Annotated in this window: 37 protein-coding genes and 5 tRNA genes (1 of these 42 cut by a window edge); 14 read left to right on the top strand and 28 right to left on the bottom strand. The window is 44.7% G+C overall.

Annotated elements, in window-relative coordinates; all coding sequences use genetic code 11:
- From tatC to rmuC, 7 genes are all read right to left on the bottom strand, one after another.
- Positions 1-506 carry the 5' portion of a twin-arginine translocase subunit TatC gene (gene tatC, locus AB4180_RS06625; RefSeq protein ID WP_009848051.1) on the bottom strand. Its footprint begins 250 nt before the window's first position, so 506 of the gene's 756 nt are visible here — the first part of the coding sequence; it begins with the start codon at positions 504-506; its stop codon lies beyond the left edge, outside the window.
- Between the two features lie 148 nt (positions 507-654).
- A complete protein-coding gene (gene tatB / locus AB4180_RS06630; RefSeq protein WP_004735566.1) occupies positions 655-1,062 on the bottom strand; it encodes a Sec-independent protein translocase protein TatB in 408 nt (135 codons plus the stop codon).
- A 3-nt stretch (positions 1,063-1,065) separates the two neighbouring features.
- On the bottom strand, positions 1,066-1,320 hold the full coding sequence (gene tatA, locus AB4180_RS06635; RefSeq protein WP_009848052.1) for a Sec-independent protein translocase subunit TatA: 255 nt from the start codon (positions 1,318-1,320) through the stop codon (positions 1,066-1,068).
- A gap of 54 nt (positions 1,321-1,374) precedes the next feature.
- Positions 1,375-3,009 (bottom strand): ubiquinone biosynthesis regulatory protein kinase UbiB, encoded by a 1,635-nt coding sequence (gene ubiB, locus AB4180_RS06640; RefSeq protein ID WP_102249030.1) that lies wholly within the window; start codon positions 3,007-3,009, stop codon positions 1,375-1,377.
- Positions 3,006-3,611 carry an SCP2 domain-containing protein gene (locus tag AB4180_RS06645; protein ID WP_017099242.1) on the bottom strand — a complete coding sequence of 202 codons (606 nt, stop codon included), beginning with the start codon at positions 3,609-3,611 and terminating at the stop codon, positions 3,006-3,008. Before AB4180_RS06645 ends, ubiB begins: the two co-directional genes overlap by 4 nt.
- Positions 3,612-3,709: 98 nt before the next feature.
- Positions 3,710-4,489, bottom strand: coding sequence for a bifunctional demethylmenaquinone methyltransferase/2-methoxy-6-polyprenyl-1,4-benzoquinol methylase UbiE (ubiE, locus tag AB4180_RS06650; protein ID WP_029222994.1), 780 nt, complete (start codon positions 4,487-4,489; stop codon positions 3,710-3,712).
- A 65-nt stretch (positions 4,490-4,554) separates the two neighbouring features.
- Positions 4,555-6,087, bottom strand: coding sequence for a DNA recombination protein RmuC (gene rmuC, locus AB4180_RS06655; RefSeq protein ID WP_017099241.1), 1,533 nt, complete (start codon positions 6,085-6,087; stop codon positions 4,555-4,557).
- A gap of 138 nt (positions 6,088-6,225) precedes the next feature.
- Here rmuC and AB4180_RS06660 point away from each other — a divergent pair, with 138 nt between their 5' ends.
- Positions 6,226-7,119: a DMT family transporter gene (locus tag AB4180_RS06660; protein WP_017099240.1), complete on the top strand. Its 894-nt coding sequence runs from the start codon at positions 6,226-6,228 to the stop codon at positions 7,117-7,119.
- 148 nt (positions 7,120-7,267) lie between these two features.
- On the opposite strand, the gene AB4180_RS06665 is transcribed toward AB4180_RS06660, so the two are convergent.
- The 4 genes from AB4180_RS06665 to ftnA form a co-directional block, all read right to left on the bottom strand.
- Complete coding sequence (locus AB4180_RS06665; RefSeq protein WP_017099239.1) at positions 7,268-7,675, bottom strand: hypothetical protein; 408 nt, start codon at positions 7,673-7,675, stop codon at positions 7,268-7,270.
- Between the two features lie 124 nt (positions 7,676-7,799).
- A complete protein-coding gene (locus tag AB4180_RS06670; RefSeq protein ID WP_017099238.1) occupies positions 7,800-8,993 on the bottom strand; it encodes an NAD(P)/FAD-dependent oxidoreductase in 1,194 nt (397 codons plus the stop codon).
- A gap of 250 nt (positions 8,994-9,243) precedes the next feature.
- On the bottom strand, positions 9,244-9,567 hold the full coding sequence (gene uspB / locus AB4180_RS06675) for a universal stress protein UspB (RefSeq protein ID WP_009848060.1): 324 nt from the start codon (positions 9,565-9,567) through the stop codon (positions 9,244-9,246).
- 68 nt (positions 9,568-9,635) lie between these two features.
- Positions 9,636-10,163 (bottom strand): non-heme ferritin, encoded by a 528-nt coding sequence (ftnA, locus tag AB4180_RS06680; RefSeq protein WP_004735556.1) that lies wholly within the window; start codon positions 10,161-10,163, stop codon positions 9,636-9,638.
- 189 nt (positions 10,164-10,352) lie between these two features.
- On the opposite strand from ftnA, the gene uspA reads away from it, so the two are divergent.
- Together uspA and AB4180_RS06690 are read left to right on the top strand one after the other, a co-directional pair.
- Entirely contained in the window at positions 10,353-10,787 is a 435-nt protein-coding gene (uspA, locus tag AB4180_RS06685; protein WP_009848061.1) for a universal stress protein UspA, read from the top strand.
- Positions 10,788-10,839: 52 nt separating this feature from the next.
- Positions 10,840-11,718 (top strand): carboxylate/amino acid/amine transporter, encoded by an 879-nt coding sequence (locus AB4180_RS06690; protein WP_009848062.1) that lies wholly within the window; start codon positions 10,840-10,842, stop codon positions 11,716-11,718.
- A 159-nt stretch (positions 11,719-11,877) separates the two neighbouring features.
- Here the strand turns inward: AB4180_RS06690 and AB4180_RS06695 are convergent, their stop codons facing one another.
- From AB4180_RS06695 to AB4180_RS06705, 3 genes are all read right to left on the bottom strand, one after another.
- The gene (locus tag AB4180_RS06695; RefSeq protein WP_017099237.1) at positions 11,878-12,468 is read right to left on the bottom strand and encodes a hypothetical protein; all 591 of its coding nucleotides are present in this window, start codon (positions 12,466-12,468) and stop codon (positions 11,878-11,880) included.
- Between the two features lie 121 nt (positions 12,469-12,589).
- Positions 12,590-13,369 carry a class I SAM-dependent methyltransferase gene (locus AB4180_RS06700; RefSeq protein WP_017099236.1) on the bottom strand — a complete coding sequence of 260 codons (780 nt, stop codon included), beginning with the start codon at positions 13,367-13,369 and terminating at the stop codon, positions 12,590-12,592.
- A 120-nt stretch (positions 13,370-13,489) separates the two neighbouring features.
- Positions 13,490-16,597, bottom strand: a complete 3,108-nt coding sequence (locus AB4180_RS06705; RefSeq protein WP_347231267.1) for an EAL domain-containing protein — start codon at positions 16,595-16,597, stop codon at positions 13,490-13,492.
- A 126-nt stretch (positions 16,598-16,723) separates the two neighbouring features.
- Here AB4180_RS06705 and asnC point away from each other — a divergent pair, with 126 nt between their 5' ends.
- The gene (gene asnC, locus AB4180_RS06710) at positions 16,724-17,188 is read left to right on the top strand and encodes a transcriptional regulator AsnC (protein WP_009848066.1); all 465 of its coding nucleotides are present in this window, start codon (positions 16,724-16,726) and stop codon (positions 17,186-17,188) included.
- Between the two features lie 68 nt (positions 17,189-17,256).
- Here the strand turns inward: asnC and prlC are convergent, their stop codons facing one another.
- Complete coding sequence (gene prlC, locus AB4180_RS06715; RefSeq protein ID WP_102249032.1) at positions 17,257-19,299, bottom strand: oligopeptidase A; 2,043 nt, start codon at positions 19,297-19,299, stop codon at positions 17,257-17,259.
- Positions 19,300-19,578: 279 nt separating this feature from the next.
- Between prlC and AB4180_RS06720 the strand changes: the two genes are divergently transcribed.
- From AB4180_RS06720 to AB4180_RS06735, 4 genes are all read left to right on the top strand, one after another.
- Positions 19,579-20,418, top strand: coding sequence for a 23S rRNA (adenine(2030)-N(6))-methyltransferase RlmJ (locus tag AB4180_RS06720; protein ID WP_102249033.1), 840 nt, complete (start codon positions 19,579-19,581; stop codon positions 20,416-20,418).
- Positions 20,419-20,606: 188 nt separating this feature from the next.
- Complete coding sequence (gene gorA / locus AB4180_RS06725) at positions 20,607-21,962, top strand: glutathione-disulfide reductase (RefSeq protein ID WP_102249034.1); 1,356 nt, start codon at positions 20,607-20,609, stop codon at positions 21,960-21,962.
- Between the two features lie 202 nt (positions 21,963-22,164).
- A complete protein-coding gene (locus AB4180_RS06730) occupies positions 22,165-23,862 on the top strand; it encodes a hypothetical protein (protein ID WP_102249035.1) in 1,698 nt (565 codons plus the stop codon).
- Positions 23,863-24,003: 141 nt separating this feature from the next.
- Positions 24,004-24,255, top strand: coding sequence for a DUF6482 family protein (locus tag AB4180_RS06735; protein WP_017103429.1), 252 nt, complete (start codon positions 24,004-24,006; stop codon positions 24,253-24,255).
- Between the two features lie 91 nt (positions 24,256-24,346).
- Here AB4180_RS06735 and AB4180_RS06740 read toward each other — a convergent pair whose 3' ends face one another.
- The 11 genes from AB4180_RS06740 to AB4180_RS06790 all read right to left on the bottom strand — a co-directional run bounded on the left by AB4180_RS06740 (position 24,347) and on the right by AB4180_RS06790 (position 34,124).
- The gene (locus tag AB4180_RS06740; protein WP_102249036.1) at positions 24,347-25,588 is read right to left on the bottom strand and encodes an NADH:ubiquinone reductase (Na(+)-transporting) subunit B; all 1,242 of its coding nucleotides are present in this window, start codon (positions 25,586-25,588) and stop codon (positions 24,347-24,349) included.
- 198 nt (positions 25,589-25,786) lie between these two features.
- Positions 25,787-26,773 carry an SPOR domain-containing protein gene (locus AB4180_RS06745; protein ID WP_102249037.1) on the bottom strand — a complete coding sequence of 329 codons (987 nt, stop codon included), beginning with the start codon at positions 26,771-26,773 and terminating at the stop codon, positions 25,787-25,789.
- 188 nt (positions 26,774-26,961) lie between these two features.
- Positions 26,962-27,900: an ABC transporter permease gene (locus AB4180_RS06750; protein ID WP_004735541.1), complete on the bottom strand. Its 939-nt coding sequence runs from the start codon at positions 27,898-27,900 to the stop codon at positions 26,962-26,964.
- A 2-nt stretch (positions 27,901-27,902) separates the two neighbouring features.
- A complete protein-coding gene (locus AB4180_RS06755; RefSeq protein ID WP_009848074.1) occupies positions 27,903-28,880 on the bottom strand; it encodes an ABC transporter permease in 978 nt (325 codons plus the stop codon).
- Between the two features lie 180 nt (positions 28,881-29,060).
- The gene (locus AB4180_RS06760) at positions 29,061-30,614 is read right to left on the bottom strand and encodes an ABC transporter substrate-binding protein (protein ID WP_102249038.1); all 1,554 of its coding nucleotides are present in this window, start codon (positions 30,612-30,614) and stop codon (positions 29,061-29,063) included.
- 94 nt (positions 30,615-30,708) lie between these two features.
- Complete coding sequence (locus AB4180_RS06765; RefSeq protein WP_009848076.1) at positions 30,709-32,436, bottom strand: ABC transporter ATP-binding protein; 1,728 nt, start codon at positions 32,434-32,436, stop codon at positions 30,709-30,711.
- Between the two features lie 1,081 nt (positions 32,437-33,517).
- Positions 33,518-33,594, bottom strand: a tRNA-Pro gene (locus AB4180_RS06770).
- 55 nt (positions 33,595-33,649) lie between these two features.
- Positions 33,650-33,725, bottom strand: a tRNA-His gene (locus AB4180_RS06775).
- 45 nt (positions 33,726-33,770) lie between these two features.
- Positions 33,771-33,847, bottom strand: a tRNA-Pro gene (locus AB4180_RS06780).
- A gap of 77 nt (positions 33,848-33,924) precedes the next feature.
- A tRNA-His gene (locus AB4180_RS06785) sits at positions 33,925-34,000 on the bottom strand.
- 47 nt (positions 34,001-34,047) lie between these two features.
- Positions 34,048-34,124 (bottom strand) — tRNA-Arg (locus tag AB4180_RS06790).
- Between the two features lie 297 nt (positions 34,125-34,421).
- On the opposite strand from AB4180_RS06790, the gene AB4180_RS06795 reads away from it, so the two are divergent.
- Positions 34,422-34,835: a cytochrome c5 family protein gene (locus AB4180_RS06795; protein ID WP_009848079.1), complete on the top strand. Its 414-nt coding sequence runs from the start codon at positions 34,422-34,424 to the stop codon at positions 34,833-34,835.
- 81 nt (positions 34,836-34,916) lie between these two features.
- Here AB4180_RS06795 and rep read toward each other — a convergent pair whose 3' ends face one another.
- Entirely contained in the window at positions 34,917-36,935 is a 2,019-nt protein-coding gene (gene rep / locus AB4180_RS06800) for a DNA helicase Rep (RefSeq protein WP_102249039.1), read from the bottom strand.
- Between the two features lie 180 nt (positions 36,936-37,115).
- Between rep and AB4180_RS06805 the strand changes: the two genes are divergently transcribed.
- The 4 genes from AB4180_RS06805 (at position 37,116) to ubiK (ending at position 42,327) form a co-directional block, all read left to right on the top strand.
- Positions 37,116-37,697 carry a TetR/AcrR family transcriptional regulator gene (locus AB4180_RS06805; RefSeq protein WP_198137852.1) on the top strand — a complete coding sequence of 194 codons (582 nt, stop codon included), beginning with the start codon at positions 37,116-37,118 and terminating at the stop codon, positions 37,695-37,697.
- A gap of 18 nt (positions 37,698-37,715) precedes the next feature.
- Positions 37,716-38,822 carry an efflux RND transporter periplasmic adaptor subunit gene (locus AB4180_RS06810; protein WP_004735789.1) on the top strand — a complete coding sequence of 369 codons (1,107 nt, stop codon included), beginning with the start codon at positions 37,716-37,718 and terminating at the stop codon, positions 38,820-38,822.
- 11 nt (positions 38,823-38,833) lie between these two features.
- A complete protein-coding gene (locus AB4180_RS06815) occupies positions 38,834-41,956 on the top strand; it encodes a multidrug efflux RND transporter permease subunit (RefSeq protein WP_102249040.1) in 3,123 nt (1,040 codons plus the stop codon).
- 119 nt (positions 41,957-42,075) lie between these two features.
- Positions 42,076-42,327 carry a ubiquinone biosynthesis accessory factor UbiK gene (gene ubiK / locus AB4180_RS06820; protein WP_009848085.1) on the top strand — a complete coding sequence of 84 codons (252 nt, stop codon included), beginning with the start codon at positions 42,076-42,078 and terminating at the stop codon, positions 42,325-42,327.
- A gap of 216 nt (positions 42,328-42,543) precedes the next feature.
- Here ubiK and ilvC read toward each other — a convergent pair whose 3' ends face one another.
- The gene (ilvC, locus tag AB4180_RS06825; protein WP_017096410.1) at positions 42,544-44,028 is read right to left on the bottom strand and encodes a ketol-acid reductoisomerase; all 1,485 of its coding nucleotides are present in this window, start codon (positions 44,026-44,028) and stop codon (positions 42,544-42,546) included.
- 146 nt (positions 44,029-44,174) lie between these two features.
- Here ilvC and ilvY point away from each other — a divergent pair, with 146 nt between their 5' ends.
- The gene (ilvY, locus tag AB4180_RS06830) at positions 44,175-45,065 is read left to right on the top strand and encodes an HTH-type transcriptional activator IlvY (RefSeq protein ID WP_102249041.1); all 891 of its coding nucleotides are present in this window, start codon (positions 44,175-44,177) and stop codon (positions 45,063-45,065) included.
- Positions 45,066-45,172: the final 107 nt, after the last annotated feature.

Here is a 45,172-nt window from a genome sequence, read left to right on the forward strand (position 1 = left end):
GCAATACCAAAAGCAAAGAACAGCGCGAGTACAAAATCGAGATAACTTGATATGTCTGTTGCGAACTCTACCTGCCCTAAGGAAATAGCCGTGAAGAAACTAAATACCAATGGGAATACTACGAAGTAAGCAAACGCCACACCACAGTAAAACAGCAAAGAACTTGAAGCCAATAACGGCATGATCAAGCGTTTTTCATGCTTGTACAAACCCGGAGCAACAAAGGCCCACACCTGATACAAAATAAACGGCACCGCGACAAAAATAGACGCGATTAAGGTTAGTTTTAGCGGTGTAAAAAATGGCGATGCAACATCCGTTGCGATCATCGTCGCCCCTTCAGGCAGACGATCTACCAAAGGTGCTGATACGAATTCATAAATATCATTAGCAAAATAAATTAGCCCGACAAATATCACTAGAACGGCGACAATCGCGCGTAGTAGGCGATTACGTAATTCTAGAAGATGGCTAATTAAAGGCTGTGTCTGCTCAGTCGAAGACATGTCAAACCTCTTAAACAGGAAGATCGAAAAGGAGCCGCGCACCTATCTATCCAGTTGAATTGGTATCCACTTGAATAGTTATCTACTTGAATAGCTATCGATTTAAACATCTAGCGACTCAAGCATCTGGCGACTCCTCCTTGCGAGACTATTCGGCTTTCTTATCTGACGGTGCTGAAGCTTCGCTGTTGACCTGAATGGTTTCAGATTCCACAGTTTCCGTGACACTAGGTTCAGTCTCACTTGGCTTATCAGACTCAGGCTTAGCATACGGACGTTGAACTTGAGCAGCGGCCTGCTTGAGTTCATCGACTGACGCTTTTAGGTCTGGAGATAAATCTTCCATACCCATTTTTTCCGCCTTGCGTAGGTTTTCTTGCAGCTCTTGCACCTTAAGCTCGTGAGAAAGTTCATCTTTCACACTGTTTGCCATGCTTTTCGCTTGTCCAACAAACTTGGAAATACTACGAATCGCCACGGGCAAACGCTCAGGTCCTAAAACCACTAACCCAACGACAGATATTAATACCAGTTCCCAAAAACCGATATCAAACACGATTTACGCCTGCTCTTTGTCTTTCTTTGTTTCAGCAGTTGTTTCAGCGCTAGCTTCTGTCTTCTGCTGTTCAATATTCTTTGGTTCGAAGTCTGCATCTTTCTTATCTGCAGGCTTGTCTTCATCGCTCATCGCTTTTTTGAAGCCTTTCACCGCTGAACCTAAGTCACCACCCATACCGCGCAGTTTCTTTGTTCCGAAAAGTAAAATTACAATTACAGCAATGATTAGAAGTTGCCAAATACTGATACCACCCATTGTCATTGTCCTCGGGTCTGTCTACACATAAAAAATATTAAGAGAGTCTACTGTCTAACGACGGTAAGCTCGCCAACTAAGCAACCAAAATGTGACACCTGCGATGCCACAGCCCATAGATAGCTGCTCATAAGGGCTTGAAACTAATATTGCGGAGCATACGACTAAAGTGGCTCCAACGCCAAACAAAAACTTTCCAGTTGCTTGCTGGCGCTTACTATCTCGGTAACCTTGATAAAGCTGATCCATTCTGTGGTTCATCGCTTTACCTTGGCGCAAGCTGTCATAAAGCAGCTCTGGCAGCTCTGGCAGTTTTTCTGCCCAGAATGGCGCGCGCTCTTTTACTGCATTGATCACAGCTTGCGGCCCCACCTGATTCATCATCCAGGTTTCAAGGAAAGGCTTGGCGGTTGCCCACAAATCAAGTTGCGGATACAACTGACGACCTAGCCCTTCCACATACAACAAGGTCTTCTGTAGAAGTACCAACTGAGGCTGAACCTCCATGTTGAAACGTCTTGCTGTATTAAATAAGTTTAGCAACACATGGCCAAATGAGATCTCGCCAAGTGGTTTTGCAAAAATTGGCTCACACACCATGCGAATCGCGAACTCAAAGTCGTTGACGTTGGTGTCGTGTGGCACCCACCCCGAATCAACGTGCAGCTCAGCGACTTTACGATAATCTCGGTTGAAGAAAGCCAGCAGGTTTTCTGCTAAATAACGCTTATCTTCACTGTTGAGTGTGCCGACAATGCCACAATCCAAACCAATCCACTGCGGGTTATCTGGATTTTCTGGATTAACGAATACGTTGCCCGGGTGCATGTCTGCATGGAAAAAGCTGTCTCGAAATACTTGGGTGAAGAATACGGTCACACCACGTTCCGCGAGCAATTTCATGTTGGTGCCGTTGGAGTTTAACGTCTCAATATCCGAAACCTGAATACCATAGATTCGCTCTGACACCATCAAGGTTTCACTGCTTAAATCAGGGATAACCTCTGGAACATACAGCTCTTCACTGCCTTCAAAATTACGTCGTAGTTGAATCGCATTGGCCGCCTCTCGGCGCAGGTCTAGTTCATCAAGTAACGTTTTTTCGTACTCGTGAACGACTTCAACCGGTTTCAAACGACGTGCTTCAGGAAGCGACTTAGCGACTATACGCGCCATTCGGTGCATCAGTTTTAGATCTGCGTCAATCACCGGGCGAATATCAGGGCGAATAACCTTCAGAACAATCTCGCGACCACTCTCCTTGAGCTTCGCGGTATGCACCTGAGCGATAGAAGCAGAAGCCAATGGCTCGATATCAAAGTCGGTAAACCAGTTATCTAGGCTACCACCGAGCGCTTTTTCCATGTCTCGCTTAGCCAATTGACCATCAAATGGCGCCACTTGGTCTTGTAATAAAGCCAATTGGTCAGCGATATGAGGAGGAAATAGGTCGCGACGCGTTGACATCATCTGACCAAACTTAATCCAAACAGGCCCTAATTCTTGCAACGCTAAACGCAAGCGATGACCCAACTCTTTATCTTGATGTTTGTTCTTGAGCCAAAACAGTGACTTTCTCGCCAGCAAAGGAGCCTTGGTCAACTGGTGCTCAGGCATCAACTCATCAAGGCCGTATTCCAACTGTACCTTGATAATATGATAAAGACGTTTCAGTTCTGTTGGGGTCATGCTTTCTCCAACAGAGCGTTCAGTTTAGCTTCAAGACGTGCAGCTGAGCTTTTCACGTCGTCAACCTGATCGCAAAAATGTGCCACTTCTAATGGCGCTGGTGCAATCTTCCACTCTTCAGTTAATACCTGAGCGAGATGGTTTTGATGCTTAGTCGCTTGCTTAGCCACAAGGCCACCAACATTCTTAACGCCTTGTACCAAGGTATGGGCAACCACATCTCCAGTCACGCGCGATAGCCACTCTTCCAAGTCAGGCTTGCAGTCTGTCATTAGCTGAGCAAATTTCTGAGCCAGTTGAATATCACCCTCTAAGATCAGCTTATCTTGCTTGATCAACTTGGTGATGTTCGATTGCTCACGCAGTTCTGGCAGTACCGAGAGGTTCAAAGATAGGTAGCAATCAGGTTGTCCTTCGTAGTCAGACAACACATCGATTTGTTGGCTAAAAACGAAAGTGAGAGTTTTGTTCAGCTCTTTCAAATTAACTTGAATGATCTGCCCCTTTAAACGAGACAAACGACGAACCAAAGCTGGATCATCGTTCACGAAAGTATTTAAAGAGGTTTCAATAACCGCGGTGACCAATGGATCAAATGGCATGACTGTCCTTACCTTTGAAAACGGATAAGCGTTAACCTATCCGTTGTATCTTTATTCTTATTTTTTAGCACACTCAACGAGCCTGCTACCAAGTTCGACTAGAACTTGTAACCACGGTGCAGCGCAACAATGCCGCCCGTTAGGTTGAAGTATTTAGTATTTTCAAAACCCGCTTCTTGCATCATGCCTTCCAAGGTTTCTTGGTTAGGGTGCATACGGATTGATTCTGCAAGGTAACGATAGCTATCTGCATCGTTAGCAATCAGCTCACCCATTTTTGGCAATAGGTGGAAAGAGTATGCATCGTAAACCTTTGATAGTGGCTCAAGCACTGGCTTAGAAAACTCAAGAACCAACAGACGACCGCCCGGCTTAAGTACGCGGTACATTGAACGCAGCGCTTGGTCTTTGTCGGTAACATTACGCAGACAGAAGCTGATGGTAATGCAATCGAAGTAGTTATCTGGGAAAGGCAGCTCTTCAGCATTGGCTTGAACGTAATGTACGTTGCCAACAATACCGCTATCACGCAGTTTATCGCGGCCAACATTCAGCATTGAGTTGTTGATATCAGCAAGAACCACGTGGCCTTTTTCACCAACGATGCGCGAGAATTTCGCAGTAAGGTCGCCAGTACCACCACCAAGATCGAGGATACGTTGACCAGGGCGCACGCCACTGCAATCAATCGTGAATCGCTTCCACAAGCGGTGAACACCACCCGACATTAAGTCATTCATGATGTCGTATTTAGCGGCTACAGAGTGAAATACCTCTGCTACTTTCGCGACTTTTTGGTCTTTCGCGACTGTTTCGAAACCAAAGTGTGTGGTTTCTGACTCTACTGCTGAATTTGTCTGCACGCTTGTGTCCATAATGCTGTTATCTACCATGGTAAGTTCTCATCGACAGTACACTCTCTCTTTAGAGGCGCTGCGGCCGATTAGTTTACTTTATCCTCAGCGGGTTGTCTTTCTACTAAGGAGGCATTTTCTGAAAAAGCCTCATTTTGAGCGATTTCCGCCAAGCCAACCGAGATAGGTTTCTTCACCTCAACACCCAATTGCTTAAAGCTTTCGGCCTGACGAATCACGTTACCACGACCAGTCACCAGCTTATTCATGGCACCTTGGTAGCTTTGATTAGCTCTGTCTAATGAGCTACCAAGACCTTCCATATCATCAACAAACAAGCGCAGCTTGTCGTAAAGTTTGCTCGCCCGCTCCGCAATGATTTGTGCATTCTGGTTCTGTCTTTCGTTGCGCCACAAGTTATCAATGGTACGCAGTGCCACCAGCAAGGTCGTAGGGCTGACCAAGATAATGTTTTGTTCCATCGCGTCTTTGACCAAGCTAGGGTCAGCTTGAATCGCGACTTGAAACGCGGGTTCTACCGGAATAAACATCAATACATAATCAAGGCTCTGTATACCTTTGAGCTGATGATAATCCTTCTGACTCAAGACTTTAATATGCGCTCGCAGTGAAGCTAGATGATCACGCAGTGCTGCGTCGCGTTGTTGATCGGTCTCAGCGTTGAAGTAGCGCTCAAATGCCACCAAAGCCATTTTCGAATCGACCACCACTTGCTTATCTTGTGGCAGATGGACAATTACATCGGGTTGATAACGCTTGCCGGCATCGTTTTGCAGGTTCACCTGCGTTTGATATTCATGGCCTTCTCGTAAGCCAGAATCCGCCAACACGCGAGCCAGTACCACCTCGCCCCAGTTACCTTGTTGTTTATTATCACCCTTTAGCGCTTGAGTCAGGTTAACCGCTTCACGCGTCATGCTCTCATTGAGGCGCTGCAAGTTTTTAAGCTCATGCACTAAGGTGTGACGCTCTTTGGCTTCTTGGCTAAAGCTATCATTAACCTGCTTCTTAAAGCCCTCTAACTGCTCTCTCAGCGGTGATAACAAACCCTCTAGGCTTTGCTTGTTCTGTTGATCGACCTTAGCGGTTTTGCTCTCAAACAGTTGATTCGCTAACAGTTCAAACTGCTGCTTCAATCGGGACTCTGCCTGCTCTAACAGCTGCAGTTTTTCACTGTTGGCGAGATTTTCTTGGTCGTGCCTAGCTTCTTGCTCGCGAAGCTCAGCCTCCAACTCAGACTTATGCTCCTTAAGAACATTGATATCATCGGCATACTGCTGACGCTCTTGCTTCACGGCTTCAAAATAGCGCAGCTTCTCCATCGCAGCCATCACCTTGCCATGCGCCTGCTTAAGTTCAAATGCCGCTTTGTCTCGATCATCATCCAACTCATTGAGCTCTTGTTGTGCCTCTGCGAGTGAAGATTTGAGCTGAGATTGTTGTGACTCATGCAGCAAACGGTCGGACTCTAATTGCTGTTCAAGAAGTCGCTGCTGAAAAGAGAACTTCAGTTTGATCCACCAACCCACGACACCGCCGCTGACGAGCGCGCCGGAAATAGCAGCAATAAGCGTTGCCTGATGTTCGATAATCCATTGCATGATAATGATTTAGCCTAATTGGAAATAACTCATTAAAGGGTATTTTGATACTGGATAAATGTCCAGTTTGCCGTATTAAAATTCGACAGATAGACTAAGCGCTCCGTATTCTGCCCCATCAAATTAGAATGAGTTGCTATGAACGAACGTCGTGCCTTGGGCTTTGGCCTTGCTGCGGTATTACTGTGGTCAACAGTCGCTACTGCTTTTAAGCTGACCCTTGCTGAGTTTTCACCGATTCAAATGCTGACCATCGCCAGCATTGTGTCGTCGATTGCGCTGATCGCAGTCTGCGCGTTTCAAGGCAAGCTTTCTCAGCTGAGTACCACGTTTCTTTCAAACCCTTGGTATTACTTACTGCTCGGTTTGGTTAACCCACTGGCCTATTACCTGATTCTATTCAAAGCCTACGACCTGCTGCCTGCATCTCAAGCTCAAGCCATTAACTACAGCTGGGCTATCACGCTAACCTTAATGGCTGCGGTGTTTCTGGGACAAAAGATTCGTAAACAAGATTGGATTGCGTGTACCTTCAGCTATGCGGGTGTGGTAGTCATTGCCACCAAAGGTGATGTATTAGGCATGCAGTTCGATAGCCCACTCGGTGTGGCACTGGCGCTGCTTTCAACCTTGCTTTGGGCGGGCTACTGGATTCTCAATACCAAAAACAAGGCTGACCCGGTGGTGGGTGTATTACTTGGGTTCTTAGTGGCATTGCCCTTCGCGATCGGTTTAACCATTTACGAAGGCGAGAGTTTTAGCCAAATCACAGCGAAAGGTTGGATGGCTGTGACTTATGTTGGCCTGTTCGAGATGGGCATTACCTTTGTCTTGTGGCTATCAGCACTCAAGCTAACCAACAATACGGCACGTATCAGCAACCTAATTTTTGCCTCACCGTTTATTTCGCTAATGCTACTTTCAACCATCATTGGCGAAGAGATTCACCCAGCGACACTGTTTGGCTTACTGCTAATCATTGCTGGTTTGGTGATTCAACAGATCAAGTTTTCAAAGAAAAACCCTACGTAAATAAGAGCTAAAAGACTCGATTGAGCACGAAAAGCTATCGATATAGTCTAATTTTCTCAATTAGATGTTAGATACAAAAATGGCGAGTCATATGACTCGCCATTTTTCTGTAAGATAACATTAAGTTGTAAGTCTCAATGTTCGATATTCAACCGTTGTTTTTCATATCAAATTTGGACTTAAATATCATGAAAAACAAGATCATAAATATAAAATCATTTACGCCATAAATTGTGTAAAACACGCCAGCCATCGTATCCGCTTCATATACTGGTGATAGCGTATTATTGGAAAGCCAATTCACCCAAACAACCACATAAACCAACTTTTCAATAAAGAAAGCACCAGCAAGATATTTGATGTTCGCATTGATTGTTGCAGCCCCAAGGTACGCTAGACCCCAAACGACGATCATAATCAGTCCAAAGTTGGACATTACTACGGGATCGGCTTCGTTAATGGCACTATTCGTAAAAAAGCGTGAAAACAGTAAAACAGCACCAACATTCATCGCTCCTGCTGCCAATAGAATGCTTTTTACTTTTGTCTGATTCATTGCAAACCCCTCATTTAAATAATTAAAACATCAATCACTTATAATCTTTATCATTTGTGACGAAGTCATTCTTTCTACTGACTGAAAATGTTCTAAATGAATAAGCTTAGCCAGTGCCACTGTGCTATACGTTTTGGCCTGCAACCCAACCAGACGACCACGTCCATTGGAAGTTATAGCCCCCTAACCAACCCGTTACGTCCATTACTTCACCGATAAAGTAGAGGCCAGACACACTCTTACACTCCATGGTTTTCGAAGATAGGTGATCAGTATCCACTCCGCCTAGAGTCACTTCGGCAGTTCGATAACCTTCCGTGCCATTGGGTGCAATTTTCCAGTTCTCTAGGTGCTCAACGATGCCACTAAGCTGCTTTTCGTTGAACTGTTTAAGCGGCTTGTCTTCAAGCTCTTTACGATCAATCAGCACTTCCACAAAACGCTTTGGTAGTGCTTTCGCCAAGGTATTTTTCAGGCTCTGATTTGGGTGTTTCTCGCGAGAATTTTCAAGCAGTTCAGCAACGTCCACTTCAGGTACTAGGTTGATAGAAACCGACTGACCCGCTTTCCAGAATGAAGAGATTTGCAGTACCGAAGGACCAGATAAGCCGCGGTGCGTAAACAGCAACGCTTCTTTAAATAAAGTGCCGTCTTGCGCTGTGATCTCAGCAGGAATTGCGATACCAGAAAGCTCAGCGAAAGCTTCTTTGTCTTCTTTATGCAGAGTGAATGGCACTAAACCTGCAATAGTTGGCATTACAGACAAACCAAACTGCTCTGCAATCTTATAGCCAAATGGCGTTGCGCCTAGCTTAGGCATAGACAAACCGCCTGTCGCTACAACGAGTGAGTCACACTCAACTTCGTCGGTATTGAGGTGCACCTTGAAGCCAGCGTCTGTTTTTTCGATGGAGTGAACATCACAACGGTAGCGTTGTTCGACTTTCGCTTGCTTACACTCGTCAAGCAGCATGCTCACGATGTCTTTTGCTGTGTGGTCATTCACACAGAACAACTGACCGTGATCGCGCTCTTCGAACTCAATGCCGTACTTGCTCACCATCGAGATAAAATCCCAGTTGGTGTATTGAGATAAAGCTGACTTCACGAAGTGAGGGTTGTTACACAGGAAATTGTTGGCTGAAACATCATAGTTAGTAAAGTTACAACGACCGCCACCTGAGATTAAAATTTTTCTGCCCGGTTTCTTTGCATGATCAACCACCAGCACTCGTCGGCCGCGTTTGCCCGCTTCCGCAGCGCACATTAAGCCCGCGGCGCCCGCACCAATTACGATTACATCAAATTTTTCACTCATGTGGTTCTGCTTTTCTTCACTTGTGCAGCCCGAGTACGCCCTGTTCTCGAAATGCCATCAATAAAAAAGGATGTGCATAAACAGCACATCCTTACTAATTGCTCGCTATTTTAGCGGCAATTTTAAACTTTGCAATTGATGTTCAATTGTACGATTTGCAGACAGCAGCAAGCCACTGTTTGGCTTGGCGAACCAACAACCGAAGCTTTACACCAAAAATCTAAGCTCTACTTCAATCGTAGTAAATGGCTTAGACGATGAAAGAAGACAGCAACGTTACACCTAACAGAGCAGAAGAGAGTATGAATAACTGCCTTACACGATCGCACTTCGACGTAAAAACTTCGTCGTGATGGTGGTGATACTCTTTGCTTTTGATGTAACTAAACAGACGAACCTGTTTGGTCATATTGCCATGGGTTGTGAAAAAACCGCCTCCATCTACTTGTTGATATAGTAGAGGGTGTGCTTCTCGCATAATATAAATGAGTGTTCTTAGCGCAGTAAAATAACGCGCCCAGTTCACACAAGTCACAACCATTAGTGCAAATAGAATAGTGTCGCCGCTGATCATCCTTTCCTCCTTACATCTTCATAAGAAAACTCAAAAGAAAAAGATAATCAGTGTCTTTCTCGTACTACCTAAACGGCAGGAGCTTCCATAATTGAAGATGAACCATCTTTTGCCAATTGCGCTAGGTCTTTATCAATAAAGAACAATGCTTTACCGTCTTCACCAACAAGCTCTAGCTTATCCAATACACCTTTAAACAACTTCTCTTCTTCGTGTTGCTCTGCAACGTACCATTGCAGGAAGTTAAAGGTTGAGTAATCTTGTGTGCTGAAAGCAACGTGAGCCAGTTTGTTGATCTTTTGAGTAATCATTTGCTCATGTTCGTAAGTTTCACGGAACACAGCCCCAAGGCTATCAAATTCATGTTTTGGCGCTTCAATCGCACCTAAAATTGGCATTGCACCTGTCTCACTTACGTAAGTAAAAAGACGCTGCATGTGTTCCATTTCTTCTACTGCATGAACACGCAGAAACTCTGCTGCACCTTCAAATCCTTTGTCTTCACACCAAGCACTCATTTGTAAGTATAGGTTGGATGAGAAAAATTCTAGATTAATTTGATCGTTCAGTTGCTCTACCATAGTTTTTGATAGCATTTAAGACTCCTAATTACATCTTCAGTTTTCTCTACTATATCACTATTTTATGAATATCTCGCAGGCCATTAGTTAACCAATATTTCGAGCAAACATTACGCAAGACAGTGGATATGAGATCACTTCAGCAAAAAAAGGGATTGCATAGTGCTAGTCTTTAGTTAGGCAATGAATAGAAGAGGTAGCGATATGAGTTACAAACATATTTTGGTCGCAGTCGATTTATCAGATGACAGCAAATTACTTGTGGATAAAGCGGTAGCATTGGCTAAGCCATTGGAAGCCAAAGTCTCTTTTATCCATATCGATATTAATTATGCAGAGCTCTATACCGGCCTTATTGATATCAACATGGCAGAAACCCAGCACAACGCGATGGAAGCATCTCGAGTTCAGCTACAAAATTTTGCAGAACACGCTCAATACCCGATTACCCACACCTTAGTGGGCAGCGGCGACCTGAGTCATGAACTGTGTGACACCATCAATGAATTCAATGTTGATTTAGTGGTTTGTGGGCACCATCAAGACTTCTGGAGCAAATTGCTCTCTTCAACACGACAACTGATCAATGCCTCGCCGGTTGATATGCTGGTCGTGCCTCTAAGAGATTCAGAAGACTAATGAATTAAGGTTAGGTAACATACAGCTCATATCTTATTAACGAAGTTTTTATATGAGCTATTTAGCTAGTGTTACCCTCTTATGGGCCTTCTCTTTTAGCCTGATCGGCGTTTACCTTGCTGGTCAGGTTGATTCTTGGTTCTCTGTATTAATGCGTGTTGCCCTTGCTGGCATTGTATTTCTTCCTTTCCTGAAGTTTCGAGGTATCTCGCGTAAGCTGATAGCTAAGTTGATGACGATTGGTGGTATCCAGCTTGGGCTGATGTACTGCTTCTATTACCAATCTTTCTTGCTGCTATCCGTTCCTGAAGTCCTTCTGTTTACCGTTTTTACCCCAATTTACGTCACGCTTATTTATGACTTCCTCAAAGGACAATTCTCTCCGTGGTATTTAGTGACAGCGGCGATTGCTGTATTGGGCGCTGTATTCATTAAATTCGCGGGTATCAACGAAAACTTTTTAGTCGGTTTCCTCGTAGTCCAAGGTGCAAACCTGTGCTTTGCTATCGGCCAAGTTGCTTACAAAGTAGTGATGGAGAAGGAATCGACAGAGTTACCTCAGCGCACAGTATTTGGTTACTTCTATTTGGGTGCGTTATGCGTCGCTTCGGTTGCTTTCATACTCTTAGGTAACCCTGAGAAGCTGCCAACAACCACGCTTCAATGGGGCATCCTGATTTATCTTGGCTTGATTGCTTCGGGGCTAGGTTACTTTATGTGGAATAAAGGTGCATGCATGGTGAATGCTGGTGCACTGGCTGTAATGAACAACGCCTTAGTTCCAGCCGGCCTTGTAGTGAACATTCTGATTTGGAACAGAGACGTCGACTTGGTTCGATTGGCCATTGGCGGCGCGGTTATCTTGTTCTCTCTGTTCGTCAACGAGACATGGGTGAAAAAGCGTGTTGCGAGATCCACAAGCAACGCCTAACCGCTTTCACTGAGCTAAGTGAACTAAACTAAGCTAACTAAACTAAGCTAAGTGAACAGAGCTAAATGAGTTAGCTCTGATAACCCAAAAAAGCAAAAGAGCGACCTAAGGTCGCTCTTTTTAAATCATCGTTGTAGCAATAAGTTATCCGTACCAGTTTCAGTGAATGTGACTATGGCTCACTACCTGAGTCTTGGTTTCAGTGAAAGCGACGTCATCAAGTTGTAGGTTGATACGTTCAAGGTTACTTTCCAGTTTTTGACTTTTCTTAAACAGCTTTTGCTGCTTCTTAATCATCTTCGCGAGTTTTTTGTTGTACTTCTCTTGTTTTTTGGCCGCTTTCTTCGCTCGCTTGAGGTCGGCTTTTTCATCACCACTCGCATTAGCGATTCGTTTTTTCAGTTTGGCTTTTTTCTGTGGTGCTTTTTTATCTACAACATCAGCGGCAATATCAGCAACGGCTGGATCGAACATTTGAACAACAGGTTCAAGAGTCTCGTTGATTTCAGCAAGTGATAGCTCGGGTACAGGTAATGTTTCCGCTAACAGGCCGCATGCGGCTTTTTCTTCAACGGGTTTATTTTGACAACCAAGAGGTGGAATTGCGGTTGGTTTGCATAGGTTAGCTTGATCCGCCGAAGAACGCGCACAAGAACGACACACAAACTTAGGTTCAGTAACCAAGCTGTGGATCTCTCCTAGGTGTTCAGTGATATCTCGACGGTTTAACTTACAAAAGCGTTTAGCCATGCTACAACTCCAGCTAAGAATAATAATGATTCTTAGTTAGATATACATCCGTAACGCGACTATCGCAAGTGTTAAATGGTGATTTATCGTATTTATGACGGAAAATTTTCTTAGTGTGTCTCTAAGTCATTGATGCTTTCACATACACATCAAAGCGGTTCTTTTTAGTTTCGATTGCCATGCTCGGTTTTTGCTCGTCTAACCATGCTGCGTAATCCGGTCTTTTGACCACAACGCGCTTAGTTGCCAGCTTCATCGCAGGCTCAAACAAGCCATCGGCATCCAGGTCGGCGCCAACCAAAGATTGGAATACTCGCATCTCTTTCTTAACCAAAGCCGACTTCTTCTTGTTCTCTGGGTGTGGGTACATAGGATCGAGGTACACCACATCAGGCTGTTCGAAGTTAGGGTCGTTGCTAAGTTTATCCAGCGCATCGTGACTTGAAGCGTGAATCAACTTCATACGTTCGCTAACCCAACCGCCGATATCTGGGTCTTTTTTTGCTCTCTGCAGGCCGTCATCCAATAATGCAGCCACAACTGGATGTCGCTCTACCATCTGCACTTTACAGCCCAACGAAGCCAATACAAATGCGTCACGCCCTAAGCCTGCTGTACCATCAAGAATAGTTGGCGTTGCGCCTTTGTTTAGACCTGCCGCCTTAGCAATTGCCTGACCTTTACCACCACCAAACTTACGTCTGTGGCCGACTGCGCCTCCGACTAAATCAACAAAAATAGCGCCAAGCTTAGGTTCATCGACTTTACGTAGCTCAAGTCGCTCGCGAGTCAGTACCAAGGCAAACTCGCTACTTTCATCATGAGATAAATTCCAACGGGTCGCTAAGTCATTTAAATGATCGATTTGGGTAGCATCTTCGCAAATCAGTTGTAATTGCAAGGTCGTCTCCAACAGACAGTAGTATTCAAAACAAAAGAGGCAACCAGTTTACCTGATTGCCTCAACAATACATATTAGCGGTGAAAAGTATTCCCAGCTCGGTCGGCTTACCTAAAACAATTACTCTATCTCTCGTTCTTGCCTTAACTCTTCAACAAGCTCAGCCAGTGGCTTCGGTCGACCAATAACATAGCCCTGAGCATAGTTAACACCGAGTTCAATTAACTTATCGAGAATCTGAGTATTTTCAACAAATTCAGCCACCGTGTGCTTGCCCATCTGCTTCGCTAAATCATTGATCGAACGAACCATCACATAGTCCATCTCGTTAACATCAATATCACGCACAAACAGGCCATCAATTTTCACAATATCAACGGGCAATGCCTTCAGATATCCGAATGACGACAAGCCTGAACCAAAATCATCCAGAGCAATCAAACAGCCGAGCTCTTTAATTCGAGTAAAGAAGTTGATTGCCTGCTTCATATTACTCATGGCGGCCGTTTCAGTGATCTCTAAACAAACCTTATGGCAAGGCACTGATGAGCTCGCCAAACTTTCAATCAAGAATTCAACAAACTCTCGGTTACCCATCGAGTGACCAGAAAGGTTTATCGAACACATCCCCAAATCATCAACGAGATGTGGGCGTTGCTCCAACCAATTCAACGTCTGACTGACGACTTGGCGATCAATCAAATGCGCGATGTTATAGCGCTCGGAGGCTGGCATGAAGATCCCCGGTGAAATGTACTCACCTTGGACGTTCTTGATCCGCACCAGTATCTCAAAGTGCATTTTGTTGCTATTTTCCTCTAGACCAAGAATACGTTGGGCAAATAACTCCAAGCGATCATTGGCTAAGGCTTCGTGTACCAAGTTAACGCATTCCATTTCTAAATGGCGACGGCGCAGATCTTCATCATCTAGATGATAAAGGTGATAACGATTTCGCCCTTCCTCTTTAGCGGCATGGCAAGCGGCATCCGCCTGTGCATGCACCATTTGTGATGAAGCGGCAGTATGGTCAATCAATCGAATTCCGATAGAACAAGTAAGATTGAGGTGAATATCACCCCATAAGAATGGATTCTCACTCATCATCGATATAATACTGTGACAGACATTGACAGCATCTCGCTCAGTACAGTCTTTGATTAGTACCGCAAACTCATCTCCCCCCATCCGAGCTAACACAGCATTGTAAGGAAGCACATCTTCTATCAGATTAGCGCTAAATAAAATCGCGGCATCACCCGCTTCATGCCCAGCAGTATCGTTCAGTACCTTCAATTGGTCCAAATCTAAGAACAACATCGCATGAGTTCTCATATGACTCTCAACCTCTTTCAGCGCCTTTTGTAGCTCTTGCTCAAAGTGGTTGCGGTTGAAAGTGTCTGTAAGCAGGTCATAACGCGCTTGGTATTCTAACTTTTCAGAAAGTTCGCGGGTTTCGGTAATGTCTTCTCCAACAATCAACAGCTGACCCGAGTCGACCAGTGGACGAATATTTTCACGAATCCAGATCGTTCTACCGTCCGCATGACGATACTCGATATCACGGCGCCACACGCCGCGAATTTTGTGCTGTGGTTGCAACAAGATATGACGAGGAATCATCGCGTTCTCATCCACATAAAATTCTCTAGGGCGATGCCCCAAAAGCAGATCAAGTGGATAACCTAGTAATTCTTCAGCAAACTGGTTCACTTGCTGAATGCGATTATTGACATCCAGTGTAATCATCATCACCGGTTGCTTGTCGTAATACAGTTTGAGATTCGCTTCACGTTGGAACAATTTGTTCTCAGCAAGCTTTCGTGAGGTAACATCACGAGCTTCAAATAAGAACTGAATGGTGTCCTCTTCACTGCTCGGCATCGGCTTTAAAGAGATATCTAGCACCATTCCACCACGATCACGGCACCATACCTCAGCCTCAAATCGTAAGGTTGGATAATCATCCCTTTCAGCAAAATACTCCTTCAGCGCTTCGCCCGCGGCATCCTCCCAATATTCTTGGAGAGGTGTTCCTAATTTATAACCTTGATTATAAAGAAGCTCATGCAGCTTACTGTTGCTCGACAGCAGTACACCGCCTTTATCAAGAATACCCATGTACTGTAGACTTTGATCGAATATCGACTCCAGTAACAGCTGGCTTTGTCGGCTAGCACGCTCACTTTTCTTGAGGCGGTTGAGGTAGTAAACCAAGGTCGCAATAACACACGACATAACCAGAAACAGCAAACCTATTGTTCGAATTTCATCGTGATAACGCACCAAGAATGACTGAGGCTTATTGAGAAAAGTAATTGAAGCTTCATTCTCAGTTCCCAGCCCCCAGCGTGACATCTGTTGGTAGTCGAGTTTAATTTCCGATGCGCCAGGTGCGACTAAAGGCAGAGGTTCATTTGGGTTTGCTAATACCTTTAGTAAAACACGTCCCGTATCTCGACCTTGCGTTTCACCACTTTGAATAACACCGCCTATCGCCCCAAAACCCAACCCCAAATCGTGCACCATATACAGTGGCATTTGGGTTTTAATGTTCAATTGTCGCCAGTCTTCAACGCTACTCACGTTGCCTTTAGCATCGCGATAATATGCCCAAAAGAGTAAGCTCTGATCTAGATCGGTTCGCTGAGAAAACGCAATTAACTCTTGGTAAGAGTCAGGCACATAGTGCTCCAGCAAATCGGAAAAGTTGGGGTGAGCCTCAATAGAACGATCGATTTGTGAGCGGATAGCCTCACCTGTTACTGAATGGTCAGTAACAATGTATATCTTCTTTACGTTTGTTTGAAGGCGCTTAATTAGCTCAATATTACCCAATAAATCAATATCTTCAGTAATGCCCGTCGCGTTCAAACCTTCAATCATTTCAGGGGAGAAATTGTTGATGCCACCAAAGATTACTGGCGTATTTTTGAGATCGGGCGCAAGGCGCTTCATTAAATTAAGGGCGTTATTGTCACTGACCACAACCGCAGCAAATTCTTCATGCATCAACTTGGTGTGATAAAGCTGATAAACGCGCTCTAAGTATTCTGGGTTTTGAGTTCGTTTACTATCCAAATAAACAACTCGATACGATAGTCGGTCACGGTCCAGTTCTTCTGATAATCCTTTGTGGAAATCATCAGTCCAGAAAAAACCCTGATGATAAGAGTGAATAACCAACACATCTTTTGTTTGAGCTGAAACAAAAGCACTCCAACACATAACAATCAAAAACAACGAAAATCGCACTGAATTCACCCTAACACTATAGTTGCTGCTAATATTATCACCCTTGGCTATGATGTGTACTAAAGCCGGTATGTTTTTTATTCACCCTAAGGATTATGCATGTCCACAACTACAGCTCGTCTGGATGATCTAGACCGTGCCATTCTCAAAACCTTAATGGAAGATGCGCGCACGCCTTATGCTGAAATGGCAAAGAAATTCGATGTCAGCCCCGCGACGATTCACGTTCGTATCGAAAAGATGAGATCGGCCGACATTATTGAGCGAACCGAGGTTGTGGTAAACACCAAGAAGCTTGGTTACGACGTGTGTTGTTTTATTGGTATCAACCTCAATGCAGCTCGTGATTACCACTCAGCCATTGCCAAGCTAAATGCGTTAGACGAAGTGGTTGAGGCGTACTACACCACTGGCGCCTACAACATTTTCGTAAAGCTGATGTGTAAATCGATCGAAGAGTTGCAGTTCGTACTGATCGATAAATTGCAGGCGATTGACGAGGTTCAATCGACTGAGACACTGATTTCATTGCAGAACCCTATCAACCGCAATGTAAATCCATAATCGTTTGATAAATCGATACAAAAAGAGCCTCACAAGGAGGCTCTTTTCACATTCTGACCAGCACAGTATTAAGCGCTGATACCCGCATGACGAAGCATTGCGTCGATTTGTGGCTCACGACCACGGAAGCGTTTGAACAGCTCCATTGGCTCTTCACTGCCACCCATTTCAAGGATGTTATTCAAGAAACGATTACCGGTTTCAGTATTGAAGATACCCTCTTCTTCAAATGCTGAGAACGCATCTGCCGATAGCACTTCTGCCCACAGGTAGCTGTAGTAGCCCGCACTGTAGCCACCAGCAAAGATGTGACCAAAGCTGTGTGAGAATCGGTTCCAATCTAGGCTTGGCAGTACCGATACCTTAGACTTAACATCCGCTAGCGTTTCTAGTACGCGAGCGCCGATTTCAGGGTCGTATTCAGTGTGTAGCGTGAAATCGAACAAACCAAGCTCTAGCTGACGCAGAATAAACATCGCAGATTGGAAGTTCTTCGCCGCTAGCATCTTCTCTAGCATCTCTTTCGGTAACGCTTCACCGGTTTCGAAGTGACCAGAGATGAACGACAGCGCCTCCTCTTCCCAACACCAGTTCTCGAGGAACTGACTTGGCAACTCAACCGCGTCCCAAGGCACGCCATTGATTCCTGACACAGCACCCGCATCAACTTGCGTTAACATATGGTGGATACCGTGGCCGAATTCGTGGAATAAGGTAACCACTTCATCGTGCGTAAATAGCGCAGGCTTATCACCGACTGGCTTGTTGAAGTTACACGTTAGGTAAGCCACTGGCGTTTGTAACTCGCCAGATTGAGTAATGCGACGACCGCGACAGTCATCCATCCAAGCGCCGCCACGTTTGTGTTCACGTGCGTATAGATCTAGGTAGAAGCTACCGCGCAATGTGCCTGTCGCATCAAAGATGTCAAAGAAGCGCACTGAATCATGCCATGTATCCACACCTTCACGCTCAGTCACCGACATACCAAACACACGGTTTAGTACTTCGAACAAACCAGAAACTGCGTTCGACTCAGGGAAGTATGGACGAAGCTCTTCATCAGAGATCTCGAACAAGTTCTGTTTTTGTTTCTCGCTATAGTAAGCGATGTCCCACAGGTTTAGCTCAGAGACACCAAACTCTTTCTCAGCAAACTGACGTAGCTCTTCTACTTCGCGCTCACCTTGCGGTTTGGCTTTTACTGCTAGGTCGTTAAGGAAACCAAGTACTTGGTCTGGCGTTTCTGCCATCTTCGTCGACAGAGATTTCTCGCTGTAGGTGCTGAAACCCAGCATGCGAGCGATCTCGTGACGCAGCTTAAGTTGTTCAGTGATGATCTCAGTGTTGTCCCACTTGCCAGCATTTGGACCGCGATCTGAAGCACGCGTTACGTAAGCTTCGTAAAGCTCTTTACGTAGATCTTGGTTATCACAGTAGGTCATCACAGGTAGGTAGGATGGGATATCCAGAGTCAGTAGGTAACCTTCTTGCTCTTTAGATTCAGCCGCGGCTTGTGCTGCCGCCAGTGCTGATTCAGGCATACCGGCCAGTTCAGCGACGTCTGTGATCTGCTTGCTCCAGCCCATGGTGGCATCAAGCACGTTGTTTGAGAATTGAGAACCTAGCTCAGACTGGCGCTTGCTGATCTCACCGTAGCGATGCTGTTCGTCCGCTGGTAAGCCAATGCCCGACAATTCAAAGTCACGCAGTGCATCGGTAATGGTTTTTTGTTGAGCTTGGTTTAATGCCGAGAATGCTTCGCTCGCCTTGATCGCTTTATACGCTTCGAACAAACCTTTGTGTTGGCCGACCCACGTGCCGTACTCAGAAAGTACAGGCAGACAGCTCTCATAAGCGTCACGCAGTTCGTCACTGTTCATCACAGAATTCATATGGCTTACAGGTGACCAAATGCGGCCCAAACGATCATCCACTTCATCAATTGGAGCAACGAGGTTGTCCCAGCTTGGTGAAGTATTACCTTCAAGTACTTGTTCTATCTTGTTGCGACACTCTTCAATCACTTGCTCAACCGCTGGCTTAACGTGCTCAGGTTTGATCTGTGAAAACGGAGGTAAGTCCGTGAAGGTTAATAGCGGATTAGACATATAAACATTCCTTTGGCTTTAGAGACTTTCGTCTTTTTTGTAATGAGGTCGTCTTACAGTCATCAGGCTCAGGGTCGCCCTAAAAAATCACCTGCGAATAGTTATTAGATAGTGCCCAACAAGGCAAATTTCAATAGTAGAACCAATAACTAACTGCATATTGCTAGCGACTGTTCCTGAATTGTTCGAGAATTTATGGTCCATTGGGGGTTATAATAGTCAAACTAACCACACCTACACTAACCACACTCTAATTCGAGAGTGTTACGAGAGTTTAATTTGTTAAGTTATCGCCACAGCTTCCACGCAGGTAACCATGCCGACGTAGTAAAGCATATCGTACAGAGCCTTATTCTTAATTCTTTGAAACAAAAGGATAAGCCTTTTGTTTACCATGACACTCACTCTGGTGTAGGTCGTTACGACTTAACGCATGAATGGTCTGAAAAAACGAGCGAATACAAACAAGGTATTGCACGCGTCTGGGCACAAACAGAACTTCCTGAAGACATTCAAAGCTACCTTGAGTCTATCTCTGCACTCAACAATGGCGAAAAACTGCGTTTCTATCCAGGTTCACCACGTGTTGCACGTGCACACCTGCGCGACCAAGACCGCATGGTATTAACCGAACTTCACCCTGCAGACCACCCTCTGCTTGAGCAAGAGTTCCACCGCGATCGTCAGGTATCTATCTACAAAGAAGATGGCTTCCAACGCCTAAAAGGCAGCCTGCCACCTAAAGAACGTCGTGGTTTGGTACTGATCGACCCACCTTACGAGCTGGCAAAAGAGTATCGTGATGTTGTGACTGCGATTGCTCAGAGCCATAAACGCTGGGCAACTGGTATCTACGCAATTTGGTACCCAGTGGTAAACCGCTGTGATATCGAAGACATGATTGAAGGACTTGAAGGCCTAGGCATTAACAAGATTCTACAAATCGAACTTGGCGTATCACCAGACACCAATGAGCGTGGCATGACAGCATCAGGCATGATTGTTATCAACCCGCCTTGGAAGCTAGAAAGCCAAATGAACGAAATTCTTCCATTCTTGAAGGAAGCAATTGCGCCGGCAACCGGTCACTTCAAAGTAGAGTGGATCGTACCCGAGTAATCTCGAACTTAACGTCATGCTCTGACGAATATTCAGCAGATTGTGACGTACACGAATAAATTTTAAACAGGGAGATTGAGTTCAACCAATCTGCCCTCAATATAATAATTAGACAATTTAAGAATCTATAGGACGTAGGTGTTCAGTGCACTCACTGTACCCACAGCCTTCAATAAATGGAGAAAGTAATGGCGACTCATTTTGATTACATCTGTATCGGCGGCGGTTCAGGCGGCATCGCATCAGCTAACCGCGCAGCAATGCACGGTGCAAAAGTTGCACTTATCGAAGCTCAAGACCTTGGTGGTACTTGTGTAAACGTTGGTTGTGTTCCTAAAAAGGTTATGTGGCACGGTGCTCAAGTTGCTGAAGCGATCAACCTATATTCAAAAGACTACGGCTTCGACGTTGACGTAAAAGGCTTCAACTGGGGCAAACTGGTTGAAAACCGCCAAGCGTACATTGGTCGTATCCACCAATCTTACGATCGCGTTCTTGGTAACAACAAAATAAACGTAATCAAAGGCTTTGCTAAGTTTGTTGACGAAAAGACTGTTGAAGTTAACGGTGAACACTACACTGCTGATCACATCCTGATCGCAGTAGGTGGTCGTCCAACCATTCCAAACATCCCTGGCGCAGAGCACGGTATCGACTCAAACGGTTTCTTCGACCTGATGGAGCAACCTAAACGTGTTGCTGTTATCGGCGCGGGCTACATCGCAGTTGAGATCGCAGGCGTACTAAGTGCACTTGGCACAGAAACACACCTGTTCTGTCGTAAAGAGTCGCCACTACGTAGCTTCGATCCAATGATCGTAGAAACACTGGTTGAAGTAATGGAAGCGGAAGGTCCAACACTTCACACGCACTCAGTTCCTAAAGAAGTAGTGAAAGAAGCAGATGGCACACTGACTCTGCACCTAGAGAACGGCAACACTCAAAACGTTGACCACCTAATCTGGGCTATAGGCCGTCACCCAGCCACTGACGCTATCAACCTAGCATCAACTGGCGTTGCAACTAACGACCGTGGCTACATCAAAGTAGACGAGTTCCAAGCAACCAACGTTCCTGGCATCTACTGTGTTGGTGACATCATGGAAGGCGGTATCGAGCTAACACCTGTTGCTGTTAAAGCCGGCCGTCAACTTTCTGAGCGTCTATTCAACGGTCAAACCAACGCGAAGATGGACTACAAGCTAGTACCTACTGTTGTATTCAGCCACCCACCTATTGGCACCATTGGTCTAACGACTCAAGAAGCTGAAGAGCAATACGGCAAAGACAACATCAAGGTATACACGTCTGGTTTTACTGCAATGTACACTGCAGTCACTCAACACCGTCAACCTTGTAAGATGAAGCTAGTGTGTGCTGGCGAAGAAGAGACTGTAGTTGGCCTACACGGTATCGGTTTCACTGTCGATGAAATGATTCAAGGCTTCGGTGTTGCAATGAAAATGGGCGCAACCAAAGCAGATTTCGACTCTGTTGTGGCAATTCACCCAACGGGCAGCGAAGAATTTGTTACAATGCGATAAACCACTGTAAGTCAAAGAAATATTATACAAAAGCCGACCTATGTCGGCTTTTTTTGTTTTTTACCGTATGGTCGGGATATTTATTAACCGAACAGCATTTTACATACTTAACTTGGAATCAAGAGCAAACTACAATCGCGCGCTATAAAATTACACGCATAAAAAAAACAATTAGCTCTAATACATGAAGGATGTACGAGTAATGAAAAAAGTGAGTATTCTCGCAGCAGCGATTGCAGTGGCTTTAACAGGTTGTGGTAGCGACAGTTCTAATTCAGGTGTCACAACACCGACAGAACCATCAACAACAACCAACAAATTTATCGATGCCGCTGTTGAAGGTATCTACTACAGTACTAGCTCTGGTTCAAAGGGCATCACAAACAGCGAAGGCGAATTTACCGCTAAGTCTGACGATACGGTGACCTTCTTCATTGGTGGTGAAAATGGCTTGAAAGTAGGGGCAGCATCAAACCGTGATGTACTGACACCATTTGAAGCGGCGGGCAAATACGACCGAGCTCTAAATTTAGCAATTCTACTTCAGTCTTTAGATAACCAATTTGGTAGCGCTTCTGATGAAGTACTGACAATTCCAGATGCGTTGCGCGAACCTGATGCTGCGACGTTAGCGAAGATGAAAAACCTAAGTCTAGATGACCGTGATTCTGTTACAGACTTCCTAACAGCGATGGGAGTCACTTCAATTACTAATGAATCTGAAGCATTGGCTCATATGGAGAAAGCATTCGGAGAAAAATCAGGGACTGTTCGCGGCAGCGCTGATGCCAATCCATTTGTAGCGAAAAATGGGCAATTTATTCGCTCAATCATGGTGAGACAGTATGATATTAACGATCCAAACAACCGCCCTAACGACAAAACAATGTTAGTTCACGCTGACAAAATGCTCCCTAAAGCTGTGTTTGAACATACACGTGGCACGCCTTACTTCACTTATCAAGATTCAGCCAATGGTCTTATTGCTGTAAGTGACAGCGACTCTTTATTGTCATACGCAGACGCTGAAAAGTACATCAGCTGTGTATTGGCAGGGAGTTCTGCAGGCTGCAATCAAACAGCTCACCCAGACTTCACCCTAAACGCTCCGTTTTCTTACCTTCTACTTGATAAAAGCAAAGAAAATACCACACCTAAGCCAGGACGTTACGATGAGGCACCTTTCATTGAAGGGAATCAACAAGTCCTCAACCACTACACGCCAAACAAACTGGAAGATGATCGAGATGAAGGCGATGCAACCCCTTCATACCAATATGAAACTCTTTCAGGTAGCTATGACCCAATTACAAAAATATACACACAGATTCGTTCAAAAACAGAGTTAAGCGACCCATCAAGCGAATCAAATAAAGCAAAGCGTATCGAAGAAAGTTTGAATTTCTACTATCACGTAGAAACACCTAGTGACGAAAGGTACGTGGATTTCACTGGGTCTTGGGATACCACTCAGATTTGCGCTGATGGACAAAATGCTGTCATGAGAATGGTATTTGATTCTGAGGGCGCTACCGTATCAGGGAAAGAGTGCAATGCAAACTCACCGGCAGATCTTGAAGACTCAGGCAAGAAGTATACCTATGAAGAGCTTGCTGCAATTGACTATTGGTGGTTTAACATTTCAGGACGTGAATCAAAAGCAACCCTGACAGATCTAAACTCAGTCGTGCGCTTCTGTGATGATACTGACAATGGTTATATTCCTGGTTCAGGAGATAAATGTCCTGTTGATGCAAATGGTAATAATCAAGAATACATCATTAAATGGGAGTATCAGCCAGCAGGTACTAACTGGGATGAAGGGTTGCTAACTCGCCGTAAAATGACTCCAGACGGATCAACAACAGGCCGTGTGAGCATCATGCAAAAAATCAACTAACCTTTGAGTTAATTTGATTACTTATTAATAAACCAGAAGCTGAGCTTCTGGTTTTTTCATTTTTAACACACATGAACCTTCAAACAACCATCAACGTAGATACAGAAACAAAGAACTATCGAGAACAACATGGAGTTTGTTATGAATCTACTCATTGAATCATTTGAAGGCGGGATCTACTTGGCTTACCAAATCATTGGCGAGCAAAAGCAATTAATCAAAGACGACCACCAGCACCCAATGAAGTTTTTGAGTGTTAACCAAGCCCGCGACCACTTCAGTGATCAAGGCGTATCGTCAGCAATGCTGATACACAACAGTGCATACGATGAGATGTGCGGTGAGCATTGTGGTAACACCCAACCATTCGAAATTGATTTGAAGTGGAGTTAAATCAACTTCAAATCAATCGCAATAAAAATTGAAAGGCTTGCAGCGGTGCAAGCCTTTCTTATGGGAATCGCTTTCCCTATCTGCACTGAAATCAGCGCAATGTTCGTTTCTGCCTGCGTTTGATGTTTTGCTCTTTCACTACAAAGTCGAACAGCGGAGCAAAAAGGTTAGCAAACAAGATCGCCAACATGATGCCCTCTGGATAAGCAGGGTTGAGCACTCGAATACCGACCGTCATCACACCGATCAGAATCCCGTAAGCCCACTTACTCTGATTAGTAAACGCGGCAGAAACTGGGTCGGTTGCCATAAAGAAAGTGCCAAAGGCAACACCGCCCAATACAAAGTGCCAGTAGAACGGCATAGTGAACATCGAGTTGGTATCAGAGCCAATCCAGTTCATCAAACTCGAAGTCACGACGAGACCGATAATCACACCGGCAACAATGCGCCAAGAGGCGATCTTCATGACAATCAGAATCAGCCCCGTCAACATGATAAGCAATGAAGAAACCTCGCCCATCGAACCCGGAATATTACCGATAAAGGCGTCCATCCAAGTGATCGCCTCGCCAGTCATGTTATTGATAAGCGAAGTACTGCCACCCTCATACCATTGACTCAGTGGTGTCGCGCCTGAATAGCCGTCAGCGGCAACCCACACAAGCCCACCCGACATGTTGGCAGGATAGGCAAAGTAGAGAAAGGCTCGACCAGCAAGCGCTGGATTAAGGAAATTTCGCCCTGTGCCACCAAACAGCTCTTTCGCGACAACGATACCAAAGGTGATACCTAGCGCTGCTTGCCATAACGGGATAGTCGGTGGAAGAATTAAGGCAAAGAGAACCGAGCTAACAAAAAATCCTTCGTTGACCTCATGCTTACGTACAACGGCAAACAGCACCTCCCAGAAACCACCGACGACGAAAACTGTCGCGTAAACGGGTAAGAAGTAGAGAGCCCCGAGCAGCATTTGACTTCCCCAGCTACTTACTATCAATGACTGTGCATCACCAAATGCCCATGACAAGCGCCAACTACTCTCAATAACCGAGGTAAGTTCGTTAAGTTGATAACTGGATGTAAGTGCCGAGACACTCTGGTGCCCGACGTTATACATGCCCCAGAACATGGCAGGGAAAGTCGCCAGCCACACCAGAATCATAATTCGCTTGAGATCGATACTATCTCGAACATGGGTCAAGCCTCGGTTTACGTTGCCGGGCGTATAAAAGATGGTGGCAAACGCCTCATAGACAGGGTAAAGCTTTTCGTATTTACCTCCGGCTTCAAAACGCGGGGCTACGTCTTCTAATCGTTTCTTCAAACTCATAATCTCAATCACCTTATTGCTTGAGTTATGGTTTTCTACGCACCAACTGCTCTATTTGAACAATTTTTAGCTATTTTTAATCAAATTTGTATTGAAAATCCGAGTATCCGGAAATAGACCTGATATTGAAAAGAAAGGCGTATAAACAACAAAGCCCCAGCAATGGCTGAGGCTTATTTGGTATTACGCACGTCTTCGTTATTTCACACACATCACATTAAGTAGTGAGGAGCCTTTAAGCTGGTTTACGTTACCGTTAGTAAACAGGCCTTTTTTATCCGCTCCCCAATAAGGTAGATGCATTGGCCAGTTCTGATTTTCCATGACCTTCGACCCTAAGAGACTTTGCCACTGCTTTTCAGTCAACAGCGTCATATTAATCTTATCACATACTAATTCGGCACTGTCGTAATCGAGTCGGCTCCAAGGTTTACCTTGCTCCATATAAAACTGTTGTTCATCACCTAAAAGATAAGGAATCGCATATTTACTAGCCGCAACACTCGCTGTCATGCGTATTTCAATGTTCAGATCATTGTCTGAATTTGCACCATGACTAGGGAAAGCTTGAATGGCAGCAGCACTCGCGACTGCAGTTTTTTGAGCAGCAGCTATCGGCTTCGGCGCTGGTTTCGCTGCTACTTTAGCCTTAACTGGGGCTTGATGCTTAACCGTTTTTGGCTCTGCCGTTTTTGACTTCATTGCTTTGGTCACGACCGGTTGTGAAGAAGAGGTCTTCGATTTATCAACCATACGAATAAAGGCTTCGCCATAGCCAGAAACCTTACGTACCTGAGCTAAGTCTTTTCTCGCATCAGAAAAAGTAGAATAAGGACCAATTAGGCAGCGATAGTCTCCACCTTCGGGCTTCATCCATACGTTCGTTGAAATCTTCTCATACAATGGCTTTGCTTTGCTCAGTGACAAAGGCTTATTCAACAAACCACATTGAACCCAAAACAGATCGTTATCTGAATGATGTTTAGGCGCTTTACTGCCCCAAACACCGTTACCAATCGGACATGATTGTTCTAGCTGTGGTAACTGATTGATGCTTGCCTGAGTCGCATCGCATAGAACCGATTCGGCATTAACTTGGCTTGATACCAACAGGGATGCAGCAATAAGCCCCATACGATAATTTCTAACCACAGCACGACATACAACATTCATTGTCAACTTCATAACCACCACTTAAACCCTCTAGGGGTTAATTATTACCGAACAAGTGTCGATAAAACATGAATTCCATTTTAAGTACTATTGACTCTATCAATGGTACTAAGTTCCAAATTCATTAAGCAAAAAAAGAGCCGTAATTGCTTACGACTCTTAGTTTAGTGATTTTTTTTACTAAAAATCAAACTGAACTATCACCCTTTATAGATTTTCGGGTTAAACACGTCACGTAACCAGTCGCCTAGTAGGTTGATAACTAGAACCAATGTCACCAAAAGCACACCTGGGAATGCAGTGATCCACCATGCTCCTGAGAAGATGTAGTTAAAACCAGTACTAATCAGAGCACCCAGTGACGGTTGGTCGACTGGAAGGCCTAAACCTAGGAAAGAAAGTGCCGCTTCTGACATGATGGCATTTGCCACCTGTACTGTAGAGATAACCAAAATCGGTGATAAACAGTTAGGCAGAATATGACGGAACATGATACGAGGCGCTCTAAAGCCCATCACACGTGCCGCTTCTACGTACTCTTTCTTCTTCTCTGCTAATACTGATGCACGAATAGTACGCGCATACTGCGGCCATTCTGCGATACCAATGATCACCACCAGCATCACCACAGCGTATTGTGCATAGAAATCACTACCGAAACTTGCCTTAAAGATGGCCGAGACAATGATCGCAACCATCATGGTTGAGAACGAAAGCTGAACATCAGCGAAGCGCATCAAGAAGCTATCAATACGGCCACCGAAGTAACCCGCAGACAAGCCAATGATAATACCAAGCGTCAGTTGTAGACCTACCGCTAAGAAACCAATGGTCAGTGATAAACGAGAACCGTAAAGCATAGTCGATAAAATATCACGGCCTTGCTCATCCGTTCCTAGCAAGAAGCGTTCTTCGCCGTCTTCCATCCATGATGGTGGAAGTTCTGAGTCCATGATATCAATCGATGTCACGTCGTACGGGTCTGTTGGCGCTAGGATAGGTGCAGCTAGAGCCATCACTAAGAAGATTGAGAAAATGGCGAAACTCACCATTGCCACTTTGTCGCGTAAGAAGTAATACACAATGTCAGATTGCTTAAAACGTTCCCAGCGAGACGGCACTGTCGATGTCTGTTCCATGATTATGCTCCTTTCCCTGTGATGTTAACGGTTGGGTTGATAACACCGTAAAGCAAATCAACAATCGTGTTAGTCACTACGAAAATAAGACCAACAAAAATAACGTATGCAGTAATCAGTGGTGTATCTACACGGTTGATTGCTTCTAAAAATAAGAAGCCTGTACCTGGCCACTGGAAAACCGTTTCCGTAAGAATGGTGTAAGCCACCATAGTACCAATCTGAACACCACCAACAGTAAGTACAGGTAGCATGGTGTTTTTCAATGCATGTTGGTAATAGATTTTGTTTAGAGCTAGGCCTTTCGCTTTACCAAACTTAATGTATTCAGAACTTAGAACTTCTAACATTTCAGAACGAACTAGACGAATAAACAGCGGCAGCATAATAGATGCCAGAGCAATACTCGGAAGTACTAAGTGTGCAAGGCCATCTAGCGTTAAGAAGCCAGACTCCCAACCAAACCAGTTGGCCGTATCACCACGTCCAAATGACGGCAGCCAACCGAGCTCGATAGAGAACACATACATCAGCATGATTGCAGTTAAGAAAACAGGAACCGAGATACCGACACTACTGCCTGCCATAATCAATTTGGTAAAAAAGCTTTTTGGGTGAATCGCAGAGTAAACGCCGAGTGGGATCGACATACAAACAATAATTAAAGAAGCACCAAATACCAGCTCCAGAGTTGCCACTAGTTTATCTAGAATCACATCAACTGCAGGTCGCTTAAAGAAGTATGAAGTACCAAGATCACCCTGTAGAGCTGCGCCTACAAAGCGAGAGTATTTTGTAACGAAGGGATCATTTAAGCCGAGTTCATCGCGTAGCGCTTGACGCTCCGCCTCTGAAACAGATTGACCGACTAACTCACGTAACGGGTCGCCCAGGTTATCCTGAATGGCAAACGCCACCAAACTGATCACAAACATCACTATCAGTGCCTGAAACAGGCGCTTGACCAGAAACGTAACCATTCCTTGCCCCTTATCTATCCATGACTATCTAATCGAAATACGCGACTAGACAACAAAAAATTCAGTCTTAAAAAAGGTATTTAGCCAGACTGAAGGAAGACCAAATACCGAAACTTAAATCTATATCTTAATAATATTGAGAGCCTGAAAGCTTCAGGCTCTCGATTCTAGCAAGCTAGATTATTTTACAACTAGGTCGCCGAAGTAAGGCATAACCATTGGGTTTACTACGTCTGCTGCACCTACGTTAGATTTCGCGCCCCACGCTTCACTCTGCCAGTGTAGAGGAACGAAGACTGCATCGTTGTAAAGTGTTGCTTCAACGCCTTTCAGCATCTTAGAACGCTTAACTGGGTCAGTTTCAGTGTTAGAAGCTTCTACAATCGCATCCATTTCTGGGTTTGAGTAGCCAGAACAGTTGTATTGACCACGGCCAGTCTCTTCGTTGCGAGTCATTGTTAAGAACTCGTTGAAGTTAGCTGAATCTTCAGTATCTGAGTGCCAGCCGATCATCATCATGTCTGCTGAACATAGGTCAAATTCTGGCCAGTACTGTGCTTTAGGCATTGTCTTAAGATCAACTTTGATACCAATCTTAGACAGCATTGCCGCAGACGCTTGCGCTACTTTCGCATCGTTCACGTAACGGTTGTTAGGCGCTGCCATCGTTAGTGTAAAGCCATCTTCGTAGCCCGCTTCTTTCATCAGCTCTTTCGCTTTTTTCAGATCGTAACGAGGAACTAGATCTTCGTTGTGACCCGCGTAGCCTGTTGGGCTCTGCTGACCAGCAGCTGTCGCGAAACCTTTCATGATTTTCTTAACAATACCTTCATTGTTAATCGCATGAACGATTGCTTGACGAACGCGCACATCTTTCAGTGCTTCGTTGCTGTTTTGGTTCATTTGGAACGTAATGATACGAGTACCAGGTAGCGTTACTAGATCGATGTTCTTAGCTTTTTTAACACGCTTGTGATCGTTTGGCGCAACAGGGTGAATCATATCAACGTCGCCAGAAAGAAGTGCTGCTACACGCGTTGCATCTTCTTTGATTGGCACAAGTGTTAGCTTGTCTACGTTACCTTCAGTTTCTGTGTCCCAGTAATCGTTGAAACGCTCGAACGTTACTTTAACGCCTTGCTCACGCTGCGTTACGGTAAATGGACCAGTACCAGAAACGTTAGTCGAAGCAAACGAGTTACCGTGCTTAACTAGCTCAGATTTGTCATTACCTTCCGCTGTTTGACCAGAGTAGAACTTGCTGTCCATTGGGAAGATGTAGGTTGCTGTTTGTAGTACTAGTGGGTAAGCCGCTTTTGATACTAGTTCAACTGTGTAGTCATCCACTTTTACCATTTTTTCGTATGGCGTGAAGATAGACTTAAAGTCTGGAGAAGCTTGTAGACGTTCAAAAGTCCACACAACATCATCAGCAGTCAGTTCGTTACCAGAGTGGAATTTCACGCCTTTACGTAAGTTAAAGCGGAAAGTCGTTTCATCAACACGCTCCCAGCTAGATGCTAGGCGGCCTTCAAAATCCATCTCTTGAGTGAAACGTACTAGAGGGTCAAACACCATGTGAGACATTTGCAGTGTGCCACCAGACAGCTGCTCGTGCGGGTCAAGTGATACCGGGTCAGCTGCGTAGCCAACGGTAATATCTGCTGCTGCTGCACTAAAGCTTAGGCCAGCTGCCATTAAAGCTACTGCTAATTTGCTTTTCATGGTTTTCATTGCATAACTCCTTCATGCGGGAATCCAGATCCCTAGTTGTTGTATTTGCGTCTGTTTATTGTTTTTAGCAAGCTAAACTCCAGCCTGCTGATTTTTATACCGCGGCTTGTGCCACTGCTTTTTCTTCTCTTAAACCTGTAAATTCAGGCATTAAAGAAATTAGGTGTTTGCTGTATTCATGCTGAGGCGATTGGAATAGCTGCTCAGTTGGCGCTACTTCCAATAGTTCTCCCATTTGCATCACACCAACACGATCACACATTTGGCGAATAACCGGTAAATCGTGACTGATGAACAGCATGGTTAGGTTGAGCTCGTCTTGTAAATCTTTTAATAGGTTAAGGATCTGAGCCTGAACCGACACATCCAGCGCCGAGGTAGGTTCATCACAAATCAAAAGACGTGGACGAGTTGCCAAGGCGCGAGCGATAGAAATACGCTGACGTTGGCCACCTGAGAATTCGTGTGGGTATTTAACCCCAGCCATCTTGCCTAAACCAACGTGCTCTAGCAGGTCGTTAACGATCTGACGAGTTTCATTCTCGTTACGCGTCAGTTTATGGAATCGGATCGGCTCAGCAATGATGTCGAATATCTTCATTCGAGGGTTCATTGATGTATAAGGGTTTTGGAAAACCATCTGCATTTGACGACGCATTGGGCGACGTTCTTTTTCAGATTTAAGTCCCGTAAGATCAACGCCTTCAAACGTTACCTTACCTGAGTTAGGTGCGTACAAACCAGCAATCACACGAGCAATCGTTGATTTACCCGAACCAGATTCACCAACAAGACCAAAAGTTTCACCTTCGTGTACTTCAAAGCTCACGTTGTTTGACGCCTGAACGTACTCACGACGACTCTCAAAGAAAGAATCCTTGGTAGTAAAGCGCAAGTTTACGTTTTCAACATTCAACAGTGGACCAGTGTAATCACGGTGGTCTTGGCTTTGACCTAACCAGTGGTTTTTCACATCAAGTGGTTCCATCTCATGTGCTTCTTCGATGTAGCTCACAAGAGGAAAACGATCAAGTTTACGATCTGAACGCGGAACCGCGGAGATAAGACTGTGCGTGTAAGGGTGTTCAGGAGTACCAAGGACTTTCGCCGTCGGACCAAACTCAACCAAATCACCACGATACATAACGGCTACGCGATCGGTAACATTAGATACCACACCCATATCGTGTGTGACCAACATACAACCTACATTCTTCTTAATACATAGGTCGCGAATCAAACCCAAGATCTGATCTTGAATAGAAACATCCAGTGCGGTTGTTGGTTCATCGGCAATGATTAGGTCAGGTTCACCTGCCAGTGCGATCGCGATAACAACACGCTGACGCATACCGCCAGAGAATTGGTGTGGGTACTGCTTTAAACGGTTTTCTGGTTGCGGAATACCAACTTGGTTCATCAAATCTAATGAGCGCTGGTAGGCTTCTTGATCCGAAACCTTCATGTTGGCATGAATCGTCTCTTTTAACTGCTGTTCTACTGTGAATAGAGGGTTAAGAGAAGTCATTGGATCTTGGAAGATAAAACCAATCTTTGAGCCGCGAACAGAACGCATCTGTTCAGGAGATAAGCCTGAAACTTTTTCACCGTCCAGAAATACCTCGCCGCTAGCAATGCGACCAGGAGGGCTCAGCAAATCGATCACAGCATTACCTACTGTTGATTTGCCTGCACCAGACTCGCCTACAACGCCAACAATTTCACCACGTTCAATGTTGAACGAAAGTGATTTCACTGCGGCGTGAACTCCATGACGAGATGGGTATTCGATACGAAGATTTTTTACTTCTAAAAGTGACATTACCAGACCTCTACTGCTTTGGCAGCTTTCTGCCCTGTCTGCAAAATTGAATCCATTCTTACCAGAATATTGTTCTGATATTTTATACGGTTGACAATTTGGCAAATAATTCACAGAAAAGCAACAAAAATAGGATAAAAAGTCGACATTAAACGCTTAGCAAGTAAAAATACCACATAAGTATTCACTCGAAGAGCATATAGTAATGAAAATCAGCATTATATTTCCAATAATAAATACTCACAAACCCCTTACTACTGCGTACTTGTAGAGTTAAACATATCATTCAAAGCACATATCCCCACCAGTCACCAAGATAAAATAATTATTCCAAAAAACAATTAACACTATAGAAACAAACGCTAACTTTACCATTTTAAGCAAACAAAACAACCAGACAAAACCAACCTAACCACACATTCAACCATATGAATTATTTTGATAAATACAAACAAGAAAAACGAAAGACTTAATAAATCAAAGGATTTTTTAAACAACAAGATTCGAAGAAATCTGTCAAATACAGGCCTTAGAGAACATATTTAACGTCAAATTTCGCTTTTCATAAAAATCCTTAGACCAAACCTATTAATTTGTCGAATGATTGGTGGTGAATTTTATATAAAATTAGATATCGAACTGCACATTTGATAAAGCAAACTGCTCCGTATAAGCACCATAATGGAGATAAAGGGTAAAAGCCTATCTTATTGTATGGAAGGAGGAGATTTACGGAGGTGACATCAGGCAAGATGTCGAAGCGGTTGAGGTCCCAGCATTAAAAATTGAGGATTACTGAAATGAGAGATGTAAAAAGGCCCCGTCATTCCTGACACGGACGGCTAGTTGAGGCTTCTTAAGGTGGCCAGTGAAGAGACATCCCTTGAACATCAGGTGAACCCCACTTGGGTTCCAATCTAGTGATCTACAGATGAAAAAAACTCATCATTTCTGATGAGCCTTCTTAAAGGCGGTCAGTAAAGAGACATTCTTTGAACATCAGGCGAACCCCCACTCTGTTCAAGTTATCTAAATTTCAGATGCAAAAAAGCCCTAGTCTTTCGACTAGGGCTTCTTAAGGTGGTCGGTGAAGAGGGATTCGAACCCCCGACCCTCTGGTCCCAAACCAGATGCGCTACCAAGCTGCGCTATTCACCGAGACGTTTCGTTTGATTTCTCAAACAGGGAACTTCAATGAAGTTACCAAAATTAATGGGGTGGCTAACGAGATTCGAACTCGCGACCACCGGAATCACAATCCAGGGCTCTACCAACTGAGCTATAGCCACCACTAATCTTTTATATAACCGCTTAAAAAGCGATTATTGAAATAGTGGTCGGTGAAGAGGGATTCGAACCCCCGACCCTCTGGTCCCAAACCAGATGCGCTACCAAGCTGCGCTATTCACCGACTAATTTCGTATCGACTCTTGGGAATAATGAATCAACACTGGAAGCCGAAGCTACCGATATTTTGTAAAGAAAGAATGGGGTGGCTAACGAGATTCGAACTCGCGACCACCGGAATCACAATCCAGGGCTCTACCAACTGAGCTATAGCCACCATTATTTCTTTTTGCCAATTCTCACTTACCTAAGTAAGAGACCGGATGGCGCGCCTGAAAGGATTCGAACCTTCGGCCTTTGGCTCCGGAGGCCAACGCTCTATCCAGCTGAGCTACAGGCGCATGCCCTGTCGGCGGAGTGGAATAATACGTATATCACCTTATGCCGTCTAGTACTTTTTTAACTTTTTTTTCTGTTTGGTCTCTTTTTCGACAGTTAATATGTGATAAACCCCTTATTTGAGTACTACAACCCACCGCAGCTTATAAGTTGTTGTTTATTGCAACAACTTATCGGGATATAATCACCCATTATTTACATTGGTTTAACAGTTGCTCTTTGCTGATAAAGCCAAAACACCCTTCCAACACTATAAATTGGTAAGCATGTACTTACCTTGGGAATGTAAAGTGAGTTTAATGGATATGTCTCGTCGAATTTTAAGCGTTGTCATCGCAGTTTTAACCTTTTCAACTGGCGCTATGGCTTCAGGCCTAAGCGAAGCAGAGCAAGATGCTATTGCTGAACGCATCAAACCAGTTGGCCAAGTTTACCTAGTCGGCAGCGAGCCAGTAGCCGCAGAACCAACAGGCCCTCGTGATGGCGCAGCAGTTTACGGTACCTTTTGTATCGCTTGTCACGCATCTGGCGTAAGTGGCGCACCTAAAACAGGTGACGCTGGTGACTGGGGTCCTCGTATTGCCCAAGGTCGCGACATTCTAGCTGACCACGCAATCAACGGCTTCAATGCTATGCCAGCGAAAGGTTCATGTATGGACTGTTCAGATGATGAAATCAAAGATGCTATCGAGCACATGATTGCTGGTCTGTAATTAAAAATGCCAGATTCAAAAAAGGTGACCTCATGGTCACCTTTTTTATTGGCTTTTATATAACGCGATGAAAGCAAGGAATTACTTCTTGTTGAACATCGCTCGAATGTTAGCAATGTGTGCCTGTCCTTTTTCCATTCTTTCTTCAGCGGATTGTGGTTTCTTAACACTTTCCCATTCCACATCTTCATGCGGCAGTTCATCGAGGAATCGGCTTTGTGTTGGCTTTATCAATTCGCCATACTGACGACGTTCACGACATTTAGTGAAGGTCAGCTCTTTCTGCGCGCGAGTAATCCCTACATACATAAGACGACGTTCTTCTTCTACGTTACCTTCATCGACACTGGTTTGGTGTGGCAAGATACCCTCTTCGGCTCCCATCAGGAACACATACGGAAACTCTAGGCCTTTCGATGCGTGCAATGTCATTAATTGAACTTGGTCTGCATCGTCATCATCTTCACCACGCTCCATCATGTCACGTAGCGTTAAACGTTGAACCACTTCTCGTAGGGTCTTCTCTTCTTTGTCGTAGTTGTCACCCTCAAGGTCAGCAACGATCCAACTATAAAGATCAGAAACGTTCTTCATTCTCATCTCTGCAGCCTTCGGGCTTGCCGAGGTTTCGTACAACCAATCTTCATAGTTAATATCACGAACCAAAGAGCGAACAGCCTCAACGGTATTGCCACGTTCAGCATTATCAGAAATACGAACAATCCAATCGCTGAAACGGCGCAGGTTTTCTAAACCACGACCAGTCAAAGTTTGCTCTAAACCCATCTCAAAGCTCGCTTCAAACAAGCTCTTGCCACGCATGTTGGCGTAGCTGCCTAACTTCTCAAGCGTCACCGGGCCTATCTCACGACGTGGTGTGTTTACAATACGTAGAAACGCGTTGTCATCATCAGGGTTCACCAACACGCGGAGGTAAGCCATGATGTCTTTAATCTCAGCTCTAGCGAAGAAAGACGTACCGCCAGAAATTTTGTAAGGCACACGGTTCTGCATCAACGCTTTTTCAATCAAGCGAGATTGGTGGTTACCACGGTACAGCACTGCGTAATCTTTATATTCAGTGCGGTTCAAAAACTTGTGAGCGATGATCTCACCTGTAATACGCTCTGCTTCATGCTCTTCATTCTTAGCATTCAGTACCTTGAGCTTTTCACCGTCCGGGATCTCAGAGAACAGTGACTTTTCATAAACGTGTGGGTTATTAGCGATCAAGATATTCGCTGCACGCAAAATTCGACTCGTTGAGCGGTAGTTCTGCTCTAGTTTGATCAAGCGTAAGTTCGGGTAATCCTCACCTAACAGCACCAAGTTTTGCGGTTTTGCACCACGCCATGAGTAAATAGATTGGTCATCGTCACCTACGACCGTCAAACGACCACGCTCTCCCACAAGCAAACGCACCAATTCATATTGGCTGGTGTTGGTATCTTGATACTCATCGACAAGTAAATAGCGAATACGAGACTGCCAGCGCTCGCGCACTTCTTGATTGGTTTTCAGAAGTAATACTGGCATCGCAATCAGATCATCAAAATCGAGCGCGTTGTATGCCTTCATCTGTTTCTGGTACATCTCAAAACAGAATGCAAACAACTGCTCTTGTTCGCCTTGAGCTCGAGCTTTCGCCTGATCTGGCGTCAGCATGTCATTCTTCCAATTCGAAATGGTGCTCATTAAAGCACGCAGCAAATCCTTATCACCATCGATCTGTCTCTCTGTTAGCTCTTTTAATAGCGCCAACTGGTCTTGGTCATCAAATAGAGAGAAGCCCGCTTTCAGACCCAGCGCTTTGTATTCACGACGAATGATAGTTAAGCCCATGGTATGAAAAGTCGAAACGATCAGGCCTTTTGATTCACCTTTACCCAGAGTTTGCCCCACACGTTCTTTCATCTCGCGTGCCGCTTTATTGGTAAAAGTTACCGCTGCAATATTGCGTGCCTTGTAACCACACTCTTGAACCAAGTAAGCAATCTTATTCGTGATAACACGTGTTTTACCAGATCCAGCGCCTGCTAATACTAAACAGGGGCCCGAAACATATTTCACGGCTTCATCTTGTCTTGGGTTCAGTCTCATTTGATTCTCAATTTGGTCTAGAGGGGCGAATTCAATTGCGCGCCTATAATAATGCTGCAACACCACGAATGCTACGTTCTCTTATACAAGATTTTTACGCTACTTGTGTAAAACTTTGTTGCACATGTGTATGGTTCTTGGGCTATAATGAATGAACGTTCATTCACTGGTGATGGAATAATGACAACTCATGCACCTCAGGATAAACGCCAACAAATACTTTCTGCCGCTGAAAAGCTCATTGCGGAGGTCGGCTTTCAAGGCCTTTCAATGCAAAAATTAGCCAAAGAGGCGGGAGTTGCTGCAGGCACTATCTACCGCTACTTCGACGATAAAGACCACTTGATAGATGATGTTCGAGTGCTCGTGACTCAACGAGTAGCAGATGCAGTTCAAGAAGGGGTTGATGATTCGGATCCAATTAAGCAACGCTACCGTACTATGTGGTTGAACATATGGAACTTAGCGGGAACGAACTTAGCCGCGATAAAAAATCGGGTTCAATATGACTCACTGCCCATCACAAATAGCCTAAACTTCAGGGAACTAGAACGTAAAATGTTTGCCCAAGTTGAGCTGCTATTTAATGAGGGTAAAGAGCAAGGACTGTTTAAACCACTTGATAATGAAGTATTAAGCGGCTTGAGCTTAGCGGCTAGTGTATCTCTAGCGCGAAAGCATTCTTTAGGATTTTACCAACTCGACGAGGCAGAACTAGAATCTGCAATAGAAGCCAGTTGGGATGCAATAATTAAACACTAGATCGGAGTTTTGACCATAATGAAAAAGTGGACTTTCTTCATGTTACTCATCGCTGTACTTCTTTTCGGCAGCGTTATTGGGTTCAACATGTTCAAACAACAAAAAATTGCTGAGTATATGGCCAACCGCCCTGAACCAGAGTTTCCAGTAACGGTTACTGAAGTTCAGCCGATCGACTGGGTTCCAGTAATTGAAGCTATCGGCTTCATCGAACCTAACCAAGGTGTCACGCTAGCGAATGAAACCAGCGGTGTTATTGACCAAATCTCTTTTGGTTCTGGTACTGATGTTAAAAATGACCAACTTCTTGTTCGTCTTGATTCTGGCGTAGAAAAGGCAAATCTAAAGAGTTCTGAAGCTCGCCTGCCTGCGGCAAAAGCAAAATACAAACGCTACCAAGGCCTGTATAAGAAAGGTTCTATTTCAAAAGAAGCATACGATGAAGCAGAAGCAAACTACTACTCTCTATCTGCTGATATTGAAAGCCTAAAAGCATCTATCGAACGCCGTGAAATTCGCGCTCCTTTCGATGGCAAAGTGGGTATTCGTAACGTGTACCTAGGTCAATACCTGCAATCAGGTACAGATATCGTTCGTTTAGAAGATACCAGCGTGATGCGCCTACGCTTTACGGTATCTCAAACAGATATCTCTCGTATCAATGTTGGTCAGGCTATCGACATCTTTGTTGATGCTTACCCAGAGAAACCGTTTGAAGGCTCTATCAGTGCCATTGAACCCGCAGTAAGTATCCAAAGTGGTCTTATTCAAGTTCAAGCCGACATTCCAAACAATGATGGCAAGCTTCGTAGCGGCATGTTTGCGCGTGCTAACATCATTCTGCCTAAGCTAGAGAACCAAGTAACGTTGCCTCAAACAGCGATTACTTTCACTCTATATGGTGACAATGTTTACATCCTGACGGAAGAAGACGGCGTTCAACGTGTTGCTCAACATGTTGTAAAAGTAGGTGAGCGTACCGCTGAGATTGCACACATCCTTGAAGGCGTTAAAGCCGGTGATACGGTTGTAACTTCTGGCCAAGTACGTCTAAGTAACGGTGCCAAAGTTAAGGTTGTTGAAAGTGATGCAATCACTCCACCATCTGAAACACCTAAGCTGTAACTGGAGGCACAATGCGCTTTACTGATGTTTTTATTAAACGTCCAGTTCTAGCGGTATCCATCAGCTTTTTGATTGCTCTGCTTGGCTTACAAGCAATCTTCAAAATGCAGGTGCGTGAATACCCTGAAATGACGAATACCGTGGTGACAGTCTCAACTGGTTACTACGGTGCAAGTGCCGATCTTATCCAAGGCTTTATCACCCAGCCCCTCGAACAGGCTGTGGCTCAAGCGGATAATATCGATTATATGACATCTTCTTCTGTGCTAGGTAAATCTACGATTACCGTGAACATGAAGTTGAACACCGATCCGAATGCGGCATTGTCTGACATACTGGCCAAGACAAACTCGGTACGTTCTCAGCTACCTAAAGAGGCTGAAGATCCAACCGTAACCATGTCTACCGGTTCAACAACCGCTGTACTCTATATTGGTTTTACCAGTGACGAATTGGTATCGAGCCAAATTACCGACTATCTAGAGCGTGTAATCAACCCGCAGCTATTTACGGTTAATGGTGTATCTAAAGTTGACCTATATGGTGGTATGAAATACGCACTGCGCGTATGGCTAGACCCATCAAAAATGGCGGCGATTGGTCTGACTGCATCTGATGTAATGACGGTACTGAACGCTAACAACTACCAATCAGCTACGGGTCAAGCGACCGGTGAGTTCGTGCTTTACAACGGCAGTGCCGATACTCAGGTATCAAACACTGAAGAACTAGAGAATCTAGTCGTGAAAAGCGGAGAAGGTGAGATCATTCGCCTATCCGATATCGCGAAAGTTTCTCTTGAGAAAAGTCACGATGTTTACCGAGCAAGTGCTAACGGCCAAGAGGCGGTTGTAGCCGCGATCAATGCGGCGCCAAGTGCGAACCCAATCAACATCGCAGCTGATGTACTGGAACTTCTTCCTCAACTAGAGAAGAACCTACCAAGCAACATCTCAATGAACGTCATGTACGATTCAACTATTGCGATTAACGAGTCAATTCAAGAGGTTATTAAGACTATCCTTGAAGCGGCATTAATCGTATTGATCGTGATTACTTTATTCTTAGGTTCATTCCGAGCGGTACTGATCCCTATTATTACTATCCCACTGTCTTTGATTGGTGTGGCAATGGTAATGCAGGCAATGGGTTTCTCTTGGAATCTAATGACACTACTTGCAATGGTACTTGCCATCGGTCTAGTGGTAGATGATGCGATCGTAGTACTTGAAAACGTCGACAGGCATATCAAGCTCGGCGAGTCCCCTTTCCGTGCAGCGATTATCGGTACCCGCGAAATTGCGGTGCCTGTTATCGCAATGACGTTAACGCTAGGTGCGGTATATGCTCCAATTGCGATGATGGGTGGTATTACAGGCTCGCTATTTAAAGAGTTTGCATTAACCCTAGCGGGTTCGGTTTTCGTATCAGGCATTGTGGCACTAACGCTCTCGCCAATGATGTGTTCGAAAATGCTGAAAGCTCACGCTGAGCCAAGCAAGTTTGAGCAGAAAGTTCATAGCGTGCTAGATGGCATGACTAACCGTTACGAGCGTATGCTTGGTGCGGTAATGCAACATCGTCCAGTATTTATTGGTTTTGCTATCATCGTATTTGCAAGTTTACCGTTGTTGTTCAAATTCATCCCTAGTGAGCTAGCACCTTCAGAAGATAAAGGTGTAATCATGTTGATGGGTACAGCACCGTCGAATGCAAACTTAGACTTCATGCAAAATACCATGAACGACGTAAACCAGATTCTGTCTGATCAGCCAGAAGTTGCTTACGCACAGGTATTTACAGGTGTGCCAAATGCAAACCAAGCATTTGGTATCGCGTCTATGGTTCCTTGGAGCGAACGTGAAGCAAGCCAATCAGACGTAGCAAACCGCGTTGGTAATTTGGTGAAAGATGTTCCAGGAATGGCGGTAACTGCATTCCAAATGCCAGAACTACCCGGTGCTGGTTCAGGCCTTCCAATTCAATTTGTCATAACAACGCCAAACAGTTTTGAAAGCTTGTTCCAAATTACCACAGACATTCTGGCTGATGTCTCTTCAAACCCGTTGTTCGTATATTCAGATCTCGACCTGAACTACGACTCAGCAACCATGAAGATCAACATCGACAAGGATAAAGCAGGCGCATACGGTGTGACCATGCAAGATATCGGTATCACGCTCGGTACCATGATGTCTGATGGCTACGTGAACCGTATAGACTTGAATGGCCGTTCTTACGAGGTTATTCCTCAAGTTGAACGTAAATTCCGTTTGAACCCAGAATCAATGAACAACTACTACGTACGTGCTGCAGACGGCAACGCTGTACCACTAGGCAGTTTGATTACGATTGATGTTGTGGCAGAGCCTCGCTCTCTTCCTCACTTCAACCAATTGAACTCGGCGACGATTGGTGCGGTACCGGCTCCAGGCGCTGCAATGGGTGATGCAATTGCGTGGTTTGAAGACACGGCAGCGAATAAGCTTCCAAGTGGCTACAACCATGACTACATGGGTGAAGCACGCCAATACGTAACAGAAGGTAGCGCACTTTGCGCGACCTTTGGTTTAGCTCTGGCAATCATCTTCTTGGTATTGGCGATTCAGTTTGAATCACTGAAAGACCCACTGGTTATCATGGTATCTGTACCACTGGCGATCTGTGGTGCCCTAATAGCTCTGGCTTGGGGCGCGGCAACGATGAACATCTACTCGCAAGTTGGTTTGATCACCTTAGTCGGCCTGATTACCAAGCACGGTATCTTGATTTGTGAGGTTGCGAAAGAAGAGCAGCTGCACAATCAAAAAACTCGTATTGAAGCGGTAATGGAAGCAGCGAAGGTTCGTCTTCGTCCAATCCTGATGACAACGGCTGCGATGATCGCGGGTCTAATCCCACTGATGTACGCAAGTGGTGCGGGTGCGGCTCAGCGTTTCAGTATTGGTATCGTAATCGTTGCTGGTTTAGCAATTGGTACTCTATTCACGCTATTTGTACTGCCAGTGATTTACAGTTACTTAGCTGAAAAACACAAACCTCTACCTGTATTTGTTGAAGACAAAGACCTAGAAAAACTAGCTCGCGTCGATGAAGCAAAAGCAGCGCACAGAGAATTAGCTGATAATAAGTAATCACTAAGTCGTAATAACAATAAAAAGGCTACTTCGCTGGCCTTTTTTTGTACGCCATAGGCGACATCGCAAGTGTGATTAAATAGAATAGTGGTAAATATTCAGGAGTTTTAATTGATATGTTTGATCCAAAAAAACTAGAGCAGATTGCTAAGCAGATCCACGATTCTATGCCTCAACCAGTAAAAGAGCTTGGTTCAGATGTAGATCAAAAAGTTCGCCAGGTTATCCAAGGCCAACTGAACAAGCTAGACGTTGTAAGCCGTGAAGAGTTTGATGTTCAAACACAAGTACTACTGCGCACTCGCCAAAAGCTGACTGAAATGGAACAAAAGCTAGCGGACTTAGAAGCAAAGATTGCCGACAAGTAAGCGTAAAGAAAGAAAACTGAAAGTCTACGAAGACTGAACAAACAATGTTCATTTTATTGATTTTTAAGACTTTGTTACTAAAAGCAAAAAGGCTTGGTCAACGGCGACCAAGCCTTTTTATTAGATGTTGTGTTGCTTATTTATAACTCCAACCTGTAAGGAGTTAGTGATACTGCTTCGCTTTTTCTGCAAATTTATCAGTATCTAAGCGACAAATTAACCGCCTACAGCGATACGCTTCATGTCGCTCATGTAGCTACGTAGCTCTTCACCAATATACTCTACAGGGTGGTTACGGATAGCTTCGTTTACTTCAATTAGTTTAGCGTTATCAACTTGGTTAGATGTTTCACCTAGACCACGGCCGATTACGTCTGTTGCTACTGAAGGCATGAACTTCTCACGTAGTAGCGGTGTTGCTACGTTAGCAAATAGGTAGTTACCGTACTCAGCAGTATCAGAGATTACAACGTTCATTTCGTAAAGACGCTTACGAGCAACTGTGTTTGCGATTAGTGGAAGCTCATGTAGAGATTCGTAGTAAGCCGACTCATCGATGATGCCAGATGCTGTCATTGCTTCGAATGCTAGCTCAACACCGGCGCGAACCATAGCAACCATTAGGATACCGTTGTCGAAGTACTCTTGCTCTGAGATTTCTACGTCAGAAGCTGGGTAGTTTTCGAATGCTGTTTCGCCTGTCTCTTCACGCCAGCCTAGTAGGTTCACGTCATCGTTCGCCCAGTCAGCCATCATTGTGCTAGAGAAGTGACCAGAGATGATGTCATCCATGTGCTTGTTGTAAAGCGGACGCATTAGGTCTTTTAGCTCTTCAGAAAGCTCAAACGCTTTAACTTTAGCAGGGTTAGATAGACGGTCCATCATGTGAGTTACACCACCGAACTTAAGTGCTTCAGTAATCGTTTCCCAACCGTATTGTAGAAGTTTACCTGCGTAGCCTGGTTCGATGCCATCAGCAATCATCTTCTCGTAAGATACGATAGAACCCGCTTGTAGCATGCCACATAGAATAGTTTGCTCACCCATAAGGTCAGATTTAACTTCAGCTACGAATGAAGACTCTAGGCAACCTGCACGGTGGCCACCAGTACCTGCAGCCCAAGCTTTAGCGATATCCCAGCCTTCACCTTTAGGGTCATTTTCTGGGTGAACAGCGATCAGTGTTGGAACACCGAAACCACGCTTGTACTCTTCACGTACTTCAGAACCTGGACACTTAGGTGCAACCATTACAACGGTAAGGTCAGCACGTAATTGCATTCCTTCTTCAACAACGTTGAAACCATGAGAGTAACCAAGAGCAGCGCCTTCTTTCATTAGAGGCATTACTGTCTCAACAACATTAGTGTGTTGCTTGTCGGGAGTAAGGTTAATAACTAGGTCTGCTTGAGGGATTAGCGTTTCGTAGCTACCAACTACAAAGCCGTTTTCGTCAGCATTCTTGAATGATTGACGCTTCTCATCAATTGCAGCTTGGCGTAGAGCGTAAGATACGTCTAGACCAGAATCACGCATGTTTAGACCTTGGTTTAGGCCTTGAGCACCACAGCCAACAATGACGATCTTCTTACCTTCAAGGTATTCAGCTTCAGTCGTAAATTCTTCACGATCCATGAAACGGCAGCGACCTAATTGGTCTAGTTGCTCACGAAGGTTTAATGTATTGAAATAGTTAGCCATTGTAGGGCACTCCTTTAAAAATAAGTCCGTAAGGTCGATATCTCTCTATCGAATGACTTCATACTAAAACAGACACTCCGTTGCTGAAAGTGATATATTCACAATTAGTTATTGCAATAAATGCAACATGGAAACGATCGCAAAACATGAACATAAAATCTCTACAATTATTTATACATTTATGTGATAGCAAGAGTTTCAGCAAAACAGCTGCTGCTATGCACGTCAGTCCTTCTGCCCTTAGTCGTCAAATACAAAAGCTTGAGGAAGAAACAGGGCAAGAACTGCTTATCAGGGATAACCGAAGTGTTGACCTCACACCAGCAGGGAAACATCTGTTACCTGTGGCATTGAGCATCGTTGGCGAGTGGCAGCAATATAATCTCCACCTAAAAGGCGGAGAACAGGAGCTCAAGGGTGAGATCCGCATTTTCTGTTCCGTAACAGCAAGCTACAGTCACCTTCCTGAACTCATTACCGAATTCAGGGCTATTCATCCGTATATTGAGTTTAAGCTCTCTACTGGTGACCCAGCGCAATCCATCGACAAGATCTTAAACGATGAAGCAGATATCGCGATCTCAGCAAAGCCAGACATCCTTCCTTCAAGGTTAGAGTTCGAGACCATCAGCGATATTCCACTATCAGTCATCATCCCATCTGGTGTGAGTAGCTTTAGCCAGCAACTGCAATCCGATAAGCCAAACTGGAATGAAGTGCCTTTTATCATTCCGGAAGCAGGGACTGCGCGAGAACGTGCGAACGCATGGTTCAAAAAGGTGAAGATAAAACCCAATATTTACGCTCAGGTATCAGGTCATGAAGCGATCGTCAGTATGGTTGCCCTTGGTTGTGGGGTTGGTATTGCGCCAGACGTTGTAATCAACAACAGTCCTGTGAGAGATAAAGTCGACCGCTTAAAAATAGAACCAATCAAGCCGTTTGAATTGGGAGTGTGCTGTAAGCGATCGCAGTTAGAAAATCCGTTGATTAGAGCATTTTGGCAGGTAGCTGAAGGTAAATACCTTCAAGACTAGTTATCTATAAGTGAAAACAAGCAAGTGTGGAGTCACAGATAAAGAGCACGTTAGTGCTCTTTTTTGTTTTTCTAAACGACAAATATGAAAAAAGCCCGCTGATTTCT

It is taken from the genome of Vibrio sp. 10N.286.49.C3 (assembly GCF_041469545.1).
GTDB classification, from domain to species: domain Bacteria; phylum Pseudomonadota; class Gammaproteobacteria; order Enterobacterales; family Vibrionaceae; genus Vibrio; species Vibrio tasmaniensis_A.

Coding starts and splice junctions, on each gene's coding strand:
- tatA (WP_009848052.1), bottom strand. CDS start 1,320: ATGGGTGGTATCAGTATTTGGCAACTTCTAATCATTGCTGTAATTGTA.
- ubiB (WP_102249030.1), bottom strand. CDS start 3,009: ATGACCCCAACAGAACTGAAACGTCTTTATCATATTATCAAGGTACAG.
- AB4180_RS06645 (WP_017099242.1), bottom strand. CDS start 3,611: ATGCCATTTGATCCATTGGTCACCGCGGTTATTGAAACCTCTTTAAAT.
- rmuC (WP_017099241.1), bottom strand. CDS start 6,087: ATGCAATGGATTATCGAACATCAGGCAACGCTTATTGCTGCTATTTCC.
- AB4180_RS06660 (WP_017099240.1), top strand. CDS start 6,226: ATGAACGAACGTCGTGCCTTGGGCTTTGGCCTTGCTGCGGTATTACTG.
- AB4180_RS06665 (WP_017099239.1), bottom strand. CDS start 7,675: ATGAATCAGACAAAAGTAAAAAGCATTCTATTGGCAGCAGGAGCGATG.
- AB4180_RS06670 (WP_017099238.1), bottom strand. CDS start 8,993: ATGAGTGAAAAATTTGATGTAATCGTAATTGGTGCGGGCGCCGCGGGC.
- uspB (WP_009848060.1), bottom strand. CDS start 9,567: ATGATCAGCGGCGACACTATTCTATTTGCACTAATGGTTGTGACTTGT.
- ftnA (WP_004735556.1), bottom strand. CDS start 10,163: ATGCTATCAAAAACTATGGTAGAGCAACTGAACGATCAAATTAATCTA.
- uspA (WP_009848061.1), top strand. CDS start 10,353: ATGAGTTACAAACATATTTTGGTCGCAGTCGATTTATCAGATGACAGC.
- AB4180_RS06690 (WP_009848062.1), top strand. CDS start 10,840: ATGAGCTATTTAGCTAGTGTTACCCTCTTATGGGCCTTCTCTTTTAGC.
- AB4180_RS06695 (WP_017099237.1), bottom strand. CDS start 12,468: ATGGCTAAACGCTTTTGTAAGTTAAACCGTCGAGATATCACTGAACAC.
- AB4180_RS06705 (WP_347231267.1), bottom strand. CDS start 16,597: ATGTGTTGGAGTGCTTTTGTTTCAGCTCAAACAAAAGATGTGTTGGTT.
- asnC (WP_009848066.1), top strand. CDS start 16,724: ATGTCCACAACTACAGCTCGTCTGGATGATCTAGACCGTGCCATTCTC.
- prlC (WP_102249032.1), bottom strand. CDS start 19,299: ATGTCTAATCCGCTATTAACCTTCACGGACTTACCTCCGTTTTCACAG.
- gorA (WP_102249034.1), top strand. CDS start 20,607: ATGGCGACTCATTTTGATTACATCTGTATCGGCGGCGGTTCAGGCGGC.
- AB4180_RS06730 (WP_102249035.1), top strand. CDS start 22,165: ATGAAAAAAGTGAGTATTCTCGCAGCAGCGATTGCAGTGGCTTTAACA.
- AB4180_RS06735 (WP_017103429.1), top strand. CDS start 24,004: ATGAATCTACTCATTGAATCATTTGAAGGCGGGATCTACTTGGCTTAC.
- AB4180_RS06740 (WP_102249036.1), bottom strand. CDS start 25,588: ATGAGTTTGAAGAAACGATTAGAAGACGTAGCCCCGCGTTTTGAAGCC.
- AB4180_RS06745 (WP_102249037.1), bottom strand. CDS start 26,773: ATGAAGTTGACAATGAATGTTGTATGTCGTGCTGTGGTTAGAAATTAT.
- AB4180_RS06750 (WP_004735541.1), bottom strand. CDS start 27,900: ATGGAACAGACATCGACAGTGCCGTCTCGCTGGGAACGTTTTAAGCAA.
- AB4180_RS06755 (WP_009848074.1), bottom strand. CDS start 28,880: ATGGTTACGTTTCTGGTCAAGCGCCTGTTTCAGGCACTGATAGTGATG.
- AB4180_RS06760 (WP_102249038.1), bottom strand. CDS start 30,614: ATGAAAACCATGAAAAGCAAATTAGCAGTAGCTTTAATGGCAGCTGGC.
- AB4180_RS06765 (WP_009848076.1), bottom strand. CDS start 32,436: ATGTCACTTTTAGAAGTAAAAAATCTTCGTATCGAATACCCATCTCGT.
- AB4180_RS06795 (WP_009848079.1), top strand. CDS start 34,422: ATGGATATGTCTCGTCGAATTTTAAGCGTTGTCATCGCAGTTTTAACC.
- rep (WP_102249039.1), bottom strand. CDS start 36,935: ATGAGACTGAACCCAAGACAAGATGAAGCCGTGAAATATGTTTCGGGC.
- AB4180_RS06805 (WP_198137852.1), top strand. CDS start 37,116: ATGACAACTCATGCACCTCAGGATAAACGCCAACAAATACTTTCTGCC.
- AB4180_RS06810 (WP_004735789.1), top strand. CDS start 37,716: ATGAAAAAGTGGACTTTCTTCATGTTACTCATCGCTGTACTTCTTTTC.
- AB4180_RS06815 (WP_102249040.1), top strand. CDS start 38,834: ATGCGCTTTACTGATGTTTTTATTAAACGTCCAGTTCTAGCGGTATCC.
- ubiK (WP_009848085.1), top strand. CDS start 42,076: ATGTTTGATCCAAAAAAACTAGAGCAGATTGCTAAGCAGATCCACGAT.
- ilvC (WP_017096410.1), bottom strand. CDS start 44,028: ATGGCTAACTATTTCAATACATTAAACCTTCGTGAGCAACTAGACCAA.
- ilvY (WP_102249041.1), top strand. CDS start 44,175: ATGAACATAAAATCTCTACAATTATTTATACATTTATGTGATAGCAAG.